Source organism: Kitasatospora sp. NPDC023118 (assembly GCF_055560875.1).
This window is the reverse complement of record NZ_JBVHHW010000039.1, coordinates 1-57,671: the sequence shown is the minus strand read 5'-3', so window position 1 is coordinate 57,671 and position 57,671 is coordinate 1. Positions and strand designations below refer to the sequence as shown.

Annotated in this window: 42 protein-coding genes and 2 pseudogenes (1 of these 44 running past the window's edge); 19 read left to right on the top strand and 25 right to left on the bottom strand. The window is 69.4% G+C overall.

The window, feature by feature from the left end; genetic code table 11:
* Window positions 1-1,411 carry the beginning of a ricin-type beta-trefoil lectin domain protein gene (locus ACZ3UD_RS33750; RefSeq protein WP_465596544.1) on the bottom strand. 2,021 nt of this gene lie to the left of the window's left edge, so the window shows 1,411 of its 3,432 coding nt (coding positions 1-1,411); its start codon is at window positions 1,409-1,411; the stop codon falls past the left edge of the window.
* Window positions 1,412-2,183: 772 nt separating this feature from the next.
* Here ACZ3UD_RS33750 and ACZ3UD_RS33745 point away from each other — a divergent pair.
* Together ACZ3UD_RS33745 and ACZ3UD_RS33740 are read left to right on the top strand one after the other, a co-directional pair.
* Window positions 2,184-8,747, top strand: a complete 6,564-nt coding sequence (locus ACZ3UD_RS33745; RefSeq protein WP_465596541.1) for an RHS repeat domain-containing protein — start codon at window positions 2,184-2,186, stop codon at window positions 8,745-8,747.
* Between the two features lie 119 nt (window positions 8,748-8,866).
* On the top strand, window positions 8,867-9,343 hold the full coding sequence (locus ACZ3UD_RS33740; protein WP_465596538.1) for a DUF1877 family protein: 477 nt from the start codon (window positions 8,867-8,869) through the stop codon (window positions 9,341-9,343).
* Between the two features lie 544 nt (window positions 9,344-9,887).
* On the opposite strand, the gene ACZ3UD_RS33735 is transcribed toward ACZ3UD_RS33740, so the two are convergent.
* A complete protein-coding gene (locus tag ACZ3UD_RS33735) occupies window positions 9,888-10,922 on the bottom strand; it encodes an integrase core domain-containing protein (protein WP_465596535.1) in 1,035 nt (344 codons plus the stop codon).
* A gap of 72 nt (window positions 10,923-10,994) precedes the next feature.
* The gene (locus ACZ3UD_RS33730) at window positions 10,995-11,522 is read right to left on the bottom strand and encodes a hypothetical protein (protein WP_465596553.1); all 528 of its coding nucleotides are present in this window, start codon (window positions 11,520-11,522) and stop codon (window positions 10,995-10,997) included.
* On the opposite strand from ACZ3UD_RS33730, the pseudogene ACZ3UD_RS33725 reads away from it, so the two are divergent.
* A pseudogene (locus ACZ3UD_RS33725) lies at window positions 11,502-12,080 on the top strand (ornithine carbamoyltransferase); the annotation flags it as partial. The gene ACZ3UD_RS33730 and the pseudogene ACZ3UD_RS33725 overlap by 21 nt on opposite strands.
* 27 nt (window positions 12,081-12,107) lie before the next feature.
* Here the strand turns inward: ACZ3UD_RS33725 and ACZ3UD_RS33720 are convergent.
* The 4 genes from ACZ3UD_RS33720 to ACZ3UD_RS33705 all read right to left on the bottom strand — a co-directional run bounded on the left by ACZ3UD_RS33720 (window position 12,108) and on the right by ACZ3UD_RS33705 (window position 14,098).
* Complete coding sequence (locus tag ACZ3UD_RS33720) at window positions 12,108-12,812, bottom strand: hypothetical protein (protein WP_465596532.1); 705 nt, start codon at window positions 12,810-12,812, stop codon at window positions 12,108-12,110.
* Between the two features lie 19 nt (window positions 12,813-12,831).
* A complete protein-coding gene (locus tag ACZ3UD_RS33715; protein WP_465596529.1) occupies window positions 12,832-13,542 on the bottom strand; it encodes a class I SAM-dependent methyltransferase in 711 nt (236 codons plus the stop codon).
* A 46-nt stretch (window positions 13,543-13,588) separates the two neighbouring features.
* Window positions 13,589-13,756, bottom strand: coding sequence for a hypothetical protein (locus ACZ3UD_RS33710; RefSeq protein ID WP_465596527.1), 168 nt, complete (start codon window positions 13,754-13,756; stop codon window positions 13,589-13,591).
* A 210-nt stretch (window positions 13,757-13,966) separates the two neighbouring features.
* Window positions 13,967-14,098, bottom strand: coding sequence for a hypothetical protein (locus ACZ3UD_RS33705; protein ID WP_465596524.1), 132 nt, complete (start codon window positions 14,096-14,098; stop codon window positions 13,967-13,969).
* Between the two features lie 212 nt (window positions 14,099-14,310).
* Between ACZ3UD_RS33705 and ACZ3UD_RS33700 the strand changes: the two genes are divergently transcribed.
* On the top strand, window positions 14,311-14,583 hold the full coding sequence (locus ACZ3UD_RS33700; RefSeq protein WP_465596521.1) for an acyl carrier protein: 273 nt from the start codon (window positions 14,311-14,313) through the stop codon (window positions 14,581-14,583).
* 35 nt (window positions 14,584-14,618) lie between these two features.
* Entirely contained in the window at window positions 14,619-15,089 is a 471-nt protein-coding gene (locus ACZ3UD_RS33695) for a hypothetical protein (RefSeq protein WP_465596518.1), read from the top strand.
* Here the strand turns inward: ACZ3UD_RS33695 and ACZ3UD_RS33690 are convergent.
* From ACZ3UD_RS33690 to ACZ3UD_RS33680, 3 genes are read right to left on the bottom strand one after another with little or no spacing between them, the layout of a single operon-like run.
* Complete coding sequence (locus ACZ3UD_RS33690) at window positions 15,076-15,822, bottom strand: DUF4097 family beta strand repeat-containing protein (protein ID WP_465596515.1); 747 nt, start codon at window positions 15,820-15,822, stop codon at window positions 15,076-15,078. The genes ACZ3UD_RS33695 and ACZ3UD_RS33690 overlap by 14 nt on opposite strands.
* Window positions 15,823-15,838: 16 nt before the next feature.
* The gene (locus ACZ3UD_RS33685) at window positions 15,839-16,483 is read right to left on the bottom strand and encodes a response regulator transcription factor (RefSeq protein WP_465596511.1); all 645 of its coding nucleotides are present in this window, start codon (window positions 16,481-16,483) and stop codon (window positions 15,839-15,841) included.
* Entirely contained in the window at window positions 16,474-17,799 is a 1,326-nt protein-coding gene (locus ACZ3UD_RS33680) for a sensor histidine kinase (protein WP_465596508.1), read from the bottom strand. The genes ACZ3UD_RS33685 and ACZ3UD_RS33680 overlap by 10 nt, the downstream gene beginning before the upstream one ends.
* A 202-nt stretch (window positions 17,800-18,001) precedes the next feature.
* Here ACZ3UD_RS33680 and ACZ3UD_RS33675 point away from each other — a divergent pair, with 202 nt between their 5' ends.
* On the top strand, window positions 18,002-18,319 hold the full coding sequence (locus ACZ3UD_RS33675; protein ID WP_465596505.1) for a hypothetical protein: 318 nt from the start codon (window positions 18,002-18,004) through the stop codon (window positions 18,317-18,319).
* A gap of 117 nt (window positions 18,320-18,436) precedes the next feature.
* On the opposite strand, the gene ACZ3UD_RS33670 is transcribed toward ACZ3UD_RS33675, so the two are convergent.
* The 11 genes and pseudogenes from ACZ3UD_RS33670 to ACZ3UD_RS33620 form a co-directional block, all read right to left on the bottom strand.
* Window positions 18,437-18,577, bottom strand: a complete 141-nt coding sequence (locus ACZ3UD_RS33670) for a hypothetical protein (RefSeq protein WP_465596502.1) — start codon at window positions 18,575-18,577, stop codon at window positions 18,437-18,439.
* Complete coding sequence (locus ACZ3UD_RS33665) at window positions 18,577-18,978, bottom strand: serine hydrolase (RefSeq protein ID WP_465596499.1); 402 nt, start codon at window positions 18,976-18,978, stop codon at window positions 18,577-18,579. Before ACZ3UD_RS33665 ends, ACZ3UD_RS33670 begins: the two co-directional genes overlap by 1 nt.
* 11 nt (window positions 18,979-18,989) lie before the next feature.
* Entirely contained in the window at window positions 18,990-19,136 is a 147-nt protein-coding gene (locus ACZ3UD_RS33660) for a serine hydrolase (protein WP_465596496.1), read from the bottom strand.
* Window positions 19,137-19,140: 4 nt separating this feature from the next.
* On the bottom strand, window positions 19,141-19,437 hold the full coding sequence (locus tag ACZ3UD_RS33655; RefSeq protein ID WP_465596493.1) for a hypothetical protein: 297 nt from the start codon (window positions 19,435-19,437) through the stop codon (window positions 19,141-19,143).
* 234 nt (window positions 19,438-19,671) lie between these two features.
* On the bottom strand, window positions 19,672-20,742 hold the full coding sequence (locus ACZ3UD_RS33650) for a MupA/Atu3671 family FMN-dependent luciferase-like monooxygenase (protein WP_465596490.1): 1,071 nt from the start codon (window positions 20,740-20,742) through the stop codon (window positions 19,672-19,674).
* Window positions 20,743-20,943: 201 nt separating this feature from the next.
* A complete protein-coding gene (locus tag ACZ3UD_RS33645) occupies window positions 20,944-21,156 on the bottom strand; it encodes an MbtH family protein (RefSeq protein ID WP_041132243.1) in 213 nt (70 codons plus the stop codon).
* 278 nt (window positions 21,157-21,434) lie between these two features.
* A protein-coding gene (locus tag ACZ3UD_RS33640) for an IS630 family transposase (RefSeq protein ID WP_465596550.1) occupies window positions 21,435-22,546 on the bottom strand; the annotation gives its coding sequence in 2 pieces (ribosomal slippage) (window positions 21,435-22,070 and window positions 22,073-22,546; 1,110 coding nt in all).
* Window positions 22,501-22,702: pseudogene (locus ACZ3UD_RS33635) on the bottom strand (transposase); the annotation flags it as partial. The gene ACZ3UD_RS33640 and the pseudogene ACZ3UD_RS33635, both read right to left, overlap by 46 nt.
* A gap of 49 nt (window positions 22,703-22,751) precedes the next feature.
* Window positions 22,752-23,243 (bottom strand): flavin reductase family protein, encoded by a 492-nt coding sequence (locus ACZ3UD_RS33630; RefSeq protein ID WP_465596486.1) that lies wholly within the window; start codon window positions 23,241-23,243, stop codon window positions 22,752-22,754.
* Between the two features lie 219 nt (window positions 23,244-23,462).
* Window positions 23,463-24,062: a ketoacyl-ACP synthase III gene (locus ACZ3UD_RS33625; RefSeq protein ID WP_465596483.1), complete on the bottom strand. Its 600-nt coding sequence runs from the start codon at window positions 24,060-24,062 to the stop codon at window positions 23,463-23,465.
* A 201-nt stretch (window positions 24,063-24,263) separates the two neighbouring features.
* Window positions 24,264-25,472: a cytochrome P450 gene (locus ACZ3UD_RS33620; protein WP_465596480.1), complete on the bottom strand. Its 1,209-nt coding sequence runs from the start codon at window positions 25,470-25,472 to the stop codon at window positions 24,264-24,266.
* Window positions 25,473-25,765: 293 nt separating this feature from the next.
* Here ACZ3UD_RS33620 and ACZ3UD_RS33615 point away from each other — a divergent pair, with 293 nt between their 5' ends.
* From ACZ3UD_RS33615 to ACZ3UD_RS33595, 5 genes are all read left to right on the top strand, one after another.
* Window positions 25,766-27,349, top strand: a complete 1,584-nt coding sequence (locus ACZ3UD_RS33615) for an MBL fold metallo-hydrolase (RefSeq protein ID WP_465596477.1) — start codon at window positions 25,766-25,768, stop codon at window positions 27,347-27,349.
* Between the two features lie 78 nt (window positions 27,350-27,427).
* Complete coding sequence (gene hppD / locus ACZ3UD_RS33610) at window positions 27,428-28,450, top strand: 4-hydroxyphenylpyruvate dioxygenase (protein WP_465596474.1); 1,023 nt, start codon at window positions 27,428-27,430, stop codon at window positions 28,448-28,450.
* Window positions 28,447-30,876: an aminotransferase class I/II-fold pyridoxal phosphate-dependent enzyme gene (locus tag ACZ3UD_RS33605; protein ID WP_465596471.1), complete on the top strand. Its 2,430-nt coding sequence runs from the start codon at window positions 28,447-28,449 to the stop codon at window positions 30,874-30,876. Before hppD ends, ACZ3UD_RS33605 begins: the two co-directional genes overlap by 4 nt.
* A gap of 485 nt (window positions 30,877-31,361) precedes the next feature.
* Window positions 31,362-31,742 carry a hypothetical protein gene (locus tag ACZ3UD_RS33600; protein ID WP_465596468.1) on the top strand — a complete coding sequence of 127 codons (381 nt, stop codon included), beginning with the start codon at window positions 31,362-31,364 and terminating at the stop codon, window positions 31,740-31,742.
* Complete coding sequence (locus tag ACZ3UD_RS33595) at window positions 31,736-31,915, top strand: hypothetical protein (protein ID WP_465596465.1); 180 nt, start codon at window positions 31,736-31,738, stop codon at window positions 31,913-31,915. Before ACZ3UD_RS33600 ends, ACZ3UD_RS33595 begins: the two co-directional genes overlap by 7 nt.
* A gap of 472 nt (window positions 31,916-32,387) precedes the next feature.
* Here the strand turns inward: ACZ3UD_RS33595 and ACZ3UD_RS33590 are convergent, their stop codons facing one another.
* Window positions 32,388-33,191 carry an alpha/beta fold hydrolase gene (locus tag ACZ3UD_RS33590; RefSeq protein WP_465596462.1) on the bottom strand — a complete coding sequence of 268 codons (804 nt, stop codon included), beginning with the start codon at window positions 33,189-33,191 and terminating at the stop codon, window positions 32,388-32,390.
* A 1,287-nt stretch (window positions 33,192-34,478) separates the two neighbouring features.
* Here ACZ3UD_RS33590 and ACZ3UD_RS33585 point away from each other — a divergent pair.
* The 3 genes from ACZ3UD_RS33585 (at window position 34,479) to ACZ3UD_RS33575 (ending at window position 36,859) form a co-directional block, all read left to right on the top strand.
* Window positions 34,479-34,670, top strand: a complete 192-nt coding sequence (locus ACZ3UD_RS33585) for a hypothetical protein (RefSeq protein WP_465596459.1) — start codon at window positions 34,479-34,481, stop codon at window positions 34,668-34,670.
* Between the two features lie 644 nt (window positions 34,671-35,314).
* A complete protein-coding gene (locus ACZ3UD_RS33580) occupies window positions 35,315-35,635 on the top strand; it encodes a hypothetical protein (RefSeq protein ID WP_465596456.1) in 321 nt (106 codons plus the stop codon).
* Window positions 35,636-35,977: 342 nt separating this feature from the next.
* The gene (locus ACZ3UD_RS33575; RefSeq protein WP_465596453.1) at window positions 35,978-36,859 is read left to right on the top strand and encodes a transcriptional regulator; all 882 of its coding nucleotides are present in this window, start codon (window positions 35,978-35,980) and stop codon (window positions 36,857-36,859) included.
* Between the two features lie 79 nt (window positions 36,860-36,938).
* Here ACZ3UD_RS33575 and ACZ3UD_RS33570 read toward each other — a convergent pair whose 3' ends face one another.
* The 3 genes from ACZ3UD_RS33570 to ACZ3UD_RS33560 all read right to left on the bottom strand — a co-directional run bounded on the left by ACZ3UD_RS33570 (window position 36,939) and on the right by ACZ3UD_RS33560 (window position 38,594).
* On the bottom strand, window positions 36,939-37,568 hold the full coding sequence (locus ACZ3UD_RS33570; RefSeq protein ID WP_465596450.1) for a class I SAM-dependent methyltransferase: 630 nt from the start codon (window positions 37,566-37,568) through the stop codon (window positions 36,939-36,941).
* A gap of 133 nt (window positions 37,569-37,701) precedes the next feature.
* Window positions 37,702-38,049 carry a peroxiredoxin gene (locus ACZ3UD_RS33565; RefSeq protein ID WP_465596547.1) on the bottom strand — a complete coding sequence of 116 codons (348 nt, stop codon included), beginning with the start codon at window positions 38,047-38,049 and terminating at the stop codon, window positions 37,702-37,704.
* A gap of 209 nt (window positions 38,050-38,258) precedes the next feature.
* Window positions 38,259-38,594: a MerR family transcriptional regulator gene (locus ACZ3UD_RS33560; RefSeq protein WP_465596447.1), complete on the bottom strand. Its 336-nt coding sequence runs from the start codon at window positions 38,592-38,594 to the stop codon at window positions 38,259-38,261.
* Window positions 38,595-39,247: 653 nt separating this feature from the next.
* Here ACZ3UD_RS33560 and ACZ3UD_RS33555 point away from each other — a divergent pair.
* From ACZ3UD_RS33555 to ACZ3UD_RS33535, 5 genes are all read left to right on the top strand, one after another.
* The gene (locus ACZ3UD_RS33555) at window positions 39,248-39,457 is read left to right on the top strand and encodes a hypothetical protein (RefSeq protein ID WP_465596444.1); all 210 of its coding nucleotides are present in this window, start codon (window positions 39,248-39,250) and stop codon (window positions 39,455-39,457) included.
* Complete coding sequence (locus ACZ3UD_RS33550; protein WP_465596441.1) at window positions 39,454-41,211, top strand: acyl-CoA dehydrogenase family protein; 1,758 nt, start codon at window positions 39,454-39,456, stop codon at window positions 41,209-41,211. Before ACZ3UD_RS33555 ends, ACZ3UD_RS33550 begins: the two co-directional genes overlap by 4 nt.
* Window positions 41,201-42,874 carry an acyl-CoA dehydrogenase gene (locus ACZ3UD_RS33545; protein WP_465596438.1) on the top strand — a complete coding sequence of 558 codons (1,674 nt, stop codon included), beginning with the start codon at window positions 41,201-41,203 and terminating at the stop codon, window positions 42,872-42,874. The genes ACZ3UD_RS33550 and ACZ3UD_RS33545 overlap by 11 nt, the downstream gene beginning before the upstream one ends.
* A 13-nt stretch (window positions 42,875-42,887) precedes the next feature.
* On the top strand, window positions 42,888-43,169 hold the full coding sequence (locus tag ACZ3UD_RS33540) for an acyl carrier protein (RefSeq protein ID WP_465596435.1): 282 nt from the start codon (window positions 42,888-42,890) through the stop codon (window positions 43,167-43,169).
* A 209-nt stretch (window positions 43,170-43,378) separates the two neighbouring features.
* Window positions 43,379-57,671 (top strand): amino acid adenylation domain-containing protein (locus ACZ3UD_RS33535; protein WP_465596432.1); only part of this gene is annotated, 14,293 nt, incomplete at its 3' end.

Sequence of the window (57,671 nt, the reverse complement as noted above, 5' to 3'; positions counted from 1 at the left end):
GAAGGTTCTGCCCGGCAGGAGACCAACTGCTGACCGACAGAGTGATGTTCTGGTTGGCACCGACCCAGCCGGGGTTGTCCCAGGGGTGACCGGTGCCTGGTGTCTGGCAGGGGTTGCTCAGATTCGGGTCGGACGCGAACCCGGGAGTCGGAGAAGTGACCGGGTTCCAGGTGCTGGGGGTGATGTCGTACCAGGTGGTGATGTGCGGGTTGTTGCTGAAATGGACGCGGTAGTACTGGTTGGTTTCGCTGTCCGGAATCAGCGCGAAGGTCCAGTCGGGGGCGTGTCCGGCGGCGAGCTGCTGGATCGTGGAGGTCACATCGAAGTTCAGGCCACCGGTGCCGGTGATCAGCGCCCCCGTGACCTTGCCGCAGTTGGACAGGTCGCTGTAGCAGGGCTGGCGGTTCCAGGTGGTGTCACCGTCGAACCGCGGAGTCGCGTACACGCCCATCGGTGTCTGGGTACCGGGCGAGGCCTGGCTCGTGACGTTGGTGTAGAGGGTCGAGTTGTAGACCGTGGGAGGCGCTGGGGCGCCGCTCTGCTGGTTCCAGATCGCGGAGTTGATTCCGATCTGGAAGTAGGCGCGGTAGCGCCCGTACCCGTGGCAGTCGGAGTATCCGCAGTATCCGGTGCCCAGCTCGTTCAGCGTGTTGACGTTCTTGGCGGTCGGGATGTTCTCCTGGACCTGGGCTGAGGACCAGATGCCGCTGTCGGCGCTGATCGTCGGGTCGAGGTACCACGGACCAGTGCCCTTGCCGAAGCTGGTCCGGTCCGGCATCAGGTCGATGCCGTTGTCAGTGGCCGTGATATTGATCGGAGCGACCACGGCGGTCTCGCCCGGAGCCTCCGACGTCGACGCTGGCGGGGCAGACGGTTCTCCGGCCGTACCTGCGCTCTTCGCCATCAGCCGTGGGGCCGCGGCGGGCGCGGCAGCCTTCGGGGCCGGCGAGATGCTCGAGTCCCACTGGAAGGGAGTGGGGGCATGCAATCGGACCGCGCCGTTGTCGTCGGTGAACGAAAGGTTGCCAGCCGAGTCCTGATGGGTGACCAGGCCGCTCAGATTTACAGAGAAGTGCAGTTTGGTCAGCGCGGGGTCGGCTGCGGCAGTGGCTGTGCGCACCACGATGACGTCCCGCCAGCCGCCGTCGGGACGGGCGGTGACTTGCAGGTCCACATCCGGGCCTAGAACGCCGCGGTAGGTGGCGGTGGAGCCATTGAGTTCAGGCTTGGGTAGCGTGAACGGGCTTCCGACGGTCAGCTTCTTTCCGTCGCCCGTAGTTGTGGTGGCCAGTACGCCGCTGCCGCCACCGGAGAGAGCGAGCGGCTGAGATGTGACGGCAGGGCTGATCGTGCCGTCCGGATTGGTGTGGAGTGTGGTGTCGATGGCGGTCCACCCCGTGCCGCGCTTCACCCGTACGGGTTGGGCGTAGCTGGTCGTGGCGAGTCGGCCGCCAGGGTCGACCGTGGTCTCGGTTGCCTCGGTGGTCAGTACGTCTACGGAAACCGGCTTCCCGGTTGACTTTGCCCTGCTTCGCGCATCGGCCACAGCCTTGGCCTGCGGGCTCGGGCTGGCTTGCGCGGTGGGTGTGGGAGCGGGGTTTGGGGCGGCGACACTCGTGCTGGGTACAGCGGCCAGCCCGACGCTGACGAGAGCGGCAGTGGTCAGGGTGAGCAGGTACCTGCTGCGCCGACGGGTCCTGAGGACCCGCGGTGTTGGGGTTGTTCTCATGCTGTGACGGGAGATCCCTCCGAAGTGGCCCGCGCGGGGTCGAGCGGGCATTCGAAGATGAACGATCGCGAGTGAAAAGCCGCAGGTCAAACTGCGTGCGACCTTGTGTGTAGTTGTCCGGAATGTCGCCCGCGCGCAGGTAAATGATCAGCAAAATGTGAGACCTTGATGAGGGCCACTCACCTCGACTCTCCGTCATCCCCCTAAGGTCCAAAGACGATCATCACATTTCCTTGTGACGGATCGTTCGATGAACCGACTTTGACAGGAGACTTGTGTGGGTACTTGGCGTGCCCGAATACGGTTCGGACGCTGGTCGGTGAGACGGCATCATCCATGGTTGGGAGGCCTGTCGGCACTTTTGGTGATCGTCGCCCTCGTTGCCGCACCATCCACCCAGGCCTGGGCGGATCGGCGGCCACACGGAAAAACCTGGGTGCCACCGAACACCCCCTTGGGCAAGCAGACCAGTTCGGTGGCAGGTGCGGACCTGCCGCCGGGCAAGGCCCAGCCGCCGGCTTTCCCCGTACCGCCGGACTGGCAGCCCTCCACCGCCGTGATGCCGACCGGTACCGCCGAAGTCACGATCGGTGCTGGTTCCCCGGAAGCGCAAGCGGCGGCCCGCGCCACAGGCGGCGCCTCGCCAGCCTCCAGTGGGCGCTCACCAGTTCGTGCGGGCTCCCTCCCGGTGTCTGTCGCGCCTTCGGCCGACGACTCGGGGGCCGCACACCGAGTGAAGGTGGAGGTCGTTGACCCGGCCATGGGTGCTGCAGCCGGCGTGGCCGGTCCCCTGATCTCGCTCACCGAAGGCGCGGGCGCCAGTTCCGGTGGCGAACGCAAGGTCACCGTCGACGTAGACCTCAAGACGCTGGGCGGCGGACTGTGGGCCGACCGAGCGCGGCTCGTGGCCATGCCTGCCTGCGTGCTGACCACTCCCGATCGTTCCGAATGCCGCACGCAGACTCCGGTCCGATCGACCGTGGACGCTCCCTCCGGCCAGGCCAGAGTGGACATCACGCTCCCTGCGGCTCCGGCAGGCCATGTCAAGTCCTCTGTGGGGGCCTCGGCTCCGAATGTCGTCCAGGCATCGCTACGCGGCGATGCCGGCGTCGTGCAAGCCGCCGATGCGGGCGCGGCGCCAGCGGTGCTGGCCGCCACCACGGACTCATCCGGGGCCGGCGGCACCTATGCGGCGACTCCGCTGACGTCCTCGATGGCGTGGAGTGGCGGATCCAACATGGGCAACTTCGCCTATTCATACCCGATCCAGCTGCCTGGCTGGCTGGGTGCCAAGCCTCCCGCGGTTGCACTCTCCTACGACTCGTCCGCAGTGGACGGTCTGACCTCGTCGACCAATGCGCAGGCGTCCTGGATCGGTGACGGCTGGAACTACTCGCCCGGTTTCATCGAGCGCTCCTACAAGCCGTGCGAAAGTGCCGGAATCAGCGGTTCGCACGACCTCTGCTGGGGTGGGCAGAACGCCAGCCTCACGCTGAATGGCCATTCGGGTGCCCTGGTGCGCGACGACTCTACGGGCGTCTGGCACCCACAGAGCGACGATGGCTCGAAGGTCGAACAGCTGACGGGAGCACCGAACGGGTTGAACAATGGCGAGTACTGGAGGGTCACCACGAGTGACGGCACTCAGTACTGGTTCGGCCTCAACCACCTGCCGGGCGGTGACGGGACCGACCCGGCCACCAACTCCGCCTGGGGAGAGCCGGTCTACGCGCCGAACAGCGGCGACCCGTGCAACTCGGCTGCCGGGAAGGACTCCTGGTGCTCCATGGGGTGGCGCTGGAACCTCGACTACATCGTGGACACCCACCAGAACCTGATCACCTACACATACGCGGCAGAGTCGAACAGCTACAACCGTGGCGGGGGTCAGAACGGAGGCAAGGGCACATCCACGTCCTATGTGCGTGGCGGGACTCCGGCCAAGATCGCCTGGGGCCAGCGACTGCCAGAGCAGGTAGCCGCACAGGGCTCCATTCGACCGGCCGCCCAACTGGTGTTCACCACCTCGGAGCGCTGCCTGCCGTCCGGGACGATCACCTGCGCCGACTCGCAGCGAACTACCGCGAACGCCTCGTCCTGGCCCGACGTGCCGCTGGACCAGGCCTGTGACGGCTCCTCGACCTGCACCAACAACGGGCCGTCCTACTTCACCACCAAGCGACTGACCAGCATCACCACCCAGGTGCTGGTGAACTCCGACTACCGCACGGTGGACAGCTGGAATCTGACTCACACCTTCCCCGACCCGGGCGACGGCACCAAGCCGTCCCTGTGGCTGGCCTCGATCCAGCGCACCGGATCCAATGGTCAGCCCAACGTCAGCACGCCCGCGGTGACCTTCACCGCGCGTGAATTGCCGAACCGGGTCGACGGATTGGTCCCGGCCGCGCCGATCTTCAACCGGCCGCGCATCCAGCAGATCACCACCGAGACTGGTGGACAGATCGACGTCCGCTACAGCCAGCCGGAGTGCTCCCGGGTCAACAACACCATGCCGCTCTCTGAGGATGGCAACAGCATGGCTTGTCGGCCGGTGAAGTGGTACCTGCCCGGCTCTTCGGCGACTACCCCGGTCAACGACTGGTTCAACAAGTATCTGGTCACCTCGGTCAGCGAGCAGGACACGGTGACTGGATCGGTGATCTCCGCGATCTCCTACACGTACAACGGCGGCGCGGCCTGGCACCGCAACGACGCAGAGCTGATCGACCCCAAGACTCGCACCTGGGACTCCTTCCGTGGCTACCAGTCGGTCGACACCGTCACTGGCAGCGGCTACACCGGCGAGGCCCCCAAAACGCAGCAACGGGTGACGTATCTGCGTGGTATGGACGGCGACGTCAAAGCGGACGGCAGCACGCGCAGCGTGACGGTCACCAGCCCGCTGGGCGACGTGGTCACCGACAGCAACTGGTTGGCCGGCCGCAAACTCGCGACTCAGGTCTACGACCAGGCCGGCGGAGCGGTGGTCTCCCTCAACGGCAGTACCTCCAACGGGGAGCAGGCCACCTCTACCCACAAGCAGTCCGGTCTGCCGGATCTGGTCGCACGGTATGCGTCCTCGCAGGTCACGGCTGTCACCAAGGAGAGGCTGGCCAGCGGCGACTGGCGAATCCAGACGAAGATCACTACTACCGACCCGTCGCGGGGCAACCGGGAGGTGCAGGTCGACGACAAGAGCGACGGCACCGCCGTCACCCCTGAGATCTGCACCACCACGTCTTACGCGAGCAGCCCGGGCAACCCGATGCTGCTCAGCCTGGCGAGCGAGGTACTGGCGGTGACCGGCCCGTGCGGCACGGCCGCCACAGGGGCCACCGTCGTCAGTAACGTACGCACTCTGTACGACAACCTGCCCTTCGGCCAGGCGGGCTCTTTGGCGGAGATCACTGGCGCACAGCAGCTGGACCACTACGACGGTTCCGGCAGGCCCGTGTTCGTCAACGCCGGACACAGCGGCTACGACGTCTACGGTCGGCCGACATCGTCGAGCGCCAACGACGGCTCCACCTATGACGACAAGGGCAACCAGCTCTCCGGCCCGGACCCAGCAGCGCCGGCGGCCACAACGACAATCGCGTATTCGCCGGCGACCGGCGCGCTGCCGATCACGACCACCTCCACCGGTCCGATGGGCTCCTCCTGGGCGACCACGGTGGTCCAGGACCCGGGCCGCAGCCTTCCGCTTGTGAGCACCGACGCCAACGGTCGCGCCACAACCCAGCAGTACGACGGCCTGGGCCGATTGACCGCCGTCTGGCTGCCGCAACAATCGACCAAGGCCAACCCCAACTACAAATACTCCTACGCAGTCAACGGCCTCACCGGCCCCTCGGTCGTGACCAGCCAAGCGCTGCGAGAGGACAGCACCTATTCCTACAAGACCGAGCTGTACGACGGCCTGGGTCGGCTTCGCCAGACCCAGAGCACCTCACCGGCTGCCGCCACCGGTCGACTGATCAGCGACACCGTCTACGACTCGCACGGCTGGGCGATCAAGAAGGCCTCCTCCTACTACGAGAAGAGCAGCTTCCCGAACAGCAATATCTTCCTCCCGCAGGACTCGCAGGTCCCGGCGCAGACCTGGCTCACCTACGACGGCCAGGGTCGGATTACCAACTCGGCTTTCGTCTCGTACGCGCAGCCGCAGTGGTCGACGACCACAAGCTACGCCGGGGTGGACCGAACCGATGTCACCCCGCCACAGGGCGGCATGCCGACCTCGATGTTCACCGACGCGCGCAAGCACGTGAGCGCGCTGTGGCAGTACCGCGGGCCAACACCGACCGGCAACGCCGCAGACGCCGATGTGACCAGCTACACCTACACGTCAGGCGGACAACCGGCTACCCGTACCGATTCGGCGGGCAATACCTGGTCGTACGACTACGACCTCAGAGGCCGTCAGATCGTGGCAACGGACCCCGACACCGGTACAACTCACACATACTATGACGTCAATTCGCGGGTAGACCACACCACTGACGCCAACGGCAACACCCTGGCCTACACCTACGACCTGCTGGGCCGTAAGACTGGGATGTACAACGGATCGGTCGCCCCGGCCAACCAGCTGGCTTCGTGGAGCTACGACACGTTGGCCAAGGGAAAGCCGACTGGCTCAACCCGCTACGTGGGTGGAGCCAACGGCGCCGCTTACACCAAGGCTGTCACCGGTTACGACACCGCGTACCGCCCGCAGGGCACGACGGTGACGATTCCGTCCACTGAGGGGGCGCTGGCCGGCACCTACACCACCAGCAAGACCTACAACAACATCCTGGGCACGGTGGCCACCGCCACCTCACCCGCCATGGGGGGCCTACCGGCCGAGACCGTCACCAACGTCTACGACACCACCGGCAACCTGCAGAACTCTGCGGGCAACGACACCCTGGTCCACGACGTCCAGTACGACGCGTTCGGTAACACCGTCCGTACCACGCTGGGCGACTACGGAACCCAGGTCGTGTCCACCCAGGTGTACGACCCGGCCACCGGGCATGTTGTGTCCTCGTTCCTGGACCGACAGGTCGGTACCACCTCGCTTGACCAGACCACCTACACCTACAACCCGGTCGGCCAGCTCACCTCGGTCACCGACCTGCAGAACGCCGCGGCCAGCGACCGTCAGTGCTTCACTTATGACTACCTGGGCCGACTGAGCCAGGCGTGGACCGACACCGGCACCGTCACCACGAAGCCTACTGGCACATGGACCGACTCGTCCGGTACCTCCTACGGCCCTGGAAGCGCCACCTCGGTGCCCGGCATCGGAGGATGCACCAACGCAAGTGGCCCTGTGACGAGCGGGACCTCGCCGAGCGTCGGTGGACCGGCGCCGTACTGGCAGTCCTACACATACGACGCGACCGGCAACCGGACCAGGCTCGTTCAGCACGACGTCACCGGAAATGCCGCCAATGACGTCACCACAACGCAGACGTTCGGCACCCAGGGCCAGCCCAACACCGGCTCCGGAGGCCCGCACGCCCTAATCTCCGCCACGACCAGCTCACCGAGCGGCGGCACAACCACCAGTACCTACCAGTACGACAAGTCTGGAAACACCACAGCCATCTTCGGCCCCGCAGGAACCACGAACCTGACGTGGACCGGCGAGAACAAACTGGCATCGGTGGCTTCTCAACAGAAGGGATCAGCGGCAGACACCACCTACCTCTACGACGCCGACGGCAACCTGCTGCTTCGCTACAACCAGGGTGCAACCACGCTGCTGTTCGGGGCGGATGAGCTCACGCTCAACACCGCCACCAAGGCGATGTCGGACGTCCGCTACTACCCCTCGCCCGGTGGCCTAGCCATCACCAGGATCACGACCAGCACTGGCGGCGGGACGCTCGTCTACCAGGCCTCCGATCCGCACGGCACGGCCAGTGTTCAGATCGGCACCGACCCTGACCAGACCGTCGTCCGCCGCCCGATGGATCCGTTCGGCAACCAGCGCGGCAACCAGCCTGCACCGGGCAGCTGGCTCGGATTGCGAGCCTTCGTCGGCGGCACCCTGGACCCTGCCACCGGACTGGTGAACCTGGGCGCCCGTGAGTACCAGCCGTCCACGGGCAGGTTCCTCAACCCCGATCCACTACTCAAACTCGACGCGCCGCAGCAGTGGAACGGATACGCCTACTGCGACAACGACCCGGTCAACCGAACCGACCCCACAGGCCTGAGCTGGTTCAACGACTTTCCCAAGCAGATCGAAAAAGCGGTCTCGGAGGTCTGGAGCTTCGCAAGCGAGGTCGTGGCGAAGTACAGCCCGGCTCACGACTTTATCACTGAGAGTTTCGCGATGAAGCTCAGGGTCTCGCAGCCTTTCGGGGGCGGAAAGGTCACCACTGATCTCTCGTACCTTGGAAAGGGGATCGACCCCGAGAACTTCATCCCCGGGGCGGCGAAGGGAAAGAATGAGGGAAACCTCAAGGTCAACGGGAAGGCCGACCTCATTTACTGGACGGAAACTACGGTCTACATCTGGGATACCAAGAACGCAGGAGGACCGGCCGAGAAGGCTGGCGAAGAAGAGGTGAAGACCTATGTCAAGTACCTGAAGGCGAAGCTGGAGGCCGCCGGTGACCACCGGAACGTCGAAGTCGGCTTTGACTTGGGGTCCTTCGCTGGCATCAACCCCTACCGGCCCACCGAATGGGTATCGGCGCGATCGTCAACCGTGAGCAAGGGCGTCCTTGCATACAAGATCTACGACGCTCCCTCGGGGCCGCTCGGGCTCACTCCGAAGCCCGCGCCGGTTCCCGCGCCAGCACCGAATAAGCTGCCGGTTCCGAACCCGTCTCCTGGGCCCGCGCCGAACCCGAACCCGGCGCCGCCGGGTACGATCCTCGATCCGCCGGGCCCTGACCTTACGCCGGGGTTCGAGCTCAAGATGCCTCACGTCAGCGTCAGTACGATCGGAGTCGCCATAGCTGGCACCATTGCGATGATCCTCACCGGAGGAGCAGCCTCAGCTGCTGAGTAGCTATACATCGAGACACGACGTCCCTGGTGAGCCGACTTCACCCAAAGTCCACACACTGGACCAGGCGCCTCGTAGCATGCGGCGAGGCAGTCGTGCAGAACAATGCGAATGGACCAAGTATGAACCTCCTGCTGCGACGTGTAGACAACGACGTCGCTCACCTGAGCCCTGATGAGGTTCTGGAGCGCTATCCGAGCAGGCTCTCCTCCGACCAGTGCCGCGAAGGCGAGGCGAGTGGCGAGCTGTTCGACCTCGAAGAGATGTGGTTGTACCTGGAGAAGTCTCTCCGCCAGTACTCGGCGACGAGCCTTAGTGACGTCATCACAGGTGGGGACCTCGTAGGCCAGTTCCCGGATGATGAGACCACCCTGGTCTTCGTCTCCCCGGAGCGTACCGCCGCCGCCTTCACCGCGCTGGCGGCTCTCGATCCGGATGATCTCCGTAGTCGGATCGCGGCCGTGCTCGCCGAGAACGTCAACGGGGAACTACCGCCAGGGCTCCTGGATGACGTTATCTCCCGGATGGCGGAGGTCACGGAGCTCTTCCGGCGGGCCGCGCAGTCCAAGCAAGGCATTCTGAAGAGCGTCTACCTCTGATCCAACGACGTCGAAGCCTGCTGCGACACGGTCGCGGCAGGCTTCGGCGTGTCGGCGCCTACAGTTTTGGCAACAGGGCTTCGCCCGTGGGGAATCGATCGAGTGGAGATCGAGGCCGGGCTGGTCCGTAGTAGTCGGTCTGCTCTGTCGGCGGCGACCGAACCACTTTTCACCTGTCGCCGACAACCCTACCCCCGTGCATCAGGATTCTCTTCAGACTCGGCCTGTGCTGTCGGGGTGGCCCGATACCTTTCACCCCATGACGCTGCTGCCCGTTCGACCGATCGCCAATCAGCTGCGCGCGATGCTGCAGGGGAGGGGTGATCAGGGGCATAGGACCTTGTCCCAGCCTTCGGTCGAGAACACCGCCGTCCTCCCTCTCGGGCCTCCAGTCGGATAATGGGTGGAGCTTCGATGATGGTGATGACAGGGTGAGGCGCATGCCGCCCGCCGTCGAACAGCTGCTCAGTGAACTGCACGCCACTTTGAAACTGCGCAAGCGTCCGGAGGACGTTGTCCTTGCCGGAAACCTCATCCGCCCTGTTCAGGCTGCATGTCGGTATTCGTGGAGGAGGCCGCCGAGTCGGTCGGTTCGGCGCATGTTGAGGCGGGCGATCTGCTCCGGGTTGTCGATCGGTGCGGGAAGGGGGCGGAGGGGTCGGGCGTTCGCGATGCCCTGGTGTGGCCTGTGGTCGTTGTAGAACCTCTCGAACTCGCGTAGCGGGTGCAGGAGGTGGCGCTGGTCCCAGATCAGCGTGCGGTCCAGCAGTTCTCGCCGGCAGGTCTGCACCCACCTTTCCATGATGGAGTTCATCCTCGGCATGCGGACTCCGCTGAGCACGACCTGGATACCTGCGTCGGCGAGGACGGCGTCGAACAGTTCGGGGAACTTCCCGTCCCGGTCCCGGAGCATGTAGCGCGCCCGGCAGCCGGCGTCCTCGAGGTCCATGACGAGGTTCTTCGCCGCCTGCGCCACCCAGGACGCGGTCGGATGAGCGGGTGCGCCCAGGATCCGGATCCGTCGGGTTGCGTGCTCGATCACCGCGAGCACATGCAGTCGGGCTTCGGACAGGGTGACCGTTTCGAATAAGTCGCAGGCGAGGAGTGCGTTCGCTTGGGAGCGCAGGAAGTCGGCCCAGGTGCTGGAGACGCGCTCGGGTGACGGCGGGATGCCGGCCTCCTTCAGAATCTGCCAGACCGTGGACGCGGCGACCTTGATGCCGAGGACGAGCAGTTCGCCGTGCAGGCGCCGGTAGCCCCATGCCGGATTCTCGGCGGCCAGACGCAGGACCAGGGCGCGGATGGAGCGTACGGTGCGCGGTCGGCCTGGGCGCTTGGGCCGGGACCGGGCGGCGTGGCGGCGGGCGACCAGGTCGCGGTGCCATCGAAGAACGGTGTCCGGCCGCACCGGCAACCGCATCCGATGCAGCACCTGCGTCGGCAGACCTCGCAGCAGTGCCGCCAGGAACGCCCGGTCGCTTGTTTTGAACCGTACCCGCTGTCCGTTCAGTTGCCGCTGTAGCACGGTGATCTGATGGCGCAGGGTCAGGATTTCCATGTCCTTCTCGCGGTCGCTCATCGGTAGTAGCCGCAGCATCGCGAACGCGTTCGTGACGGCCAGGTAGGTCAGTCACAGCAGCACGGTCGATCATCATGCCGCGGATGTCGTCGGCTCTGCCAGAGCGCTGGCTCTACTGGAGAGGTCGACACCAGTGAACTCTCGCGCAGTGCCTCTTACCAGGGCGGATGAGGTTATCGGCAAGGGCAACGCTGCCGTGCTCAGGCGCGTGCCTGGCCAGACCCAGAGGTTGCCGCGGTCGCGCTGGCGCTGGTCAGTGAGTAGGAGGCCGGCCAGGACGGTGAACGGGCCGGGGCGGCCGTCGTCTTCGGTGGGGGTGAGGCCGTCGATGTGGGGGGCGCCGGGATGGTGCAGGTGTGGCGGCAGGGTGAGCGCCAGCTGCGCGACCTCCGGGGCCGGCAAGGCGAGGTCGGGCCGCAGAAACGCGCGGACGGCGTTGCCGATGCCGCTTTCCTCGTAGAGGGCGCGCAGGTCGGCGTGGTCGGCGAGGGCCGGCCACAGGAAGTACGGGCCGGTGCGGCCGGGCTCGGGCGGCTGGGCCGCAACGTGCGGGTCGCCGGCAACACCGGTGCCCGAACAGCCATGAGCACCGAGGAGCACCCCACCCAGGCGCTCACCGATCTCACCGTCCTGCAGTGGCACTTCGGGCGGATCGAGGGTCTGCGGGTGCTCTACCTGGGCGAGGGCAACAACACCGCCACCGCGTTCTCCCTCGCGCTCAGCCGCTTCCCCGGCACCGAGCTCCACCTGCGCACCCCCGCCGGCTACGGGCTCCCGACGGACTACCTGGACCGGGCCGGCGAACTCGCCGCCGGAAACGGTGCGTTGGTCACCGAGCGGCACGACCTGGCCCACCTGCCCGACCGGGTCGACGTCGTCTACACGACCCGCTGGCAGACCACCGGAACCAGCAAGCCCGACCCGAACTGGCGGGAGGTCTTCGCGCCCTTCCAGGTCAACGCCGAGCTGATGGCCCGCTACCCGGCGGCGGTCTTCATGCACGACCTGCCCGCCGACCGCGGCGAGGAGGTCACCGCCGATGTGCTCGACGGCGCGTCCAGCATCGCGTTCTGGCAGGCCGGTCACAAGCTGCACAGCGCCATGGCGGTGCTCGAGTGGTGCCTGCGCGGTCGGGGCGAGCCGGCCGGCCGGGCGTGAGCGTCGCCGCCCCGGTCGCCGGTCAGGTCACCGCGGCCGGGGTGCCACGGCGGCGGAGCCGTGCGCACCGCGGGCGGCCAGCCTGCGGGCGACCCCGTCCGAGAGCAGCAGCACGGCGGCGGTCACCAGCGCGGCCATGTGTTCGTAACCCGCCAACGACGGGTCCACCGCCGTGATCGCGGCCGTCAGCAGCACCACGCCCAGCGCGGTCCAGCGCGCCCCGAACCGCCAGGCGACCAGCAGGCCCAGCCCGATCACGGCCACCGACGGCCCGGTGTCCCGGACCTGGGCGAATGCGGCGGGCAGGTGGAGCAGGTGGCCGGGCGGCCGGGACACCCCGAAGCGCGCGTAGCAGGTGCCCACCAGCGAGCAGGTGTACCCGACGGCGAGCGTGCGCCACGGGCCGAGGGTCAGCTCGGCGATCGCGAAGACCACGAACACCTGGGCCAGCGCCCCCCAGACCGGCAGGTCCAGGGCCGGCACGAATATCGAGAGCGGGAAGCGCAGCAGCGCGACGTCCCACGGCTCGTTGGCCCGGACCTCGCCTATCCGGGAGACGAAGGCCGCCCCGCTCGGGAACTCGTCGACCGCCGCGAACAGCAGCACCAGGCAGCTGGAGACCACGGCGAGAGTCAGTGCGGCGGGGCCCCTGGCCCGCAGCCGGGCGTGCGCCCGGCGGTAGAGCAGGCCCCACTCGCGCTCGGCCGCGCGCCGGATGTCGGGATTGTTCACGACGGTCCTCCAGTCCCGATCAGGAGTCGATGGTGGCCGCACACCGGTCCGCGGCACCGGCGTGCGGCCGGCCGTCGGAGCCCGAGGTGCACGGCCGCAGCAGTGCGAAGTAGGCCAGGGCCGGTCCGGACTGCCGGATGACGTGCAGGCCGACGGCGTTGGCGTGCCGGGCCAGGGTCGCCGGGCGGATCTGGTGGCGGTCGAAGAACTCGCCGATGACCAGGCGACCGGTCGGCTTGAGGACCCGGCGCAGCTCGCTCAGGGCGGCGGGGACGTCGGGGATCTCGCCCAGCGTGGTGACCAGGTAGGCGGCGTCGAACGTGGCGTCGTCGAAGGGAAGTTCGCGCGCGTCGGCCAGGGTGGGGACGATGGTGTCGAGGCCGGATCCGGCGGCCCGGCGCATCACGTGGTCGAGCATCTCCTGCTGGATGTCGACGATGTCCAGCCGGCCGTCGGCGCCGAGCCGGGGCGCCACCTGGAGCGACTGCAGCCCGGTGCCGGGACCGATCTCCAGCATCCGCTCGCCCGGCAGCGGCTGGAGCTGCTCGGCCAGCCGCTCCCAGGACAGGAACGGCAATGGCAGGTCGAGCAGTCGGTGCTGCGCGTAGGGGTACGGCGCGGAGTCGGTCACCCACCAGGCGGTGGCCGCGGCCGCGACCGAGGCGCCCGCAAATGCCCAGATGCCGGCCTTGCCGAACGGGGCGCGCAGGGGTGAGGAGGGGTGGCTCATGGTTCTTCTCCAACGTTGGTCGTCGGGGTGGGGCGGTGGTGCCCGCTCAGTGGATGTGGATGCCGCCGTTGGAGGCGGCCACGGTGAGGGAGGCCGACGCGCCGTCGGAGTTCGGCAGGTCGATCTGCGGCGCGGAGCTGCTGCTGTGGGCGCCGATCCGGTAGCCGGTGCTCGAGGGCACCGCGAGGTCGACCGCGCCGTCGCCGGTCGTCATGGCGCACCGTCGGGCGGTGTGGCTTGAGGTATTGATCGTTCCGTTCCTCGTTCTCGGGAAGGTCGGTGGCCTTCACCGGTGGTTCGCGGTGGCGCTGCGGGGCGACGCACCTGCGGCCCCGCACCGACCATCTGCCCTCCAGCCAACAGCAGTTCGGCCGGGCCGGACACGTGGCCAGCCCACCGAACCGGGGTAGGGATAACCCCCCTGTCAGTCCCAGCCGTTGTCGTCGGGCGGGGTGGTGGTGCCGGTGGTGTCGGCCGGGGCGGCAGCGGACTGCGGCTTCCTCGACCGCTGCCCGGAGCCGGACCGGCTTCCCGGGTGGCTGACCGACCAGGACATCGCCGTCTATGCCGAGGCGCTGGCCGCGACCGGCTTCACCGGCGGCCTCAACTGGTACCGGAACCTGCACCGCAACTGGGACCTCACCGCGCCGCTGAACCGGGCCCGGATCCAGTCCCGGCCCTCTACCTGGCCGGCTTCGCCCCCTCGCTGGACTCACCCCGGCATCCGTGACCCACCCCCCGACACCCCGTTTCGGAAGGAAAACCCTCATGACCACGTCCATGGAATCGGCCCCCGAGGTCCAGCAGCTCGCTCAGTGGCTGACCGAACGGGTCGCCTACTACCTGGAGATCCCGGCCGAGCAGATCAAGCCCGACGTCAAGCTGGTCGAGTACGGCCTGGAGTCGGTCTATGCCCTCGCCCTGTGCGGCGACGTGGAGGACGAGTTGGGCATCGAGGTCGAGCCGGCCCTGGCCTGGGACTACCCCACCATCGACTCACTGGTCGCCCTGCTGATCGAGAAGACGGCCGAGGGCGCCTGACCACGGGAGACCGCAGAGAGGAGAGCGGGCCGTGCGTGCCGCCCATCACCCGAGCGGGGGCGCTCGTCGTCGAAGAAGTCCCCGATCCGGTGCCACAGTCCGGGCACCTGCTGGTGCGCACGCTGGCCTGCGGGATCTGCGGCTCCGACCTGCATGCCCTCGGCGACCCCGAGGCGTTCAGCGACATCGTGCGCCGCACCGGCGGCACCCCGCACGACATCCGGAACGGCCTGGTGCTCGGCCTCGGCCCGATCGGCCTGGGCGTCGTCGCGGTGCTCAAGGCGCGCGGCCACGGCCCGGTCGTCGCGGTCGACTTCTCGCCCAAGCGGCGGGCGCTGGCCGAGCGGCTGGGTTCCGACATCCTGATCGACCCGGCCGTCGAGTCGCCCTACGACCGCTGGTCCTCGCTCGGGGTGATCCCCGGGATGCTGGACCGGATGGCCGCGGAGTACCGCGGGGTGCCGACCACCGTCGTTCGCGGCACGGGCGTGCTCAGTGGACCGTGATGCCGCCGCGCGTGGTCTTCACCACCACGCTGTGCGGCGCGTCCGTGGCGGTGTTCGGCAGCGAGACGCTCGGCGACGACGAGGAGCTCTGCGCGTCGACGTGGTAGGTGGCGTCGTGAGGCACCTTGAGGTCGACCCCGCCCCAGCCCGTGGTGACCTTCAGGGAGGCGGGTGCCGCCGTGAAGGAGGCGCTGACCGCGCCGTCGGTGGTGATCACCTCGGCGTTCGGGGCGCTGCTGTCGGCGAGGGTCACCGCGCCGTTCGTGCTCCGCACGGTCAGCGGGCCGGACGACTGGTCCACCTCGACCCCGCCCAGCCCGGTGGTCAGATCCAGCCGGCCGGTCAGACCCTTCGCCTGGATCCCGGCGTCCCCGGTGCTCACCTGCGCGGCCAGGCCGGCCGGCACCGTGATCTGCAGGTGCGCCGAGCAGTCGTTGGAGCAGCCGGCGGTGACCGTGACGTCCGACCCGGACCGGGTGACGGAGACCTGCGGGACATGGCCCGTGTAGCTGCCGCTCATGGCCACCGTGACCTGCGAGGAGCCGTCCTGACTCAGCGTCACGCCGAGTCCGTCGGCCTGGACCGTCACCTGGCTGGCGCCGGCCGCGTCCTGCTGCCAGTTGCCGCTGTACGGGTGGTGCACCGGAAGCGAGGCGACCACGACCCAACTGGCCACGGCGACGACCGCGACGAGGACGGCCAGCCCTATGAGGAGGCATCCGCGGCGCTTCATCGGTGTGGTACTGATCTCAAGCTCCCAGGTAGCGCAAAACGGCGAGCACGCGGCGGTGGTCTCCCGCCTCCTGCTGCAGATCGAATTTCACGAAGATGCTGCGGATGTACTTCTCCACCGCCGCCGTGCCGATCACCAGATCGGCTGCGATCCCGGCGTTGGAACGGCCCTCCGCCATGGCCGTGAGGACCTCCCGTTCGCGCGGCGTCAGGGTGGACAGCGGATCCCGCTGCCGGCTGCCGGCCAGCAACTGCTTGACCACCTCCGGGTCGAGGACCGTCTCGCCCGCGGCGACCCGGCGCAGTGCGTCCACGAACTCCTCGGCATCCGATACCCGGTCCTTGAGCAGGTAACCGACCCCGTTGTCATTGGTCTTGACCAGGTCGATGGCGTAGCGCTCCTCGACGTAGTGGGAGAGCACCAGGACGCCGGTCTCCGGCCAGCGGGCGCGTACCGCCAGTGCGGCGCGCAGGCCCTCGTCCAGGAAGGTGGGCGGCATCCGGACGTCCGTCACACAGGCGTCCGGCCGGTGTTCGGCCACCGCGCGCAGGAGTTGCTCCCCGTCGCCGACCGCGGCGACCACCTCGATCCCCTGTTCGCTGAGCAGCAGTTCGATGCCCTGGCGCAGCAGCGCGGAGTCCTCGGCCAGCACTACCCGCATGGCAATTCCACCTCGATCACGGTCGGTCCACCCACCGGACTGCTGAGCCGGAACCGCCCGTCCACCCCGGACACCCGGTCCGCCAGACCGGTCAGACCCGTGCCGGCCGCGAGATCGGCTCCGCCACGCCCGTCATCGCCAACCTTAACGTCCAATCGGGCGCCCTCCCGCCGGATCTCCACCCAAGCGCGGGTCGCATGAGCATGTTTGGCCACATTGGTGAGCGCCTCGGTCACCGTGAAGTAGGCGACCGCCTCGATGGCGGAGGAGGGGCGCGGCTCCACCAGGACGTCAAGGCGCACCGGGACCGGAGCCAGCGCGGCGACGGCGGAGAGCGCCGCCTCCAGGCCGCGGTCGGTCAGCACCGGCGGGTGCAGGCCACGGGCCAGGTTGCGCAACTCGGCGATGGCGCTGAGGGTTTCCCGCCGGGCGTCCTCGACCAGCTTGTTGGTCTCGTGGTCACCGGACTTCTTCAACCGCGAGCTGGCCCGGCCCAGGGTGATCGACATCGCCACCAGCCGTTGCTGGGCACCGTCGTGCAGATCCCGCTCGATCCGTTTGCGCTCCGCCTCGGCGGCGTCCACCACCCGGGCTCGACTTTCCGTCAGATCGTTGACCCGCTGCTCCAGTTCCATACCGCGGGGCCGGGAGAGCAGTGCGACGGCCAGCGCGGTGTCCAGCGCCAGCAGGAGTTTGACGATCAGTGGGGAGAGGACCGCGCCGACCAGCAGCGCCAGCGCCGCGACCAGCAGCGCCCGGGGCAGGGAATCCACCACGAACGGCCCGAGCTGGGCCTGCCCGCCGGGCAGGCCCCGGTAATAGGCCGGAAGCAGCACCAGGGTTAGCGGCACGGCCCAGATCAGCGCCACCCCGACCACGGTCACCACCGCCACCGGCATCAGCAGTACGAAGTAGCCGATCAGCCGCCAGGTGCAGGGGTTGTGGATGAGCGACTGCAGCGACTTGGCCAACCGCCACGAAGAGACCGGCGCCGGCAGCTCGTCGAGCTCCAGCCCGCAGGTCACGGCGAACCGGGCGCGCTCGACGGCGGCCAGCCGGAACAGCGCCCACCCCGCCGCCACCGTGAGCGGCAGGCCCACCAGGCCTGCCGGCGCCAGGCAGACGGCGACGACCAGCACGACCAGCACGGCCAGTCCCGCCAGCGCCACCAGAGCGTCAAGTGCCAGGTGGATCGACGCCCGCCACAGCACGGGGGAGGCCATCGCGCGCAGCGGATTGCCCGGCACCACCTCGCGGGGTGGCCAGGCGTCCGTCCGGGCTCTGCCGGTGGCACGGCCGGCGATGTTCTCGGTCAACTGCTTCAGACCCGCTCTCGTGGGCAGTGCGGGCGGCGACCAGGTCACCGTCCGCGCCTCGATTCGACAAGGGAACGGTACCCAACCCGACCACCCGTCGACAGCGAGGAGCGCCCACTAGCGGGGGGTAGGGTTTACCCCCCGTCCGGCCGGTGGGTTCACGCTGTCGACCCGGGGCCGCCCAGCGCGACATCGTGGGGACATGACCGATCGACACTCGAGCTCCGCCGGCCGCCCCTACCCGGTCGGCAGGACCGACGACATCGAGCAGCTCCTCGTGCGCTACGAGGACACCATCGACGACCGGGTCGCCGAGATCGTCGAAGAGGTCCTCGGCGAGCAGCTGAGGCGGTACCGGCGCGACGTTGTGCTGCCTATCACCGTCACGCAGCTGACGGCCGCGGCCGTCTCGCTGGCGCTCATGTGGTGGAGCCCGTGGACAGTCCCCCTGGTGTGGGCCGCCACCTCCGTCATCTGCGTGTCGCTGTCACAGACCGCCCGGATCCCGCGCCGCTCGTAACGGGCCGCGGGCGTCCGGGCTGCGGCCGCCCCTCCGTGCGCACCCCTGACGCACGGCGGGGCGGCCGCGACCGAGTGCTCGGTCACGACCGCCCCGGACGGACGGCACCGGAGGCGGCTACGCGGTCCCACCCCGCTCCCGGCCCACGGCCTCCTCGATGGCCCGCTGCCACTCACCGGTCAGCCGGGTCCGCCCGGACAGCTCGGTGGCGATCAGGTGCCTGATCAGCTCCCGGCCGGTCACCGCGTTGCTCAGCATCACCAGGCCGCGCCCGGCCCGGAGTGCACCCGCACCCAGGTCATCGCCTGGTAGCCGTACGCCTGGCGGCCGTGGCCGAACTCCAGGTCGCCACCGGTGGTGTCGAGGATGGTGCTCCAGCCGTAGGCGCGGCCCAACTGCGGGGTGAGTATCTCCCGCACCAGCTCGGTCGCCACCAGCCCGCGCTCCCGGCCCAGGTAGCACCGCCGCAGCTCGGCGGCCAGGGCGGCCAGGTCGGCGGCCGTGGTCCAGAGGCGGCCGGCGGCCGGCTCCGGGTTGGCGTAGTAGCCGGCCGAGACCTGCCGACCGTCGGCGTCGTGGCCGTGCGCGAACGGCCGCCCCTCGGTGTCGGGCCAGCACGGGTCGAAGCTCGAACCGGTCATGCCCAGCGGCTCGAACACCAGCCGGCGGGTCAGATCGAGCCGGCCAGGAAGGCCGTCTCCGGGGTGACCGGTTCGGAGCCCGCCGCGTCGACCGAGCCGAAGGCGCGCACCGCGACGGTCCGCCCGTCCTCGATCCAGGCGAGGCTGGCGCCCGGGATCCCGTGCTCGGCCAGCACCGCTCTATCCCGTCGGCGGCGGCCGGGCGGAGCGCTCGGCGGTGCTGCCCGCCCCCTGGCGCAGCAGCCCGTCCAGCTCCGCCAGCTGCTCGTCCGGCAACCGCCGGACGGTCGCCTCGTCGTGCAGCGCCGTGCGGCACGTCCAGCGCAGGTAGAGCTGCCCGCCGCAGACGTCCGCCTCGACCTCCAGCAGGTGGTCGCCTGCCACCGTGGCCGGGCCGATGGGCTCCACCCGCTCCGGGACGAACACCAGCGCCGGGTCGGCGTCCTGCTCGGTCGGCCGGACGAAGGCGAAGCCCACCTGCGGCGGCCGCAGGGCGGCCAGCTTCCGCAGACGTCGGTTGGCTCCCCGCTCGGTGGCGTGTGAGGTTGGGGGATACGGCCGAGCTGACGCAGGGCGTCGCGGATTGATCTCGTCGCCTCCCACGGGGGCTGCCGGTCAGCGTGCCCCGTCTGCAACGGCGGGCGGTCTCCAGCACAGTGTCCCGGGGCCTCTCAGACGCCCCGGGACATTTGTGTCGGCCCACGGGCGCCCTCAGCGCCCGGTGTGCGCACGCCAGGTGTCGTGCAGCCGGGCGAGGTGCTGGAAGCCGTCCACGACCTGGTCGGTCGCCACGCCGAAGTCCACCAGGCACGCGACCTCGTCCACGCCGGCGTCGGCGAGCTGCTTGAGCATAGCCATGCACTCCTCGACGGTCCCGAACATGCCGCTGGTCTCGAAGTACCGGTCGAAGGCCTGGGCCACCAGGAAACGGCGGTCCTCCTCGCTCACGTTCTTCAGCTCCCGCATCATCGCGGCGCCGTCGGCTCCCGCGGCCTCGGCAGCCTTGACTATCAGGTCGAAGGAACTGGCGAGGTAGCGGGAGAACGGCTCGCGCACGGTCTCCCGTACGGCCTCGCGGTCAGTGCCTACGAAGGTGTGCAACATCAGCGCCACGTGGGCGCGCCCCCCGTCGCCCTGGTGCTCCTGGTATGCCGCCCGGTACTTGGCGATCCGCTGTGCCAGCGTCCCCACCTCCTGGCCCAGCAGGTGGGTGAGGACGCCAAGGCCGTGGCGTCCGGCCAGTTCGAAGGTCGCCGGGGAGCCGCCGGTGGTCAGCCATACCGGCAGCTCGGGCTGAACCGGCGGCGGGAACATCGTCAGCGACACCGACTCGCCCGCGCCGTCGACGAGTTCGACCGACTCACGCCGCCACAGCCGGCGAATCGTGTCGATCGTGTCTATCAGCGCGCTCTTGCGGGTCTCGTAGTTCTCCGGGCGCAGCGCGAAGTCGGCGGCGTGCCACCCCGAGGCGATCGCCACCCCCGCCCGCCCGTTGGAGAGGTTGTCGACGACAGACCACTCCTCGGCGATCCGCATCGGGTGGTGCAGCGGTGCCACCACGCTGCCGGCCCGCACAGCCACCCGCTTGGTCACCGCGGCGACCGCGGCGCCCGTGACCGCAGGATTGGGGTAGAGCCCGCCGAAGGCGTGGAAGTGGCGCTCCGGGGTCCACACCGCGGTGAAGCCGTGGTCGTCGGCGAAGCGCGCGCCCTCCAGCAGCAGCCGGTAGCAGTCCTGCTGCTCGGTGTCGTTGTTGGCGAAGTAGAAGAGGCTGAAGTCCATCCGCGTCTCCGGATCGTGTGCACGTGGTGTGCAGTTGGGTGAAGGAGGACGCCGGGTTGCCGCGCCTGACCACCCGGCGGGCCGGATCCCGCCGGTCGTGGGAAGCCAACCGTAAGGAGTCGGCGCCCGGTCGCGACACCCCCGAAGGCCGCTTCCACGAGGGGAGCGGCCTTCGGGGGTGCCGACGGGGGTGTAGGCCGATCAGCTCTGGGCCATCGCAGCGATCAGGCTCTTGGGGCGCATGTCGGTCCAGTTCGCCTCGATGTAGTCAAGGCACTCCTGCCGCGCAGCCTCGCCGAACACCGAGGTCCAGCCGGCCGGCACCTCGATGAAGACCGGCCACAGCGAGTGCTGGCCCTCGTCGTTGACCAGGACCAGGTAGTTCGCGTCAGGGTCCTCGAACGGGTTCGTCATCACGTCGTCCTTCCTGCGGGCAAGATGTGGACCGTCCGGTCCCACTGCGGCCCACTATGGCCCAGGGTGCCGAGTCGGAGTCAAACAACCGCCGCACCGAGCACGCCGTGGCCCCGACTATCCGTCTAACTGCGGCCTGGCGCCGGTTGAACAGGATACTTCGCACCATCTGCGGTCGGTCTTGATCCACGTCGCGCATGGTGCCAAGGTGGCCGCGGCGGAGCGTGCCAGTGTCGTCAGCTTTTGAAGCCACCCATCTGTTGGTTCATTCGGGGGGATTACTGAACTTGAAAGCGTGATGTCGGTCGGCCGTCCAGGATGAGGCCGGTGCCGGCGAGGCATCCGTCGACCAGGTCGGGTCGGTACTGGATCCGATTGAGTCTGCGCTTCACGGCCCGGCTGATCTGGGCGAGGTCGGCGGCGGCGAGGTTGCCGATGGCGCGTTTGACCATCGACCAGATGCCCTCGGTCGGATTGAGGTCCGGGGCGTAGGTAGGCAGTTGGAAGACGGTGAGCCAGTCGGAGTTCGCGGCGATGAACTCCCTCGGCCCGCTGGTCAGGTGGAGGCGGAGGTTGTCCCAGACCAGGACGATCGGGCCGCCCAGCTGGATGCGGGCGCGGACGATCAGGTCCCGGAAGTCCCGCCAGCCGAAGCCCTTCGGCTCGTCCTTGCGGCCCCGGGACTCGCGCGCCGCGTAGATCAGCCGGGACCGCTCGCCCGGCTTGTAACAGGTCATCCCCGCCATCGACAGCCGCCCGGAGCCCCGGGCCCGCACCCGCACCCGCACGACCGGGGTCCGGCCGATCCGGCCCCAGGTCCTGCCACGCGGCGGAGTCATCGACTGCCCGGCTGCGTCCTCGAAGATCAGCCACGCGTCCCGCTCCGCCGCGATGCTCTTACCCGCGGCCAGGTCTCCTCCCGCCACACCTCAACGGCCCCGTAGTCGCGTTCGATCGCGCGCCGGGCCGGCTGCTGCCACGACCAGCCGTGGCGCTTGAGGAGCTGCCAGGTGCCCTCGACCGTGTAGGAGACGTGGAACAGGCGGCCGATCAGCGTCTTGATCCGCGCGAGCGTCCACCGCTGGTCCGCCCACCCGTGGGCGAGCGGGCCGCGCTCCAACTCCCTTTCCAGCCTGGCGAGCTGGCCATGGCCGAGCCTCGGGCGCCCCGGCGAGCCCTTCGACTGGACGCCGGCCTCTCCGCGCTCGCGCCAGGCCCGGCGCCACTGCTCCACCGACCGCTCGCTCACCCGCAGCACGGCGGCGATCTCCCTGTTCTTCTGCCCCGACTCGAAGCGTTCCACGGCCTGCAACCGGATCCGCTCCCGCGCGGCCCTCTCGGCGAGTAGACGGCGCCGTGGTTGGGGAAGGCGTGCGGGAGGTAATTCCAGGGGATTCCGGTGCGGTTGACGTAGAGGGTCGCGTTGAAGACGTCGCGCGGGTCGACCCTCGCCAGGTTGGCCGGTCGGCCGGCGGTCGAGCCGGGCCTTTCTCCATGCCATCAGAATCGGCTCGATGAGGGCCCATCGGGCGCCGGAAAGCGACATGACCACATGCCATTTACAGGATCAGCCATGCCAAAACACCCAGTCAGACCTACCTGGCCACCTCCAAGGCCTCCGGTCGTTGGAAGGAGCGGTCGCAGTAGACGAGCGGGGCGTCCTCCCCTGCGAAGGCCGCCTCGACCCGGCCGATCAGGACGGAGTGGTCCCCACCGTCGACGACGCGGTCCATGGAGCAGGCCACTCGGGCCGCCGCGTCCGGAACACCCGGGAGTCCAAGCTCCATCGGCAGCGTGTCCCCGGCCGCGAAACGGTCCGCTCCGGAACAGGCGAAGCGCCGGGCGATGTCGGCCTGCCCTTCCGCAAGTACGTTGATCATGAAATGGTCTGCGCTTGCGAAGGCCACATGGGTGCTGGCGGACTTGCCCAGGCAGACCAGTACGAGCGGCGGAGCGATCGACAGGGAGCTGAACGAGCTGGCGGTGAACCCCCAGCGACGCCCCGTGCGGTCGACCGTGGTGACCACCACGACCGGGCCCGGCACCCGCGCCATGGTCCGGGTGAACTCCTCGGGTGCGACGGACATCCATACCTCCAGATTCCTGAGAGGGAGGCGGCGGCGGGCTGGATCCCACCGCCGCCGGGTGGCTTACCGGGCGCTGCCGGTCAGCCGGCGGCTACCACGCATGTGAGCCGGGTCCTGGGCAAGTTGAACATCAGGGGTCGGATCCCCAGGCGACGATCTACGCCTATGAGACTGGTCTGGTACGCCTGAGCGGCTCCTGAGCCGCCGAGGCGCACCAGGTCAGACGCTCCCCAGGACGACGACGGCGTTCTGGCCGCCGAAGCCGAACGAGTTGCTCACGGCCAGCGGCACCGGAACCTGCCGGGCAGCACCGTGGACGATGTCGATGTCGGCGGCGTCCGGGCCGGCGGAGCCGAAGTTAGCGGTGGGTGGGACCACCCCATGGGCGATCGACAGGGCGGTGAGTCCGGCCTCGACCGCCCCGGCGGCACCCAGCAGATGGCCGGTGACCCCCTTGGTCGAGACGACCGCCCGTTCCAGCACCACCGCACCCGCGCCGTCGCCGAAGATCACGGCTGTGCCGCGGTCCGTCGGGTCGACGATCCGGGAGTAGATTTCTGACGCCACGATCAGGACGCTGTCGACGACGCCGCTGGTGATCAGGCCGTTGGCCACCGCGGTGGCGTAGACGAACCCGCTGCACACGGCGGAGATGTCGAACGCCGGGACCTGGCCCAGGCCGAGGTGGTGGGCGACCTCGGGCGCTGCGGCCGGGCACGGGCGGTCCGGTGTCGTGGTGGCCAGCACCACGACACCGACCGTTCGCAGGCCCGCCGAGCTCAGCGCGTTGGCGCCGGCCTCGCAGGCCAGGTCGCGCATTGACACCCCGGGGCCGCCCGGCGCCGTGCGGCGATGCCGGTGCGACAGCGGATCCACTCGTCGGTGGTGTCCAGCTGGGCCACCAGCGCGGCGTTGTCAATCTCGGTGCTGGGCAGGCAGGTGCCGAGGCCGTCCAGGACCGAGGTCGGCCGGTCGCGGCGGTCCCCGGACAATGAGGTGGACTCTGTCGTGGACATCGGGTCACGCGCCCCGCGGCGTCAGGCGGACCGGCAGGGACTCGGGGCCGTTGACGACGATCGATTCCAGCAGTTTCGGCTCTCCGGCCAGCTCGATGCCGACCCTGCTGTTGAGCAACTCGCCGAAAATAAGACGGAGTTCGGACTTGGCCAGCACGCTGCCGAGGCAGAAGTGCTCGCCGAAGCCCAGCGCCAGATGCCGGTTCGGCTTGCGCAGCACATCGAAGCGGTCCGGATCGTCGAACACCGTCTCGTCGCGGTTGGCCGACGGGAGCCAGAACACCACGCGGTCGCCGGGCTCGATCCGTTTGCCGTGGATCCCGATCGGCCTGGTCGCGGTGCGCATGATGTGGGTAGCGGTCGAGGTCCAGCGCAGCACTTCCTCGACGGCGGACGGCAGCAGGCTCGGGTCCGCCCGCAGGATGTCCCACTGCTCGGGGTGCTGGAGGAAGGCGAGCATACCGCCGGCCGCTGAGATCCGGGTGTTCTCGGTGCCGCCGACGAGCAGGTTGTCGCAGTTCAGGATGATGTCGTCCGGGCTGAGCCGATCACCGTCGATGACGGCGGTGGCGAGTGCGCTCACCAGGTCGTCGCCCGGATTCGCCGCCTTCTCCTCCTGGAGCTTCTCGAAGTACCCCATGATGTCGAGGTGGGCGAATCGGCGGGTCAGTGGGTCGCCATCGGCGAATGCCTTGCTGGTGAGATCGTACAGATACTGCCAGTCCGACTCTGGGATGCCCATCATCTTGCAGATGACATACAGCGGAATGCGCGCGGCGATTTCTGCGACGAAGTCGCAGGACTCCTGGGCCAAGGCGCCGACGACCACGGCGCGGGCAATGTCCCGCATTTCCTCCTCGAGTGTCCGGACCGACCGGACGGTGAACCACTCGTCCACCACGCCGCGCAGTTGGCGGTGGCGCGGCGGATCGGTGAGGGCCAGGGTGCGGCCGCCCCCGGGGTCGACTCCGTGGTCGGCGGGCCGCAGCAGGATTCCGTGTGCGGAGCTGAAGGTCTCGTGATCGCGGTAGGCGGTTCGCACGTCCTCGTACCTGGTCAGCGACCAGTAGCCGGGCAGTTCGGCCGGTTCGTGCCAGTGGGCCGGGTCGTTGGCGCGCAGCCACCGCCACTGCACAAAAGGGTCGCCATGTGAATAGAGTGCTGGATCGACCAGGTTGATAAGCGGTGGCGGCTCGATCGGCTTGCTTTGCACGCGATGCCTCGCAGGGGTCTAAGGGTTGATTTCACGGTGGCATGCTGTTTCGCACAGCGTCAAGGCTTGCCGAGCCGCCCGCTCCAGGTCGTCCGAGCGGCCTGTTCAAGTGCCGCAAAAGCGCACTTGAACACCGCTGCCGAGCGGTGTCCCGAGTCATTGAGGCATGTTGATCTCTTCAGCGCTGGGAGGCTATGTTCCCTGGCCGGATGGAATTATGCCGGGCTAAGGTGCGCCGAATCGTCGGCTGCCCTGTTGATGGTGTCGTCTTCCCTGGGTAAGGAGGGGTGCAGATGACTGATGAGCAGTTGTTTCTGCGGTCCAAGGTCATAATCGAGCCGCTGGTGGACAGGTTTGTCGCCCAGCCGCACACCATGGCGCCGGTGCAGGCGGCGATGAACCTGGCGTTCCTGCATGTCCCGCTGCTCGAGTCGTACCTGCAGTCCCCGCAGGTGCATGTCGCGGCCAGCAACAATCCGGAGCTGCGCGGCGGCTATTTCATCAACATCCCGGAGGAGCGCGCCGACGAGGTGCGCGAGCTGCTCGCCACCATCAAGCGGGACCGGGCCGACATGCTGAAGTTCGCCGAGGCGATCGCCGCCGGCCAGGAGCTGCTGCGGGCCAACGCCACCGGCTTCGACCTGACCCCGCTCTACCCGAAACTGCCGGACGAGCTGGGCGGTCTGGTTGAGCTGGCCTACGACACCGACAACCAGGCGCAGCTGCGCTTCATGGAACCGGTGCTCTACCACAGCCCGTACTACCAGGAGTCGCGCCAGTCGGTGCAACTCTCCTTCGAGACTGGCATCGAGCGCCCGTTCATCCTGAGCACTCCGCGGCTGCCCTCGGACGACGTGCTGGAGCTGGACATCCCGTTCCGGCACCCCGGTCTGACCGAGCTGTTCAAGGCCCGCGTCAAGCCGACCACGCTGGCCCACCTGCAAGAGGCGCTGGAGCTGAACGACGAGCAGGCGGCCGTTCTGCGCACCATGCTGAGCGAGACGCCGGCCCTCAACGAGGACCGCCACATCGAGTCCGGCGGCCGGATCCGCTACTTCGGCCACGCCTGCCTGGTGCTGCAGACGCCCGAAGCGGCCATCGTCACCGACCCGTTCATCAGCGCGGACAGCGACGCCGGCGACCGCTACACCCTGGACGACCTGCCGGACTACATCGACCTGGTGCTGATCACCCACGGCCACCAGGACCACATCGTCATGGAGACCCTGCTGCAGCTGCGCGGCCGGGTCGGCAAGATCGTCTGCCCGCGCTACTCCCGCGGCAACCTGGCCGACCCGTCGATCGCGCTGATGCTCAAGCACCAGGGCTTCGACGTGGTCGAGGTCGACGACTTCGACGAGGTCGAGTTCCCCGGCGGCAAGATCACCGCCACCCCGTTCCTCGGCGAGCACTGCGACCTGGACATCCGCGCCAAGTCGACCTACTGGGCCGAGCTGGCGGGCAAGAAGATCTTCATCGGTGCCGACTCCTCCGGCATCGACCCGAAGCTCTACCGCTACATCAAGGGCAACCTGGGCACCGCCGACTTCGCCTTCCTCGGCATGGAGTGCGACGGCGCCCCGCTGACCTGGCTCTACCAGGCGCTGCTGACCATCCCGGTCACCAAGAAGATGAGCAACTCCCGCAAGCTGTCCGGCTCCAACGCGGAGCAGGCCGCCGCCATCATGGTCGAGCTGGGCGCCAAGGAGGCCTACATCTACGCGATGGGCGAGGAGGACTGGCTGGGCCACGTGATGGCCACCACCTACACGCCGGACACGTACCAGATCAAGCAGATCGAGGAGTTCCTCGGCTGGTGCAAGGAGCGCGACATCCCGGCCGGCCACCTGTTCAAGCAGCAGGAGTGGCGCTGGTAGCAGGCCGAGCCTGACCGAAGCCCCCAGGCGGACCCTTTCACCGACATCCGGCCGCAGCACCCTTCAGGAGGTACTCCCATGGCTGTGCACGATATTGCCTATGTCGAGCTGTACACGAAGGACAAAGTGTCGGCCGTCGACTACTTCGAGTCCGCCATGGGGTTCACCCGGGTGGCGGACTCGGTTGAGACGGAGCAGAGTTCGGTGCTGCTTCAGCAGGGTGGGGTCCGCCTGGTGGTCACCTCCGGGCGGGGGATCTGGCGGTTCCTGGAGCAGCACGGTGACGGCATCGCCGACGTCGCGCTGACCTGTGACGGTGTGGCGGCGACCGCTTCGGCGGCCGCCGCGGCCGGCGCCACGGTGACACGCTCCGCGCAGGGCCTGCCGGTCGTGTCCGGCTTCGGGGACGTCGCGCACACCCTGCTGCCGGTCGACGCACTGGCGAACGGCCTTCCCGCAGGCCGCAGTTGGGTTCCCACCCCCGGGGCCAGCCCGGCGGCGGCGACCGGCCGGATCACCGGCCTGGACCACATCGCGGTCTGCGTCGAGGGCGGCGCCCTGGAGAAGTACGCCGACTTCTACCGCGAGGCCTTCGACTTCTCCCGCTACTCCTCCGAGTACGTCGCCGTCGGCGACCAGGCGATGGACTCCATCGTGGTGCGCAGCAACTCGGGTAGCGCCATCTTCACCCTGGTCGCGCCGGATCCCGGCAAGGAGCCCGGGCAGCTCGACAACTTCCTGGAGCGCAACGGCGGTGAGGGAGTGCAGCACCTGGCCTTCCGGACCGGGGAGATCATCCCGGCCGTGCACGAGTGCCGGGACCGGGGCGTGGTGTTCCTCGACACCCCGGACAGCTACTACGACGTGCTCGGCGAGCGGCTTCCGGGCCTCCGCGTGGAGATCGAGGAGCTGCGCGAGACCAAGGTGCTGGCGGACCGTGACGAGTGGGGCGACCTGCTGCAGCTCTTCACCCGCTCGCCCTACCCGCGCAACACGCTCTTCTTCGAGCTCATCCAGCGCAACGGCTCGCGCGGCTTCGGCAGCGCCAACATCCGTGCCCTCTACGAAGCGGTGGAGCGCGATCGGATGACCGCCGGATGAGTGTCGAACACCCGGAGGCCGCCGGCCTGTTCACCCTGGAAGACTACGAGGCGGCCGCCAAGGGACGTTTCGACCAGGGGAGTTGGGACTTCATCGCCGGCGGGTCCGGCCAAGAGCGCACCCTGGCGGCCAACCTGGCGGCCTTTGACCGGGTGCGGCTGCGGCCCCGGGTGCTGACCGGCAGTGGTGTGCCGGAGACCAAGACCACCCTGTTCGGCCGCACCTGGTCCGCCCCGATCGGGGTGGCACCGATGGCCTACCACACCCTGGCCGACCCGGAGGGCGAGGTCGCCACCGCGCGGGCCGCCGGCCGGGCCGGCTTGCCGGTGGTGGTGAGCACCTTCGCCGGCCGGACCTTCGAGTCCATCGCCGAGGCCGCCACCGCTCCGCTCTGGCTGCAGGTGTACTGCTTCCGCGACCGGGCCACCACCAGGCAGCTGGTGGAGCGGGCCGAGCGGGCCGGCTTTGAGGCGCTGGTCCTCACCGTCGACGCGCCCCGGCTCGGCCGCCGGCTGCGCGACCTGCGCAACGGCTTCCGACTGCCGGACGGGATGGTGCCCGCCAACCTCACCGGTGGCGACTACGCCTCCCCGAGCGCGCATGCGCTCACCGAGTTCGATCCCGCGCTGGACTGGTCGGTGATCGGCTGGCTGCGTGAGATCAGCTCACTCCCCGTGCTGGTCAAGGGAGTTCTGACCGCGGCCGACGCCCGCGCGGCGGTGCGCGCCGGAGTCGACGGCATCGTGGTCTCCAACCACGGCGGCCGCCAGCTGGATGGCGCTCCGGCCACGCTCGACGTGTTTCCCGAGGTCGTGGCGGCGACCGGCGGGGCCTGCCCGGTGCTGGTCGACGGCGGCATCCGGCGCGGCGCCGACGTGCTGGCCGCCCTGGCGCTCGGCGCGGTCGCGGTGCTGCTGGGCCGGCCGGTGCTGCACGGCCTCGCGGTGGGCGGGGAGCACGGCGCGGCGCGCCTACTGGAGCTGATCACTGAGGAGTTGGTCGAAGCGATGGCACTCACCGGAACCCCTTCGGTCGCCGAGACGGGCCCGGAGCTGGTCGGCGCCGAGCCCACCGCGGCCGCGCCGAGCCCCGCACCGGCCGCGCCGCCCACCGACCTGCACAAGGCCGAGCTGCACAAGGCCGAGCTGCACGGCAGCGTCAGCGACCCGGTGCTGGACACCATGAACTTCCTCAACGAGGTCACCACCCGCTACCCGCAGGCGGTCTCGTTCGCCCCCGGCCGCCCCTACGACGGTTTCTTCGACACCGAGCAGATCTTCACCTACCTGCGCCGCTACCTGGACCACCTGGAGGCGCAGGGAGCCTCCCCCGAGCAGGTCCGCTCCGCGCTCTTCCAGTACGGCCCGACCAGCGGCCAGATCCGCGAGCTGATCGCGGACTCGCTGCGCAAAGACGAGAACACCGACGTCGCCCCCGAGTCCATCGTGGTCACGGTGGGCTGCCAGGAGGCAATGTTCCTCGCGGTGCGGGCGCTGATCGCCGGCCCCGAGGACGTGCTGCTGGTCTCCAGCCCCTGCTACGTGGGGATCACCGGCGCGGCCCGACTGTTGGACGTCACCCCGACCGCCGTGGCCGAGCGCGAGTCCGGCTTCGACTGCGCGGACCTGGAAGCGGCGATCCTGGCCGAGCGGGCCCGCGGCCGCCGTCCCCGGGTGTTCTACGTGATCCCCGACCACTCCAACCCGTCCGGCACCACGATGCCGCTGCAGACCCGGCTCGACCTGCTCGACGTGGCGCAGCGGCACGACATCCTGCTGCTGGAGGACAGCCCGTACCGGATGGTCAGCCCGGGGCAGCAGTTGCCCACGCTGAAGTCCCTGGACCGCCACCGGCGGGTGGTGCAGTTGGGATCGCTCTCCAAGACGCTCTTCCCCGGCGCCCGGGTCGGCTACGTGGTGGCCGACCAGACGGTGGTGGATGCCGACGGCCGCACCGGCCTGCTGGCCGACGAGCTCACCAAGATCAAGAGCATGATCACGGTGAATACCTCGGCCGTCAGCCAGGCCGTGGTAGCGGGCATGCTGCTCGCGGCCGACGGTCGGACCTCCGCGCTGAACAGCGAGACCGCCGCCTACTACGGCGACGCGATGCGGGTCACCCTGGAGGAGCTCGCCAAGCAGTTCCCGGCCGCCGAGCGGGAGGCCCTCGGGGTGCGCTGGAACGAGCCCACCGGCGGCTTCTTCCTCAGCCTCACCGTGCCGTTCCAGGCCGACAACGCGGCGCTGATCCGCTCGGCCGAGGAGTTCGGTGTGATCTGGACCCCGATGTCCTACTTCTATCCGGACGGCGGTGGCGAGCACGCCGTCCGGCTGTCCGTCAGCTATCTGACGCACCAGGAGATAGCCGACGGGACCAAGCGGTTGGCGGACTTCATCAAGTCCCAGTCCCAGACGGCCCGCGGCTGAGCCGTCCGCGCCCGAACCCCGAGGGAGCTACCCATGCCGGCGCCCACCCGCACCTGCTAGTCGATCACCGAGGCGCTGCTTCTGCCCAAGCTGATCAGGCTCAGCCCCAGGCTGTACGGGGCGTCATTCGCCCTGCTGAAGCTGCTCCCCGCCTGCCATATCCTGCGACGCGCCGAGGAGCGCGGCGAGTGAGGACCGGACACCGTGGTCGTGGAGACCACTGCGGGGACCTTCGGGCTCGCCCTGGCCATGCAAACGGCCCCGAATGGCCCGTCTGCTGATCTCGGTGAGCGACCCGGCGATCGACGACAACCTGTACCGCCGGCTGACCGACCTCGGTGCCGAGGTGGAGATTTGCCCCGAGCCGGCCGAGGTCGGCGACTTCCAGGAGGCCCGGCTACGCCGGCTGGCCGAGATCCGGTCCGACTGCCGGACAGCTTCTGCCCCGAGCAGTACAGCAATCCGGACAACCCGGCCTCCTACCGGTGATCGCCGAGCTGCTCGCCGACCAACTCGGCACCATGGACTGCTTGGTCGGTCCGGTCGGCTCTGGCGGCTCGATGCGCGGCACCAGCCGGGCACTGCGCGAGCACACCCCGCAGACCCGGGCGATCGGTGTGGACAGCCACCGCAGCCTGCTGCTCGGCCAGCCCGACGGGCCGCGGCAGCTGCGCGGCATCGGTAATAGCCTGTGGCCCGCCAACCTCGACTACACCGTCTTCGACGAGGCCACTGGTGCTCCGACACCGAGGCCACCCGCGAACTGCATGCCCGGCACGCCCTCTTCCAAGGCCCCGCCAGCGGCGCCGCCTACCTGGTCGCCAAGTGGTGGGCCGAGCACAACCCGGACCGCACCTGCATGGTGATGCTCCCGGACGAGGGCTACCGCTACCTGGCCTCGGTCCACGACGGCGCCTGGCTGGCTGAGCAGGGCCTGCTGCTGACCCCGGCCGAGCGGCCCACCGAGCCGTTGCCGGTCGAGGCGCCCGACAAGGCCGAGGGGACCTGGACCAGGTTCGCCTGGGACCGCCGCGGCTAAGACGACGTCCCCGGCACCATCACCCGCTTCGCCGGCACCACGACCGCCGGGAGCGCCTCATGACGATCACCGGACTCCTCACCGCCGCCCTGGGCCCGCGCACCCGTCGGGTCGTCTACAGCGAGCCCGGCCCCGTTGATCCGCCAGGAGCTGGATCACACCAGCACCATCGACCTGGTGCGCATCGTGATGCTGACCGAGGCAGGCCTGCGGTTGGTCGGCGGGCCAGTGCGTGGCAGTCGCGCGGGGCGAAGCCCTCGCGCTCGGCCATGCCGTCGCCGATGACCGCGCGGACCGCCGCGGCCCGGTTGGGCAGCGACAGTCCGCGTACCAGCACGGCACCGTAGGTTGCCGTCAACTCCCAGATATCTTAATGGTGTTCGCTGCTCCAGCGCCCGGCATGGGCGCCCGGGTCGACGGCCAGGCGGGCGAGCAGGCTCATGCGAGGTCTCCGTGTTGTCAGGGGTGCCCGTCAGTACTTGCCGAGGAACTCGGTGATCGCGGCGTTGACCGCCTCCGGTCGCTCCAGGTGCCCCAGGTGTCCGGCATCGGGGATCTTGACGAAGTCGCAGCCGGGGATGGCGTCGGCCACCTCCGAGACCAGGTGGGGCGGGCAGATCAGGTCGTCGGCGAAACTGATCGCGCGGCACGGCACCGTGATCGCGCGCAGCGCCTTGCGTCGGTCGCCGGTCTGGGTGACCCAAGCCTGGCCGTCGGCGGTGTTGCTGCCGCTGCCGGTCAGTTCGAAGATATCCAGCCAGGAGCGGATGGCGTCGTCGTCGTTCAGCGAGGCGGGGGAGAGCATCTCCAGGACGGTGCGGACCGCCTCGTACTTGGGCGGCAGTTGGACGCGATTCTCCCGCATCAGCTGGTCGCTCTCCAGCATCGCCCGGCGCATCGCGTCAGACCGGGCCCTGGTCGCCATCAGGACCGCCGAGCGCACCAGATGAGGTGCCTCGATGGCCAGTTCCTGGGCGATCATGGCGCCCATGGAGTACCCGACGATCCGGCACGGGCCGAGGTCCAGCGCCTCGATCAGCCCCTTGGTGTCAGCCACCATGTCGGCCAGCGAGTACTTGCCCTCCGGTGCGTCCGAGCCGCCGATGCCCCGGTTGTCGAAGACGACCGCCTGGTAGCCGGCCTGGATGACGGCCGGAGTCTGGTGCATCGTCCAGACACGGCCCGCGGCCCCCGAACCCATGATGAACAGGACGGGTTCACCCTGGCCCGAGCGCTGGTACGAGAGGCGGATGCCGTTGGTGCTCACCTGGGGCATGGCGTTGGGACTCCTGAGGGAGAGGGAATCGAGGTGGAGGAGGCCCGCCGATACGGCTCCGCTACACCCACCTTGGCACCGCGGCGCGCTGGTCATCAAACCAGGTTGTCGGCAAGGCCGTTCAGGAGCCATTCGTCGCCGGCCGTGGGGAGTCCGGCGTCGAGTGGTGCCGTGGCGATGCCCTGACGGAGTGTCACCCTGACCGGCAGGCCGATCAGGGTGAGGGCGGTGGCCAGCAGGAAAGCCGGGGTGGGTCGGTGGATGTGCAGGCCGACGGCGGTGGCGGTGACCAGCCCACCGAGGTTTCCGCGATCCAGACCAGGCCAGGCCAGGACCGGAAGGACGGCTCAGCCGGTCACTCCGGCGACGACGGCGACCAGCAGCATCGCGCTCGCCGTGGCGGCGCTCACGCCCGCCGGGCCAGCCGCGCCTGAGCGTAGATGGTAAGGGCGATGAAGGTGAAGCAGGAGAGACGGCAGACGAAGCCGTCGGACCAGGCGAGCCGGATAGTCGAGTCCCACCCGCATATGTCGGACGGGGCGATCGCGTAGACCGCGGGGTTGGGGGCGAAGGCCGTCGCGGCCGGTCCGCGATGTTCAGCTGAGGCGGTGCCGCAGTTGAACGCACGAGTCGGCCGGGATGGCAAGGTGCGCCCGCTCAACAGCGGAGCGAGTCGGCAGGGGCCGCGGAACCCATCGCCGAGCGCCCGCAGGCCACGTTGCGTGAGATCGCCCGGCTCGCCGTGGTCTCGGCAGCGACGGTCAGCGACGTGCGCAAGCGGCATCAGCTCGGTGCGCCCGCGGTGGATACCGAGAGCAGCCCCGATGGGGCCGGCTCGAACTGCGAGGCCCTGACGCCGGTCGGGCTCCCAAGCAGCGTGGCGGGCGGCGGCCCCGGCTGGTACAGCCGGACCCGGTATCCGTGCTGGTGACGCTGCTGCGCGCGACCCGCCGCTGCGTCTCAAGGATGAGGGGCTGCTGCTCTGTCTGCTGGGGCAGAACGTGATCGGTGCCGAGGGGCGGTCGAGCCGATGGCAGCCGTCCCACCGCACTGCGGCGCGCTGGTGGTGGTCTCGCTTGCCAGTGTGCCGAGAGCTGGCGGGAGTTCGCGCAGAAGCTGGATGAGCGGTCCGCTCGGTGGAGTCGGCGGCGTTCGCCGAGTGAGCAGCCGCCGCTGAACAGCACGTGAGGGCCGTTCCCGGCGTTGCCGCTCGGGAGTAACCGTTTTGATGCTGAACCAGGCACATGACCAGGCCGATGAACGTCAGTTCTGTTGCGTGCTGATTTCATGCAGAACGCGGACCTGCCGACGGCGGTGCCCCTGGAACTGGGATGGGAGTTCGCACCGGCGTGCGGCCGGTGTGCGGCGTACGGGTGCGAGGTGGTGGGCGCGGAGAGCGGCGAGTGGCACGGACGGTGCGAGATCGTCGTCCACACCCCCAGCCGCGCCAGGTACCTGAAGCGGAGCGCGGCCAAGTGAGCACGGTGGAACCGACGGTGGAGGCAGGCTCGTCCTGGGCGGCGCGGGCACCGCGGCTGTTGTTCGCCATCGCCGTGCTCCCGACCGGCACCTGGCTGGTGATGCACCTGAGGCAAGCCGGCCAGTCAGTGGACCTGGTCGCCGCTGCTGCTGGTCCCGGTGACGGTGTTCGCGGGTGGGGTCGTGTTGCGCCAGGTCGCGATTCGCACGCTGGGGCGGTTCTACTCCCACCCCGCAAGTCGGCGAGCAGTTGCGACCCGGGACCCTCCGTGTCATTCACGTGAAGGAAGGCGTAGTCCTCGCCACTGTGCTCGGCGCGGTGACGCCATGACCCCGCACCCTTTCATGTTGCACCACACAATCAGAGATCAAAAGAACTTCCCTGTGACTCAGAGTACTTGACCGAAACGCCTACCGTGCTTCGCTGGGTCGGATGCGCTCGGGAATCGGCGGGCACCCCGCCTTCTGCAGGTCGCGTTGAACGCGTGATGTCGCTGAATGTGTGCCTTCAACCGTTTCGAGCGCTATACCTCCTGTCTGTGAGGTATGTGCAGGGAGGAGGCCTGAGCGAAGGGCGGCGGGTATTCCGGGGGTAGATACGAAGGACGGCGGCCGAGGGGTTCGCCCGGGGAGAGGAGAATGCGGTGATCGCCAGGCGACTGCGAGTGCACGCCAGATCGGTGCAGCGCTTGCTGAGCGAGGCGGAGTTCACCGAGCTGGAGGACGAACTCGCCAAGGGTGCCGCAGGGAACGGGCGGAACGATTCGCAGAGGACACTCGATCGGATAAGACGGCTGATGCTCCATCAGTGTGTCGTTCGTTACACCATTCAGGGTGTAGTCGCGTTGCTCAAAACGCCATGGGTGGGTCCATTGCCCGCGCCGGCGCGGACTGGTGTCACGGAAGGGGGCCACGGGCTGGGTGAAGGAATGATGGTCATTCAGTGGGAGATTCAAGTCAATTGACGAGCCGTACACAGCTCACTGGTTGTGACCCCTCGACAGTTCATGGGGCGGAAGTCATGATCGAAGCACTGGAATTTGGCTGGGACCTGTCCTTGAGGGCCGGCTTCGAACCTTTGCGGTGATTCGCGGAGCGAGCCTTCGGGACTGGTAGGCGCCTCGCCGGGACGCCCCTGTGGAGTATCGACACGCGCCTGGGCCCAGCTCGGAGCCGATAACAATCAGGGGGAGCACGTGAGGCGGACTGTTAGAGACCTAAAATCGACCGTTGTGGTGCCGGCCGCCGTGTTGCAGTTGGGAGAGTCACCGCGCACCGACGGCTGGGACGAGGAGCACATCGCCAGGTTGGCGGAGCTGGACGGCCCGCTTCCGCCGATCCTGGTCGAGCGGAACACCATGCGTGTGATCGACGGGGCCCACCGGCTGCTGGCCGCGGTTTCCAAAGGCCAACTGGCCATCGAGGTTGAGTTCTTCGACGGCAGCAGTGCGGATGCCTTCCTGAAGGCGGTCGAGGCGAATGTCGCCCATGGTCTGCCACTCTCCCTGGCCGACCGGCGGGCAGCAGCCGAGCGGATCGTGACCTCGCACCCGCACCTTTCCGACCGGGCGATCGCGCGGACCGCGGGGCTGGGTGCCAAGGCGGTGGCGGCGATTCGCCGCCGGGTGGCTGAGACCGCGGATGGACCGCAGTTGCAGGTGAGGGTCGGTCGGGACGGCAAGGTCCGTCCGCTGAACAGCCTGGAAGGGCGCCGTCGGGCCGCGGAGCTGCTGGCCGAGCGCCCGGAGGCCTCGCTGCGCGAGGTCGCCAGGCTGGCCGGGCTCTCCCCGGCGACGGTCAGCGATGTCCGGCGCCGGCTGGCGGCCGGGGAGGCGTCGGCCACCGAGCAGGCGGGCGACGGCGCCATGGGCGTGGTGCTCCCGGCCCAGCGGACCCAAGCGACCGCGGCCCAGCATATGCGGCTGATGCGGTCCGACCCGGCCATGGTGCTGGAGAAACTACTGCGCGACCCGTCGCTGCGCCACAAGGAGGAAGGCCGCCAACTGCTGCGCCTGCTGCAGCAGAACGCGATGGGGGCCAAGGAATGGTCCGAGCTCACTGAGGTCGTGCCCACGCACTGCGGCGCCCTGGTGGTGGACCTTGCCCGGCAGTGCGCCGAGACCTGGCTGGAGTTCGCGCAGCAACTGGACGAGCGGGTTCGCGCGGTGGACCAGGCCGCGACCGGCTGACCGAGTAGTGCCGGGCCCGTCGTGGCGGTCGCACGCGGGCCCGGCACAGACCGGCAGGGCAGCCGATGGGGCGCTGCTGTCATGCGGCGCGGATCAGGACGAGCGACCCGTTGAGGTAGGGCTGTTGCCGCAGGTGGCCGTGCCGCTCGTCCCAGCTGCCGGAGGCAAGGTCCTGTCGGAGCCGCTCGGTGCACTGCTGCGCCAGCTCCGGCTCGGCGAAGCTCCATGCCGAGCAGGACTGCAGGGCAGCCGGGTCGAGGAGGAGCGCCGGGTGGGCGTAGTACGCCTCGTTGAAGCCGTCGGCGCAGTCCGTGGGGATCGGCACCGTGGTGACCTCGGTGCGGCCGCCCAGGGCTTCGGTGATGTCGCGGATCGCCGGATATCGGGGTGCTTCGATGTCGAGCACCAGCGGCGCGTACTCGTACAGCCAGAAGTCGCGGACCAGGTCGGGGTCGCAGGTGAGGGCGACGACCGGGCCGCGGGCGAATCGGCGCATCTCCCGTAGCCCGGCTTTCAGGTCGCTCCACTGGTGCACGCTGAACGTGGTCATCGCGGCGTCGAAGGTGTTGTCCGCGAACGGGAGGCTCTCGGCGACCGCGTCGACCGCTTCGGGGAGGTGCGCGGGCCGCTGGGCGCGCATCGAGGCCGACAGCTCCACCGGGGTTACGTCGAAGGCCGTCAACTCGTAGGAGCTTGCCCCGGCGCCCACGCTGACGATGGTGCGGGCGCTAGCGAGAGCCCCCTCGATCAGCGTGGCGATCTGCGGTTCGGGCTGCCGGTAGGCGGAGTAGGATCCGCCGACCGTGTCGTAGTCCGCGTCACCCGCGCTGCCGTCCGCTGGGTCATGTGGTTGCCTTCAGCCATGCCAGTACCTGCCCGGCGTGTTCACCGGGCTCGTCGATCGGGTGGAACACGTGCTCGATCATGCCGTCGTGGACGATCAGCGTGAGCCGCGAGTACAGCTGCGTCCCGCCGGCCTCGAAGGTCGGCAGGCCGAGGGCGGCCGCCAGCTCCAGGCAGGGATCGGAGAGCAGCGCGAACGGCGGCCGCAACCGCTTGACCACCTCGTGCTGGTAGGCGGTGTCCTGGCAGGACAGGCCGTACACGGTCGTGGCGCCGGCGTCGACGAGTTCGCGGTGGTGGTCGCGGAAGCCGCACGCCTCGGCGGTGCAGCCGCGAGCGCCCGGGATGCTCTCCCAACCCTACGGCAGGTTCACGTCCGGGCGGCCGCTCAACGGGTAGAGGTAGAGACCGACTGGCCGGCGCCCAGCCCGTCCAGCGGCACCCGGTCGCCGCTGGTGGCCGTCAGTGTGATCGCCGGCAGCGGGCGGCCCGGCAACCGTTCGACCGCGGTAGGCGGCCGTGTTGAGGCGAGCGGTCAGCTGGGCCCGCCGAGTGGTCAACCCTCAATTCGCACGATGAGTTCGTCGATCGCCGTGCGGTACTCGGCCATCGAGGACGGGCAGTCGTCCACCGCCGCGGCCCCGGAGGCCAGGCATTCGAGGAACGGCCGGGTCCGCTCCGCCGGAATCCCCAACTCGCGCGAGGCGCGCAACTCACGTACGACGCGTACGTCACCGAGCCCGATTGGCCCGGTCGGCGGAGCTCGGTCGGCACGGGCGGACAACTCGCCGTCGTCGACGAGCTGTTCAAGAGCCATGGGAGGCGGACCGAGGTGCGGCAGGTTAGCGAGTACCGCGAGACCGGCCTCTACATCCTGTTGGCAGAGCGCCATTGAACGACGGTGACGTCGCCACACAAGTGGGATGAATCAGCCTATCCAGGCTAAACCCGTTCCCTCAAGGAGGCTCTCGTGCAGAAGAGTTGACCGATTGATGCCCCGGTCGACCAGTCATGCGACAGCCGCAAGGCGTTGTCAGAAAGATGGAACAGACTAGACCGTTCATGCCGGACGGTCGAGCCTGAGCTTCGAAGAGCACCTCCGAGTCGGGCGGTCACCCACGGATTCGATAGCAACGGTCCGTCAAAGCAGGGTTGTTCACGAGTGATGGCTTGGCATCGGCTCGAGCGATGCGGTCCCGCTCGCCGGCGACCGGATGTTCAACCGATGGTGTGCGGCAGTTGGACACCCGCGCGCACTCGTCCGGGACCGCACACCCTTGCATTCCAGCACCCTGCACCAGCTGGGTGTTCAGGGCCAGCGTGCACTTTGCCACTTACCGAGCGACGAGGGTTGGGGCATAGTGGTCGGCGGCCTCGCCATGATCCTTAATGCCGACGCAACCGATGCCGATGATGCGCGTCGCGAGTAGTCCGGCCTGGACGGCGACGCGAGGCGGCCGCATCTCGGCTGAGGTAGGAGTCGGAACGGTGCGCCGCACCCCCGGAACAACAGTGACTGACGGAGCAGCAGCCTAGGGGAACAGCATGGATTTCGATCTCGGCGGCTACCATAGCCTGGGCGCTGCCTTCGACGCGCGGATCGCGCGTCACCCGGAGAAAGCCGCTCTCACCGTCTCCCGTGGCACTGCCGAGGAAGACAACGAGAGCCTCAGCTTCACGGAGCCGGTGCGGCTCACCCCGTCGCGCGAACTGGACCCCAGGGTGCGGCGCCTGGCGGCGGGAGACCTCACGTGACCGCCACCCGCACGGGCGCCGGGATCGAGGCGGCCCTCGACGAAGCCCTGGGCATGCTCGACGAGACGGCTCGCCGGTCCGTGGAACTCGATGAGAACGAGCAGTTTCCCGCGGACTTCTGTTCCCGCCTCGATGGGTTCGGCCTGCCGGCCCACTACGTGCCGACCGAGTGGGGCGGCGCGTTGTCCGACCACGAGGAACTGATCCGGCTCTGGCGCACCGCCGCTCGCCGTGACATCAGTGCAGTGACGGCCCACGCCAAGACGTACCTGGGCGTGGCCCCGGTGTGGATCGCCGGAAGCCCGGAGCAGGCCCGGGCCACCGCCGACGCGGTGCTGTCAGGTTTCCCGGTGGCGTGGGCGCTGTCCGAACCGGAGCACGGCGCCGACCTGTTGAGCGGTTCCGTCACCGCCACGGCGGAGCCTGACGGCTACCGCGTCGACGGCGTGAAGTGGCCGATCAACAACGCCACCCGGTCGAGCCACCTCACTCTGCTCGCGCGCACCGGCCGGGACGGCTCCGGGCGTGGCCAGAGCCTCTTCCTCGTCGACAAGTCGGTGCTGCGGCCCGGTACTTGGCGGACGCTGCCGAAGGTACTGACGCACGGCATCCGCGGGATCGACATCTCCGGCATCGAGTTCGACGGTGCGCTGCTGCCGGCCGACGCATTGATCGGACCGGAGGGAAGCGGCCTGGAGACGGTGCTGCTCGCGCTCCAGTTCACCCGGACGATGTGCACCGCACTCTCCCTCGGCGCCGGTGAGCACGCGCTGCGACTGGCCGCCCGGTTCACCGCGGCGCGCGTCATCCAGAAGCGCCCGCTGGCCGAACGGCCCTTCCCCGCCTCGGTCCTGGCCCGCAGCGCTGCGCTGCTGACGGCTGCCGAAGCGACCTCGATGGTCGCCGGCCGTTCGATCCACAGCCTCACTGCGGAGATGAGCGTGACCTCGGCGGTCGCCAAGGCACTCGCGCCCACCCTGGTCGACGACACGCTCGGGGAGCTCGCCGAACTGCTCGGCGCACGTTCCTTCCTCTCCGACGTCTACGAGTACGGCGCGTTCCAGAAGGTGTGGCGCGACCACCAGGTCGTGGCGGTGTTCGACGGCAGTACCCCGGTGAACCGCGCCGCCCTGGTGCAGCAGTTCCCCAAGTTGGTCCGTGGCTTCGCCGGCGGCACCGTCGATGCGGGCGGACTGGCCGAAGCCGTGTCGGTCGGCGCCCCGGTCCGACCCGTCGACCGCGGCGCACTGACCATGGTGTCCCGGCAGGGATGCTCGGTCGTGCAAGCACTGCCCGCACTCGTCGAGTCGATCGGCAGCCGGCCCGCTCCCACCGGCCTCGCCGACCAGGCCGTCGCACTGCGCGCCATGGCCGAGTACTTGCACGGCCGGATGGCCGAGGTGGCGCCCGCCGCCCGTCCCGCCATGGCCGCCTACGAGCTGGCCGCCGCCTATGAACTCTGCTACGCGGGTGCGGCCTGCCTGCACCTGTGGGCCGCGGGTGAATCCGAGCACGCGGCGGAGCCGCTGTGGCAGGACGGCCTCTGGGTGCGGGCGGCGCTGCGCGCCCTGCTGGCCAGGCTCGCCGCGGTACTGCGGGTGCCGCTGCCGGATGCCGCGCCCGGCGACGACCGGCTCGACGGCGCGCTGGCCCGTCTCATCGTCGACGCCGCGACCACCGGTGCCCCCGTCACCCCGTTCGGGGCGCCGGCGCCGCGATCGTTTCAGCTGGGGAAGGACTCGCGTGAGCGCTGAGAAACTGGACGCACTGTTCGGCAACCCACGGGATGCGGACAACCCGGTCGGCTACGCCGCCATCCTCGCCGCCGATGAGCGGCACGAGATGCTCGCCGAGGGCGAACGCCTGCTGGACGCCTACGGCATGAACGCCGAGTTCGTGCCCGCCGCGTACGGTGGCCGGCTGGTGCGGGCCGACCGGCTTGCCGAAGTACAGCGAGCGCTGTGGCGACGCGACCCCTGCCTCGGCCTCGGCTACGGCTTCAGCTCCCTGCTCGGATCGGTCAACATCTGGTCCGCCGGCACGCACGAGCAGCGCACGAAGGCAGCCGAGATCCTGCTGGGGGGCGGCCGGATCGCGGCCGCCTTCCACGAGCTCGACCACGGCAACGACTTCGCGCACGCCGAGTGCGCCGCCTCTCCGAGCGAGGACGGCTGGCTGCTGACCGGGCGCAAGGAGATCGTCACCAATCTGCGCCGTGCCGAGGCCATGGTGCTCTTCGCCCGGACCAGCGAGGCCGCCGGCAGCCGCAGCCACAGCCAGTTCTTCGTCACCCGGGCCGAGTTGCCGGCCGACCGCGTGCTGGATCTGCCGCGGTTCCCCAGCTCCGGAATGAACGGAGTGCAACTCGGCGGACTGCGGTTCTCCGACTGCCCGATCCCCGGCGACGCAATGCTCGGCCGACCCGGCCAGGGCATCGAGAACGCCCTGCGCGCCTACCAGCTCAGCCGAGTGGTGCTCCCAGCCATCCTCGTCGGGCCGTTGGACACCGCGCTGCGTCTGGCGATGGAGTGCGTGCACGAGCGGCGCCTCTACGGTGGCTTCGCCGCCGACCTGCCCTATGTGCGCGCCGCCCTCGCACGCGCCTACGCCGACCTGCTGGCCGTAGACGCCTTCGGCGGCGTCGGACTCCGGGCGCTGCACCTGGCCCCGGAGGCCACGCTGCTCTACGCACCGGCGATGAAGTACCTGACGTCACGGATCGTACTGGACGCCTTCGAGGATCTGCGTGCGGTCATGGGCGCCCAGGGCTACGTCCGCGAGGGCTCCTACGCGATGTTCCAGAAGCTCGTCAGGGACGCCGCTCCGGCCACCTTCGCCCACATCTCGCGCTCCGCCTGCCTGGTGCTGATCCTGCCGCAACTGCCCCGGCTGGCTCGGAAGTCCTGGCTGGCCGACCCGGCCGCCGCTCAGCAGCTGTTCGACCTCGGCGCGGATCTGCCGCCGCTGGACTTCGACCGGCTCGCCGTCGGCATGCTGTCCGGTGACGGGCTGATCGGCGTGCTGGCCGAGACCGCCGAGCGCGAGTCGGCCGGGAGCCCGGTCGGTCGGTTCGCGGTGCGCTTCAGGGACGAGGTGCTCGCGCTGCGCGACCAGTGCGCCGCACTGGCTCCCTCGGACCTCACGATCGGGGCCTCTCCGGAGGCCTACGCGGTGGCCGACCGGTACACGGTGCTGCTCGCCGCCGCCGCCGCGCTCGCGGTCTGGCGCAGCGATGACCGTCAGCAGGAGGCGGCGCTCCTCGGGATCCTCGACCGGCTCTCCGGACGCCTCGGTGGCGCCCCGGTGCTCACTCCGGACGAGCGCGCGAGTGCCGAGCAGGCGCTGTTCGACATCGCTGTCGAGCGCTTCCAGGACGGGCGGCTCTTCGACCTGTCCGCACGTCATGTTTATGGATGAGAGAGGGAGTTCGATGACTGATCAGGTAGTGGGTGAGCGGGTGTCCGGTGAGGACATCGAGCGGTGGTTGATGGAGCGGGTGTCCTATTACCTGGAGACGCCGGTGGGGGAGATCGATCCGGGTGTCTCGCTCGCCGAGTACGGGTTGGAGTCGGTGTACGCCTTCGCGTTGTGCGGGGACATCGAGGACAAGTTGGGTGTGACCGTCGAGCCGACCCTGGTGTGGGACGTCGACACGGTCGCGGCTCTGACCATTCACCTGGCCGGCCTGGTGGCCGAACTGCCGTCGGCCTGACGGGCCTTCCGGGCCTTCAAGGCCCGCAGGGCTCTTAGTGCACGTTTGTCTGCCGGCGGTGGGGTCCGACGGGGTCCTGGGTCGGTTCGGGGGATTCGCGCGGTCCCGGTGCCGTGGTTCAGCGTCTCCTGCCTTTGTTCTTCCAGAGTGCGTCGATCGATTGAGGGATACGAGAAATGGGTGCCTCCGCACAGGGTCCGTGGGATCTGATGTCCGGCCAGCTGGGGGTCTGGTACGCGCAGCAGCTCGCGCCTGACAATCCGGCGTACAACATCGGTGACTGCACGGAGATCCACGGCGAACTCGACGCGGATCTCTTCGTGCGTGCGCTGCGCCGCACGGTGCAGGAGGCGGAGGCTTTCCGTCTGCGCCTGTGTGTGGAGGGCGGGACGCCGCGGCAGTTTCTGGGGGAGGCCGGGGAGGTTCCGGTCCACGTGGCGGATCTGCGGGGCGAGGCTGATCCGCGTGCGGTGGCGCAGGAGTGGATCCAGGCTGATCTGGACACGCCGGTGGAGCTGGTGGGTGGGGCGCTGTCGGGACATGCGTTCTTCGTGCTCGGGTCGGATCGCTTCCTGTGGTACCAGCGTGCTCACCACATCGTTCTCGACGGTAATGGTCTGTCGCAGTTCGCTGAGCGGCTGTCCCAGGTGTACGGGGTGCTTCGGGCGGGTGGGGATCCGGCCGAGAGCGCTTTGCGGTCGGTGTCGGAGCTGATCGAGACCGACGAGGCCTACCGGGATTCGCAGGAGCGTGACCGGGACCGGCGGTTCTGGCTGGAGGCGTTCTCGGATCACGAGGAGGAGACGGCGTCCGAGGGGCCGCAGGGGCGGCGTCTCGCCGGCCGGTCGGTGACCCACCAGCAGGATCTCGGAGTCGACGCGACCGCTCGGCTGCGGGCTACCGCGAAGCGGCTTCGGGTCAGCTTCGCCGGTCTGGTGATCGCCGCGTCGGCCGTCTACCAGCACCGGTCCACCGGGGCGCGGGACGTCGTGCTCGGAGTGTCGGCCAGCGGCCGCACGAGCATGCGTGAGGTGGGCATCCCCGGCATGACCGCGAACATCATGCCGATCAGGCTCAGGGTCCGTCCGGGCATGTCCGTCGAGGAGCTCGCCCGGCAGACGCAGCGAGCGGTCCAGAGCGGTCTGCGTCACCAGCGCTACCAGTACCCGGACCTGCTCAGGGACCTGAAGCGGGTCGGCGGCACCCCGCTGTACGACATGATCGTCGACGTCATGGTGGCCGACCGCCGGATCGGTTTCGGCGACTGCGCGATCACCCGGACCGGCCTGGCAAGCGGGCCTGCCGAAGGCATGAAGATCGATGTGCTCGGTGACGCGGCCGAGGGCGGTGTGCAGACCCTCATCGAGATGAACCGCGAGTACTACGACGCCGAAGCGGCGTCGTCGGTGAGTCGCCGGTTCCTGGCCGTGCTGGACTGGCTCAGCAGTGCTCCGGCCACCGCCTGCGTCAGCACCGTCGACCTGCTCGACCCGGCTGAGCGACGGCGGGTGCTGGAGACCTGGAACGACACCGTGGTACCCGGCGAGGCCCTGCCGGTACCGCAGCGGTTCGCGGCCCAGGTGGCCGCGACGCCGCAGGCGGTTGCCGTGGTGGCCGACGGCGCGGCGGTGAGCTACGCCGAACTGGACGCGCGAGCCAATCGGTTGGCGCACCACCTCCTCGCCCAGGGAGTCGGCGCGCAGTCGCTGGTGGGTCTGTGCCTGCCACGCGGCCTGCAGGCGATCGAGGCGATCCTGGCGGTGTGGAAGGCGGGGGCGGCGTACCTGCCGCTGGACCCGGGGTACCCGGCGCAGCGGCTCGGCGAGCTGCTGACCGACAGCGGGGCCGGGCATGTGCTGGGCGAAGCGGCGCTGATCGGGGAGCTGGCAGCCCAGGGTGTGCGCTCGATCGCCCTGGATGACCCGACGGTGCTGGCCGAGCTGGTCGCACGACCCGCCGTTGCGCCAGAACTCGACGTGATGGCAGACCAGTTGGCCTATGTGATCTACACCTCCGGCTCGACCGGCAAGCCCAAGGGCGTGGCTGTGACGCACCGCGGGCTCGCGAACTACGTGGCCTCGGTGCCAGGACACGTCGGCTTCGGTACGCCGGGCGGTAGGTATGCGCTGCTGCAGCCCACGGTGACGGACCTCGGTAACACCGTGGTGTTCGCGAGCCTGACGACCGGCGGTGAACTGCACATCCTGCAGGAGGGCGCGGTGACCGATCCGTCAGCCGTGGCCCAGTACCTGGCGGAGAACCGCATCGACTTCGTGAAGGTGGTGCCCTCGCACCTGGCGGCGCTGGGCGCGGCAGCCGGCCTGGCCGCCCTGATGCCGGCCGGGGCGCTGGTGCTGGGCGGCGAGGCGGCGTCGCCGACGCTGGTCGCCGGACTGCTCGAAGTGGCCGGTGACCGTGGTGTGTTCAACCACTACGGGCCCACTGAGACGACCATCGGCGTGGTAGCCGGCCGACTCGACCGGAAGTCGGTTGCCGCGGGCGTGGTGCCGCTCGGGGTGCCGGTGGCCAACACCCGTGCCTACGTGCTGGACGGGTCGCTGAGCCCCGTTCCGGTCGGTGCGGCGGGTGAGTTGTACGTGGCCGGTCCGCAGGTGGCGCGCGGGTATGTGGGGCGCTCGGGCCTGACCGCGCAGCGGTTCGTGGCCTGCCCGTTCGGCCCGGCCGGCGAGCGGATGTACGCGACGGGCGACCTGGTGCGGTGGACCACCGACGGCGAACTGGTGCACCTGGGCCGTACGGACGAGCAGGTGAAGGTGCGCGGCTTCCGCGTGGAGCCGGGTGAGGTGCAAGAGGTGCTGGCCGCGAACGAGTCGGTGGCACAGGCCGCCGTCATCGTCCGCGAGGACGTCCCGGGCGACAAGCGCCTGGTCGCCTACGTCGTTCCCGCCGCCGCCGCGCAGACGGCTGACGCCACGCGACTGAGCGAGCTCGTGTTCGTGTTCCTGGCCGAGCGGCTGCCGGGGTACCTGGTGCCCTCCGCGGTGGTGGTGCTGGACGCGCTGCCGTTGACGGCCAACGGCAAGCTGAACCGCGCCGGACTGCCTGCTCCGGACTATCTGTCCGCCACCGCCAAGGCCGTCGGCCGCGGTCCGGCGACGGTGCACGAGGAGATCCTCTGCGGTGTGTTCGCGCAGGTGCTGGGGGTGGCGAGGGTCGGCGTCGACGACGACTTCTTCGCTCTGGGCGGCCACTCGCTGCTGGCGATCCGGCTGATCAGCCGGATCCGGACGGTCCTGAACGTCGAGTTGCCGATCCAGGTGTTCTTCGAGGTGCCGTCGCCGGCCGGGGTCGCGGCCTGGCTGGCCGAATCGGCGGTCACCGAAGGGCGTGCGGCGCTGGTGCCGGCGGAGCGGCCGGAGCGGGTGCCGCTGTCGTTCGCGCAGCGCCGCCTGTGGTTCCTGGGGCAGCTGGAGGGTCCGAGCGTCACCTACAACGCCTCGGTGGCGCTGCGACTGAGCGGAGAGTTGGACCAGCAGGCACTGGCGGCCGCGTTCGAGGACGTGATCGGGCGGCACGAGGTACTGCGCACGGTCCTGCCGGCGGTGGACGGTGAGCCGTATCAGTGTGTCCTGCCGGTGGAGGCGTGCGGGTTCGAACTTGCGGTGGTCGAGGTGACGCCGCAAGAGCTGGACGGTGCGGTGGCCGAGGCCTCAGGTCACGCGTTCGACCTGTCGGCGGAGATCCCGCTGCGGGCGACGGTCTTCGCGGTGGCGCCGCAGGAGCATGTGCTGGTGGTGCTGATGCACCACATCGCGGGTGATGGTTGGTCGACGGGCCCGATGCTGCGGGATGTCTCGGTGGCGTACGCGGCACGGCTGGGCGGTGCGGCGCCGGTGTGGGAGCCGTTGCCGGTGCAGTACGCGGACTACGCGTTGTGGCAGCGGGAGTTGCTCGGCGACGAGCAGGACCCGGACAGCGTGCTGTCCGGGCAGGTGGCGTACTGGCGGGAGGCGTTGGCGGGGGCACCGGAGGAGTTGGAGCTGCCGACCGATCGCCGGCGCCCGGCGGTCGCCTCGTACCGTGGGCACGAGGCGCTGCTGGATGCCCCGGCCGAGCTGCATGCGCGGATGCTGGAGGTGGCGCGGGAGCGGGGGGTGACCCTGTTCATGGTGCTGCAGGCGGCGTTGGCGGTCACCCTGAACCGGATCGGTGCGGGCGCGGACATCCCGATCGGGTCGCCGGTCGCCGGGCGCACCGACGAGGCACTGAACGACCTGGTCGGGTTCTTCGTCAATACCTTGGTGGTGCGGACCGACCTGTCCGGTGACCCGACCTTCGACGAGGTGCTGGAGCGGGTCCGGGAGGCCAGTCTTGGGGCGTTCGCGCACCAGGACGTGCCGTTCGAGAGGCTGGTCGAGGAGCTGGCGCCGGCCCGGTCGATGGCACGCCACCCGCTGTTCCAGGTCATGCTCACCCTGCAGAACACGGGGTCGGCACGGCTGGAGCTGCCCGGTCTGCGTGCCGAACGGGTGTCGACCGGTCTGGTGCTCGGCAAGTTCGACCTGGACCTGAACCTGAGCGAGACGTTCGACGCCGACGGTGCGCCGGCCGGCTTGCGGGGTGTGCTCCTGGCGGCGGCGGACCTGTTCGATGCGCAGACCGTGCGGCGGATCGCGGGCTGGCTGCTCCAGGTCCTGGAGACGGTGGTGGAGGATCTGCAGCTGCGGATCGGGCGGATCGACCTGCTCGATCCGGCTGAGCGCCGCCTGCTCCTGGAGGAGTGGAACGATGCGGCGGTCGAGGTCGAGCCGTCGACGTTGCCGGGGTTGTTCGCGGCGCAGGTGGCGCGGACGCCGGATGCGGTGGCGCTGGTCTTCGAGGGCGTCGAGCTGTCGTACGCGGAGTTGGATGCGCGGGCGAACCGGTTGGCGCGGTTGCTGATCGGGCGTGGTGTGGGCCCGGAGTCGGTGGTCGCGGTGCTGATGGAGCGCGGCGTGGAGCTGGTGGTGTCGCTGCTGGCGGTGGTGAAGGCGGGGGGTGCGTATCTGCCGATCGATCCGGCGTATCCGGATGACCGGATCGAGTACACGCTGGGTGATGCGGGTGCGCGTCTGGTGCTGACCTCGGCTGAACTGGCTGGTCGGCTGGGTGGGTTCGGTGTCGAGGTGGCGGCGTTGGACGAGCCGTCGCTGGTGGGGGAGTTGGCGGCGCTCGACGGCGGGACGGTGGAGTGTGTGGTGTCGCCGGGACATCCGGCGTATGTGATCTACACGTCCGGGTCGACGGGCCGGCCCAAGGGTGTGGTGGTGACGCATGGCAGTGTGACCGGGTTGTTCGCGCAGACCGGGCCGCTGTTCGGCGGGTTCGGGGCGGATGACGTGTGGTCGTGCTTCCACTCGTTTGCGTTCGACTTCTCGGTGTGGGAGTTGTGGGGTGCGCTGCTGCACGGCGGCCGGGTGGTGGTCGTCCCGTACGGGGTGTCGCGCTCGCCGCAGGAGTTCCTGGCGCTGATCGAGCGCGAGCGGGTGACGGTGCTGAGCCAGACCCCGTCGGCGTTCTACCAGTTGGCGGCTGTGGAGGAGCAGCGGCCCGGGGCGGGGGCGTCGCTGCGTGCGGTGGTGTTCGGTGGCGAGGCGCTGGATCCGGGCCGCCTGGACGGCTGGTGGCGGCGTCATGGTGATGGTGGTCCGCGGCTGGTGAACATGTACGGCATCACCGAGACGACGGTGCATGTCACTTTCCGCGAGCTGGCCTCGGGTGAGGCTGGGCTGGACAGCGTGATCGGGCGCGGAATCCCGGGTCTGGGTGTCTTCGTGCTGGACGAGTTCCTGCGGCCGGTGCCGGTGGGTGTGACGGGTGAGATGTATGTCGCGGGTGGGCAGTTGGCGCGGGGGTACCTGGGCCGTCCTGGACTGACAGCCGAGCGGTTCGTGGCCTCGCCGTTCGGGGTGCCGGGCGGGCGGCTGTACCGCACCGGTGACCGCGCGAAGTGGTCGGGCGACGGCGAGTTGGTGTTCGCGGGGCGTGCGGATGAGCAGGTGAAGATCCGCGGTTTCCGGATCGAGCCTGGTGAGGTGCAGGCCGTCCTGGCCGCACACCCGGGCCTGGAGCAGGCCGTGGTGATGGTCCGTGAGGACGTGCCGGGTGACAAGCGCCTGGTGGCGTACGTCATCGCGGACGGCGACAGTGCCGAACTCACCTCATCCGTCCGTGAGTTCGTTGCTGAGCGGCTGCCGGCGTACATGGCTCCGTCGGCTGTGGTGGTGCTGGAGGAGCTGCCGCTGACGGTGAACGGCAAGGTGGACCGCAAGGCCCTGCCCGCACCGGAGTATGCGGCGGGTGCGGGTCGGGCGCCGGCGACGGTGCAGGAGGAGCTTCTGTGCCAGGCGTTCGCGCAGATTCTGGGTCTGTCGGCGGTGGGGGTGGATGACGACTTCTTCGCGCTGGGTGGACACTCGTTGCTGGCGATGCGGCTGCTGAGTCGGATCCGTTCGGTGCTGGGTGTGGAGTTGGCGGTCCGTGAGCTGTTCGAGGCGCCGACGCCGGCGAGTCTGGCGGGACGGCTTGGGCAGGCCCGTGAGGGCCGGTTGGCACTGCGTGCGATGGAGCGTCCGGAGCGGGTGCGGTTGTCGTTCGCGCAGCGCCGTTTGTGGTTCCTCGGTGAGTTGGAGGGCGCAAGCGCGACCTACAACACTCCGATGGCTTTGCGCTTGTCCGGGGAGGTGAACCGGGAGGCCCTCGCGGGGGCGCTGCGGGATGTCATCGGGCGGCACGAGGTGCTGCGGACGGTGTTCCCGGCAGTCGATGGTGAGCCGTACCAGCGGGTTCTCGGTGTGGAGGAGTGCGGGTTCGAGCTCTCGGTGGTCGAGGTGGCGTCGGAGGGGCTGGAGGACGCACTGGCTGAGGCGGGCCGGTATGCGTTCGACTTCTCGTCCGAGATTCCGTTGCGGGCGACGCTGTTCGCGGTGAGTTCGGTCGAGCATGTGCTGGTGCTGCTGTCGCACCACATCGCCATGGACGGCTGGTCGAGTGCTCCGCTGGTGCGGGATCTGTCGGCGGCGTATGCGGCGCGGTTGGATGGCGCGGCCCCGGTGTGGGAGTCGCTGCCGGTGCAGTATGCGGATTTCGCTCTGTGGCAGCGGGAGTTGCTGGGCGACGAGCGGGATTCGACAAGTGTGCTGTCGCGGCAGGTGGAGTACTGGCGTGGGGCGTTGGCGGGGGCTCCGGAGGAGCTGCCGCTGCCGTTCGATCGGCCGCGTCCGGCGGTTGCGTCGCACCGTGCCCACACCGTGGAGTTGGATGTTCCGGCCGAACTGCACGGACGTTTGGTGGAGTTGGCGCGTGAGCGTGGGGTGACCATGTTCATGGTGCTGCAGGCGGCTGTTGCGGTGACGCTCAGCCGGCTGGGTGCCGGGGCCGACATCCCGATCGGGTCGGCGATCGCCGGGCGTACGGATGAGGCGTTGAACGATCTGGTCGGGTGCTTCGTCAACACGGTTGTCGTGCGGACGGATCTGTCGGGAGATCCGACGTTCGAGGAGGTTCTCGGGCGGGTGCGCGAGGCGGGGTTGAGCGCGCTGGAGAACCAGGATGTGCCGTTCGAGAAGCTGGTGGAGGAGTTGGCGCCGGCGCGTTCGCTGGCTCGGCACCCGCTGTTCCAGGTCGTCCTGACCCTTCAGAACACCGGCTTGGTAGCGGATGGCGGTGCGCTTGACCTGCCCGGCCTGGTGGCTGAACCGTTGTTGTTGGGTCGGGCGATGGCGAAGTTCGACCTTGATGTGATCGTGGGTGAGGTGTTCGGTGCGCAGGGCGCGCCGGCGGGGATCCGGGGCATGCTGACGGCGGCGGCGGATCTGTTCGATGAGGGTGTCGCGGGTCGGGTCGCGGGCTCTCTGGTGCGGGTGCTGACGGCGATGGCCGATGACCCGCAGACCCGGGTCGACGCGGTGGACGTGCTGGGTGCGGATGAGCGTCGCCGGGTGCTGTCGGAGTGGAACGACACCGCTGCGGCCGGATCCGGGTTGATGGTTCCGCAGGTGTTCGAGGCGCAGGTGGCGCGGACGCCGGAGGCGGTGGCCGTGGTGTCCGGTGGCGTGTCGGTGTCGTATGCGGAGTTGGATGCGCGGGCGAACCGCCTTGCCCACTATCTGGTCAGCCAGGGTGTTGGTCCGGAGTCGGTGGTGGGGTTGGCGTTGCCGCGCGGTGTGGAGATGATCGCGGGGATTCTGGCGGTGTGGAAGGCGGGGGCCGGGTATCTGCCGGTGGACGTGTCCCAGCCGGCCGAGCGGGTCGCGTTCACGGTGAAGGATTCGCGGGCGCAGTTGGTGTTGACCACCGATGAGGTGCTGGAGGACCTGCCGTCGGTGGGTGTGCGTCTGGTTGCGGTGGATGGCACGTTGACGGCGATGCAGTTGGCGGCGGCGCCGACCACCTCGCCCGGCGTGGCGGTGGATCCGCGGTCGCTGGCGTACGTGATCTACACCTCCGGTTCGACGGGTCGTCCGAAGGGCGTGGCCGTTACGCATGGGGGCCTGGCGAACTACGTCTCCTCGGTGCCGGCCCGGATCGGTTTCGAGGGTGGGAAGTATGCGCTGTTGCAGGCGCAGGCGACCGACCTGGGGAACACGGTGCTGTTCGCGAGCCTGCTGTCGGGTGGTGAGCTGCATGTCCTGGACGAGGAGGCGGTCACCGATCCGCGCCTGGTGGGCGACTACCTGGCCGAGCACGGGATCGACTTCTTGAAGGTGGTGCCCTCGCACCTGGCGGCGCTGGGTGCGGTAGGTGGTTTGGAGCGGGTGCTGCCGGGCCGATCGGTGGTGCTGGGTGGTGAGGCCGCCTCGCCGGGGTGGGTCGATGAACTCCTGGCCGCCGCAGGCGAGCGGCGGGTGTTCAACCATTACGGTCCGACGGAAACCACGATCGGCGTGGCGACCACCCGTCTGACGCCGGGTGGGGTGGTGCCGGTGGGTTCGCCGGTGGCCAACACCCGCTTCTACGTGCTGGACGAGCGTCTCAACCCGGTGCCGGTGGGTGTGGAGGGCGAGTTGTATGTGGCGGGTGCGCAGCTGGCGCGCGGCTATGTGCGCCGTCCTGGCCTGACCGCGGAGCGGTTCGTGGCGTGCCCGTTCGGCAGCGGCATGGAGGTCCCCCCGGCCGAAGGCGGCGGACGGATGTACCGCACGGGTGACCGCGCGAAGTGGTCGGGTGATGGCGAGATCGTGTTCCTGGGCCGTGCGGACGAGCAGGTGAAGATCCGTGGTTTCCGGATCGAGCCGGGTGAGGTGGCCAGTGCCCTGACGGCTCACCCGCTGATCGCCCAGGCGGCCGTGATCGCCCGCGAGGACACCCCGGGGGACAAGCGCCTGGTCGCCTATGTGGTCGCGGACGACCCGGATGATGTGGACGACACGCTCGCGGACGGGGTGCGGACCTTCGTCGCTGCCCGGTTGCCGGAGCACATGGTGCCCTCCGCGGTGGTGGTGTTGGACGCCCTGCCGCTGACGGGCAACGGGAAGCTGGACCGCAAGGCGCTGCCCACGCCGGACTTCGCGGCGGCGGGTGGGGTGTCGAGTCGTGGGCCGGCATCGGTGCAGGAGGAGATCCTGTGCGAGGCGTTCGCCGAGGTCCTCGGGCTGGAGAGCGTCGGCGTCGATGACGACTTCTTCGCGTTGGGCGGGCATTCGCTGCTGGCGGTGTCGTTGGTGGAGATGTTGCGGGTGCGTGGGGTCTCGGTGTCGGTGAAGGCGTTGTTCCAGACGTCGACCCCGGCGGGCTTGGCGGTCGAGGCGGGTTCGGAGCAGGTGGTGGTGCCGGCGAACCTCATCCCCGAGGACGCCACGCAGATCACCCCGGAGATGCTGCCGCTGGTGGAGCTGACCGAGGCCGAGCTCGAGTCGATCGTGGCGAAGGTGCCCGGTGGTGCTGCGAACGTCGCGGACGTCTACCCGCTGGCCCCGATCCAGGAGGGGATCCTCTTCCACCACTTGATGAAGGCCGGGCGTGAGGGTGAGCGGGATGTGTATGCCGGGCCGACGGTGCTCGGGTTCGACTCCCGCATGCGGCTCGACTCGTTCCTGAAGGCGCTGCAGCGGGTGATCGACCGGCACGACGTGTACCGCACGGCGATCGTGTGGGAGGGTCTGCGCGAGCCGGTCCAGGTCGTGGCCCGACACGCCGAACTGCCGGTCCGGGAAGTCGTGCTGGACCCGCAGGGTGCGGACGCGGCGGAGCAGTTGCTGTCCGTCGGCGGCGCCTGGATGGAGCTGGACCGTGCCCCGCTGATGGACGTGCACATCGCCGCCGAACCGGATGGCGACGGCTGGCTGGCCCTGCTGCGTGTCCACCACCTGGTGCGGGATGACACAACGACGGAGGCGCTGCTGGGGGAGGTGCGTGCCTTCTTGACCGGGCGGGGTGAGTCGCTGTCCAAGGGGCTGCCGTTCCGCGACTTCGTCGTCCAGGCCCGCCTCGGTGTGCCGCGCGAGGAGCATGAGCGGTACTTCGCCGGGCTGCTGGGCGACGTCACCGAGACCACCGCACCGTTCGGCCTGCTGGACGTGCACGGAGACGGCGCGACCGCAGTATCGGCGCGTTCCTCGGTGGAGGCTGAGCTCACGCTTCGACTGCGGGCAATCGCGCGCCGGATGGCCGTGAGTCCGGCGACGGTGTTCCACCTGGCGTGGGCGCGGGTGCTGGCCGCGGTGAGCGGTCGTGAGGACGTGGTGTTCGGCACGGTGCTGTTCGGCCGGATGAACGCCGGGGCGGGTGCCGACCGGCTCCAGGGTCCGTGCCTCAACACGCTTCCGGTGCGGGTGCGGGTCGGCACCGTTGCGGTGGGCGAGGCGCTGGCCGGCATGCGGCGGCAGTTGGCCGAGCTGCTGGTGCACGAGCACGCGCCGCTGGTGCTCGCGCAGCAGGCGAGCGGTGTGGCCGGCGGCAGCCCGCTGTTCACCGCCCTCTTCAACTACCGCAACGGCCGCGGCGGTGCGACGGAGCCCGGCGCGGGCCTGGGTACCGGGTTGGAGGAAGTGCGGATCCTTGCCGCCGAAGGGGGCACCAACTACCCCCTGGTCGCGAATGTCGATGATGACGGGAACGGGTTCAGCCTGACCATCGAGGCGGTGGCGCCGGCCGATGCGGAGCAGGTGGGCACGATGCTGCACACCTGCCTCCTCCAGCTCGTGACCGCATTGGAGGAGGATCCGCAGGCGCGGTTCGCGGCGCTCGACGTGCTGGGTGCGGATGAGCGCCGACTGGTGGTGGAGAAGTGGAACGACACGGCGGTCGAGGTCGAGCCGTCGACGTTGCCGGGGTTGTTCGCGGCGCAGGTAGCGCGGACCCCGAATGCGGTGGCGCTGGTCTTCGAGGGCGTCGAGCTGTCGTACGCGGAGTTGGATGCGCGGGCGAACCGGTTGGCGCGGTTGCTGATCGGGCGTGGCGTGGGCCCGGAGTCGGTGGTCGCGGTGCTGATGGAGCGCGGCGTGGAGCTGGTGGTGTCGCTGCTGGCGGTGCTGAAGGCCGGTGGCGCGTATCTGCCGGTGGATCCGGAGTATCCGGCCGGTCGTATCGAGGCCGTCCTCGCCGATGCCGGGCCGGTGTGCGTGCTCAGCACGACCGCGCTGACCGGGGTGGTGCCGGATGGCGTGGCCCGGGTTGCAGTGGACGATCCCGCGGTGGTTGCGGAGTTGGCGGGTCTGTCGGCGCAGGCTCCCGTGGTGGGGGTGCTGCCTGCGCATCCGGCGTATGTGATCTTCACGTCGGGCTCCACCGGGCGTCCGAAGGGCGTTGCGGTGCCGCATGCGGGGATCGTGAACCGGCTTGCCTGGATGCAGAAGCTCCCTGGCGTGGCCATCGGTGTCGGGGATCGGGTGCTGCAGAAGACGCCGTTCGGGTTCGACGTCAGCGTCTGGGAGTTCTTCTGGCCGCTGGTGCAGGGCGCGGCGCTGGTGCTCGCCCGTCCGGGTGGGCACCGGGAACCCGCCTACCTGGCCGAGTTGATCCAGGGCGAGAACATCACGGTGACGCACTTCGTGCCGTCGATGCTGGAGGCGTTCCTGCGTGAGCCGGCGGCTGCCGACTGTGCCGGGCTGCGGGCGGTGTTCTGCAGTGGTGAGGCGCTGCCGGCGCCGTTGCGGGACCGGTTCCTCGAACTGCTGGACGGTGTACCGCTGTTCAACCTGTACGGGCCCACGGAGGCGTCCGTGGACGTGACCGCGGCGCGCTGTGCCGTCAGCGACGGTGCGGTGGTGCCGATCGGTGAACCGGTGGCCAATACCCGGGTGTACGTGCTGGACGCCTCACTGTCCCCGGTGCCGGTGGGTGTCGAGGGTGAGTTGTACCTGGCGGGTGTGCAGTTGGCGCGCGGGTACGTGGGGCGTGCCGGTCTGACGGCGGAGCGGTTCGTGGCCTGCCCGTTCGCCGAGGGCGGGAGGATGTACCGCACGGGTGACCGGGTCCGCTGGAGCGCCGATGGCCAGCTGGTGTATCTGGGTCGTGCGGACGAGCAGGTGAAGATCCGCGGTTTCCGGATCGAGCCCGGCGAGGTCCAGGCCGTCTTGGCCGCCCACCCTGCCGTGGCCCAGGCCGCGGTCGTCGCTCGCGAGGACGTCCCGGGTGACATCCGCCTGGTGGCGTACGCCGTTCCGGCCGGCTCGGACACGCCGTCGGACGAACTCGTGTCCCTGTTGCGGGAGTTCGCGGGTGAGCGGGTGCCGTCCTACATGGTTCCGTCGGCGGTCGTGCTGCTGGACGCGCTGCCGGTGACGGTCAACGGCAAGCTGGACCGCAAGGCCCTGCCCGTTCCGGAGCACACGACGGGTGGGGGCCGTGCGCCGGCCGGTGTGCGGGAGGAGATCCTCTGCGAGGCGTTCGCCGAGGTCCTCGGCTTGCCGGCGGTCGGGGTCGATGACGACTTCTTCACGCTGGGCGGCCATTCGCTGCTCGCGGTGGCCCTGGTGGAACGTCTGCGAGTGCGGGGTGTGTCCGTGGCGGTGCGGGCGCTCTTCGAGACGCCGACGGTGGCCGGGCTGGCAGCCGCACAGGCCTCCGAGGGGGTCGTGGTGCCGGCGAACGCCATTCCCGCCGACGCGCGGGAGATCACGCCGGAGATGCTGCCGCTGGTGGAGTTGGACGCCACCGAGATCGAGCGGATCGTGGCCACGGTCGAGGGCGGCGCGGCCAATGTGGCGGACGTCTACCCGCTGGCCCCGCTCCAGGAGGGCATGCTCTTCCACCACATGATGGCGGATCAGGCATCCGAGACGGATGTCTACATGCGGCCGGCGGTGCTGGGATTCGACTCGCGGGAGCGGGTGGACGCGTTCCTGGACGCGCTGCGAGCGGTGATCGACCGGCACGACGTCTACCGCACCGCGTTCGTGTGGGAGGGGTTGCGCGAGCCGGTGCAGGTGGTGTCGCGCCGGGTGGAGCTGCCGGTCCAGGAGGTCGTGCTGGACCCGCAGGGCCCCGACCCGGTCGAGCAGTTGCTGGCGATCGGCGGATCGCGGATGGATCTGACCCGGGCGCCCCTGATGACGGTCCACATCGCGGCGGAGCCCGGCGGTGACCGCTGGCTGGCACTGCTGCGAACCCACCACCTGGTGCAGGACCACACCTCGGTGGACGTGCTGTTCGGGGAGCTTCGGGCGTTCATCTCCGGTCGGGGCGACGCGTTGCCGGCGCCGCTGCCGTTCCGCGAGTTCGTCGCCCAGGCCCGCCTCGGTACGCCGCGCGAGGAGCACGAGCGGTACTTCGCCGAGCTGCTCGGCGACGTCACCGAGACGACGGCGCCCTTCGGTGTGCTGGACGCGTACGGCGACGGCAGTACCACCCGTCAGGCACGCCTTCTGGTGGACGATGAACTGTCCTACCGGGTTCGTGAGTTGGCGCGGCGCGAGGGCGTCAGTGCGGCCACCCTCCTCCACCTGGCGTGGGCTCGGGTGCTGGGAGTGATCAGCGGCCGTGACGACGTGGTCTTCGGCACGGTGCTGTTCGGCCGGATGAACTCCGGGGCGGGTGCCGATCGGGTGCCGGGTCTGTTCCTCAACACGCTGCCGGTGCGCGTGCGGTTGGACGCGCAGAGCGTGAGCGGGGCGCTGTCCGGGATGCGGCACCAGTTGGCGGGGCTGCTGGTGCACGAGCACGCGCCGCTGTCGCTGGCGCAGCAGGCGAGCGGGATGACGGGCGGCAGCCCGCTGTTCACCTCGATCTTCAACTACCGGCACATCCAGGCCGCCGCGCGGAACTTCGACTCCGACTTCGAGGGCGTCGGCATGCTCTCCACGCGGGACCTGACCAACTACCCCCTGAGCATCGCCGTCGACGACCATCAGACGGGGTTCGGCCTGACTGTCGACGCGGTGGCTTCGATCGACCCGCAGCAGGTGGGGTCGCTGTTGCAGACCTGCCTGCGCAATCTGGTCGCAGCCCTGGAGGATGCCCCGGAGCGGACGCGGTTGAGCGCTGTGGACGTGATGGGCGCGGATGAGCGTCGCCTGCTCCTGGAGGAGTGGAACGACACGGGTGTTGCTGCTCCTGTGCGGT

Excerpts from the sequence above, each read along its gene's own strand:
- ACZ3UD_RS33740 (WP_465596538.1), top strand. The coding sequence starts at position 8,867 with ATGAACCTCCTGCTGCGACGTGTAGACAACGACGTCGCTCACCTGAGC.
- ACZ3UD_RS33735 (WP_465596535.1), bottom strand. The coding sequence starts at position 10,922 with ATGAGCGACCGCGAGAAGGACATGGAAATCCTGACCCTGCGCCATCAG.
- ACZ3UD_RS33715 (WP_465596529.1), bottom strand. The coding sequence starts at position 13,542 with ATGAGCCACCCCTCCTCACCCCTGCGCGCCCCGTTCGGCAAGGCCGGC.
- ACZ3UD_RS33710 (WP_465596527.1), bottom strand. The coding sequence starts at position 13,756 with ATGACGACCGGCGACGGCGCGGTCGACCTCGCGGTGCCCTCGAGCACC.
- ACZ3UD_RS33705 (WP_465596524.1), bottom strand. The coding sequence starts at position 14,098 with ATGTCCTGGTCGGTCAGCCACCCGGGAAGCCGGTCCGGCTCCGGGCAG.
- ACZ3UD_RS33700 (WP_465596521.1), top strand. The coding sequence starts at position 14,311 with ATGACCACGTCCATGGAATCGGCCCCCGAGGTCCAGCAGCTCGCTCAG.
- ACZ3UD_RS33690 (WP_465596515.1), bottom strand. The coding sequence starts at position 15,822 with ATGAAGCGCCGCGGATGCCTCCTCATAGGGCTGGCCGTCCTCGTCGCG.
- ACZ3UD_RS33685 (WP_465596511.1), bottom strand. The coding sequence starts at position 16,483 with ATGCGGGTAGTGCTGGCCGAGGACTCCGCGCTGCTGCGCCAGGGCATC.
- ACZ3UD_RS33675 (WP_465596505.1), top strand. The coding sequence starts at position 18,002 with ATGACCGATCGACACTCGAGCTCCGCCGGCCGCCCCTACCCGGTCGGC.
- ACZ3UD_RS33670 (WP_465596502.1), bottom strand. The coding sequence starts at position 18,577 with ATGCTGAGCAACGCGGTGACCGGCCGGGAGCTGATCAGGCACCTGATC.
- ACZ3UD_RS33650 (WP_465596490.1), bottom strand. The coding sequence starts at position 20,742 with ATGGACTTCAGCCTCTTCTACTTCGCCAACAACGACACCGAGCAGCAG.
- ACZ3UD_RS33645 (WP_041132243.1), bottom strand. The coding sequence starts at position 21,156 with ATGACGAACCCGTTCGAGGACCCTGACGCGAACTACCTGGTCCTGGTC.
- ACZ3UD_RS33630 (WP_465596486.1), bottom strand. The coding sequence starts at position 23,243 with ATGTCCGTCGCACCCGAGGAGTTCACCCGGACCATGGCGCGGGTGCCG.
- ACZ3UD_RS33625 (WP_465596483.1), bottom strand. The coding sequence starts at position 24,062 with ATGCGCGACCTGGCCTGCGAGGCCGGCGCCAACGCGCTGAGCTCGGCG.
- ACZ3UD_RS33615 (WP_465596477.1), top strand. The coding sequence starts at position 25,766 with ATGACTGATGAGCAGTTGTTTCTGCGGTCCAAGGTCATAATCGAGCCG.
- hppD (WP_465596474.1), top strand. The coding sequence starts at position 27,428 with ATGGCTGTGCACGATATTGCCTATGTCGAGCTGTACACGAAGGACAAA.
- ACZ3UD_RS33605 (WP_465596471.1), top strand. The coding sequence starts at position 28,447 with ATGAGTGTCGAACACCCGGAGGCCGCCGGCCTGTTCACCCTGGAAGAC.
- ACZ3UD_RS33595 (WP_465596465.1), top strand. The coding sequence starts at position 31,736 with ATGGTGATGCTCCCGGACGAGGGCTACCGCTACCTGGCCTCGGTCCAC.
- ACZ3UD_RS33590 (WP_465596462.1), bottom strand. The coding sequence starts at position 33,191 with ATGCCCCAGGTGAGCACCAACGGCATCCGCCTCTCGTACCAGCGCTCG.
- ACZ3UD_RS33585 (WP_465596459.1), top strand. The coding sequence starts at position 34,479 with ATGCAGAACGCGGACCTGCCGACGGCGGTGCCCCTGGAACTGGGATGG.
- ACZ3UD_RS33560 (WP_465596447.1), bottom strand. The coding sequence starts at position 38,594 with ATGGCGCTCTGCCAACAGGATGTAGAGGCCGGTCTCGCGGTACTCGCT.
- ACZ3UD_RS33555 (WP_465596444.1), top strand. The coding sequence starts at position 39,248 with ATGGATTTCGATCTCGGCGGCTACCATAGCCTGGGCGCTGCCTTCGAC.
- ACZ3UD_RS33540 (WP_465596435.1), top strand. The coding sequence starts at position 42,888 with ATGACTGATCAGGTAGTGGGTGAGCGGGTGTCCGGTGAGGACATCGAG.